Source organism: Streptomyces sp. NPDC058579 (assembly GCF_042718575.1).
GTDB lineage: Bacteria > Actinomycetota > Actinomycetes > Streptomycetales > Streptomycetaceae > Streptomyces.
Genome location: NZ_JBHXPI010000015.1, coordinates 57,672 through 115,342, shown reverse-complemented (window position 1 = coordinate 115,342; position 57,671 = coordinate 57,672). Strand labels below are relative to the sequence as shown.

Below are 57,671 nucleotides of genomic sequence, written 5' to 3'. Positions count from 1 at the left end.
AGGACCTCGCCTGCGCCCTGTGGAGCACCGGGCCCATCGCCCAGACTCTGGCGGGCCACCGGGTGCGGCAGGCCGCCATCCTGAAGCGCGACGACGGGACGGAACTCGCCGTCGTCAAGGACCCCCGCCTCGACGTGTACCACATCGGCGCCCTGCGCCCCGGCCACGTCCCGGGCCCGACGAACGCGACCGCCCCACCCGGCGTGACGGTGCCACCGACGGCCTCGACCGCCGCGCACGTCATCCGCACTGGGCTCCTTCCGGCCTACACCCGCTCGGTCCTGCAGGCGCACATCGCCGATCTGTCGGACGATCTCACCTGGGCACGTGAGACCTACGAGGCCGGCACCATCCCCGACCCCGCCCCGGCCGACCTCGTCGATGCCTACGTCCGGTTCGCAGCCTCCGCGCCGCTCGTCATCGCGGCGATCCGGAACCTGGGCGCCCTCACCGAGCACGAGGCCGACTTCCTCCACCGCGTGGAGGTCATCGTCACGGCGCCGGCCGCTGAGACCGGGCCGACGCCGGTCACGGCGCATCCCGATCCGCTCGGCTGGTGGCTCGTGGAAGGCGGCGAGGAGCTCGTCGTCCTCTCCCTGCGCACCGTCGCCAGCGTGCCGCCGCCCCTCGAACAGGGGCGCCGGACCGGGAGCCGAACGCTGGCTCTGGCACCTGCGCCTGCCCTGTCGGAGCTCACGGTGAGACGCCGGTGACGCAACCTCGCAACGACTCTGGCGAGTCCGACTCGCCCGCGGTCCCTGCGGCGTTCGACGCTCTGGCGGCCTATGCCAAACGGTTCGCCTCCATCCAGGCGCGCGGCGACGACGGGGTCGCCCGTGTCCGGGCAAGCACCGGGTGGCCCGAGTGCGTCGCCATGGAACGAGCGATCGTGGCGGAACAACACCGGGAACAGGCAATGGAGTTCGCCGCACTCCTGCCCCATACGGCCCTTCTCATCGACCGGGCCCGTACCGCCCTGGAGTTCCAGCCATCCGCCCGGCACGTAGCCGGGTGGAACCTGCTCGTGGACGACCTCGAAGCTGCCGCAGACCATGCCCGCCACCACTCCGAGCAGTCGATCGCCGACCGGTCGACCTCGCGGCAGTGCCACGTCACCTGGGCCGACCGGCCACGGTTCCTGCGCGACCTCGCCGTACAGGAGGGCCCGCCGCCTGCGGGACCTGAACTGCCCGCTGCCGAAGAGGCACGGTGGACCGCCCACGCGCACGATGTCCGCCGTCGCCACATGATGTACCTGTACGAGAGCAGATACGACGCGGCTGGTCGGCAGATCACCGTCGTCGAGGTCCCTGACCTCGACCAGCCCACCGAGGACTGCGTCCTCATCGTCGCCGGAGACGTCGACAGCGCCACGATGCGCGTCCTGGGCCGCTACGACACGCTCGACCAGGCGCAGGCCGACCTGCCTGCGGCCATTCAGCCCGGCGTGCTGCACCCGCGCGGAAGGTTCCCCCGCCGCGCGGGGAAGGTTCCGCCGTTGGCCGACCTCATCGAGCAGATCGCCGGCACCACGCAGAGCCAGGAGATCTCCGAGGTTCTCGACTACGTCGTGAGCGACGGCGCCGACGCCCGCCACCTCTCCCAGCTCTCCGACCTCCTGGCCGAATGCGCCGACTTCGCGCTCGCCACCGAGACCGTCACCGGTCGGGATCTGTCGGTGCGGTTGCGGGGGCTCATGGTCCAGACCGACGTCCTGGACCAGCAGCTCCGCCATGCGCTCATCGCCTTCCAGGACACGATCGCCGTCCTGCCGCCGCACCGCACCCCGCAGCCACGGCACCTCATACCCCCGCCCGCCGTGCGGACCACCCCGCCGCCTCCGCCTGCCCAGGCCGCCCCGCCCCGCGTCCCGCGCCGCCTCTGACTCAAGCACGAGGCCGCGGGCGAGCCTCGGCCACCTCCCGGAAAGTCTCCGCCCTCCTTGCTCTTGGCCGAACGCCCCCTCGCCTCACCGCCCGTGACCTACCGGGCCGTTCTCGGCACACGCCACGTCCTGCGCCTGCTCGCCGGCACCCTGACCGGCCGGATGCCGAGCGGCATGGTCGCCGTCTCCCTGGTCCTGTGGGTCACGGGCGGCGGAGGGTCCCTGGCGACGGCCAGCGCACTTGCCGCCATCTACGGGCTGACCGCCAGCGTCACCCAGCCGGTGAAGGGCAGGCTCATGGACCGGCATGGGCAGACCCGTGTGAGCGCGCCCGCCGCCATCGTCTCCAGCTGCAGCCTGCTCGCCCTGCCCGTCATCGGTCCAGGCGGCAGCACGTGGCTGATCGGAGCCGCGGTCGCCCTCGCCGGCCTCTCCGCCCCGCCACTGGAATCCGGTCTGAGGTCACTGTGGCCGAGCGTCGTGACCGACCTGGGGCAGCGAAAGGTCATCCAGGCCCTCGACACCGGCGCCCAGGGCTTGATGTATGTCGCCGGTCCGCTCCTGGCCACCTGGCTCGCCACCACGTTCGGAGCCGACGTCGCACTGACCGCGGCCTCCGTGCTTGTACTCGTCGGCACCGCCAGCGTCCTCACCTCCGCGCCCTCGCGCACCTGGCGCCCCTACCGAGAGGAAGCGGTCGAGTCCGCCCGGCCAGCGAATCGACACCGGCTCGTGAGCGGCGGCATGGTGCTGCTGTGCATGGGGCTCGCCGCACTCGGGGTGTCCTTGGGCGGGCTGGGAGTCTGGGCTGCGGCCATCGCCGAAACCAATCAAGCCGCCTGGCTGACCGGCGTACTGCCCGCCGCGTTCTCCACCGGATCGTTCCTCGGCGGCCTGCTCTTCGCACGCCTCGCCCGCCGCGCCGCGCCCGCCACCCAACTCAGCTGCACAGCAGCTCTGTTCACAGTCGGGTGGCTGGCGCTGCTGACCCAGCCGGGCCCTCACACGGCGATCGTCGCCGCCGCCCTACCGGGGCTCTTCCTCACCATGGTCATCACCTGCGGGTTCGAGACGATCGATGCCCTCGCCCCCGCCTCGCGGACCACGGAGGCGTACTCGTGGCTGATCCTCGCCGTCGGCACCGGCCAGGCCGCGGGCACCGTCCTCGCCGGCACCCTCGCCGACCACCTCCTCGGCCTATCCGCGCTCCCCGCCGCCGGCGCCGCCATCGCCACCACCGTCTTCGCACTCTCCCGGCCCGTGCTCGGCCCCCGCCGCCAGCCGGGCCGGCACCGCCGCACCTCCACCCCACCGCGCCACCGCCACCGCCACCGTCGATAGGACTCCCGCCTTGCCCGAATCACCATCCGAGCCGTTCATCCCGATCCGGCACAGCATTACCGGCGAGATCACCACCACCCGCTATGGCGCCGCCGCCCGGCGGATCCTGCTCCAGTCCGGCTTCGAAGAGGCGCCAGGCTGCGCCTGCCGAGCGACGGAGCCCAGTACGGAGCAGGCGCACGGGCCTGCTCGGCAGCCAGCGAACTGCTCGCCGCCGGCCATCCCCTGCACCTGTACCGAGCCCCCGGTCGGCCGGTGAGCGCCGACGTACGCCCCGGTTGGCCCGGTCGCCGATGTCGGCACAGTCCGTGATCCGCTCCGAGAGCGACCAGTCTCTCCAGCAGCGTATCGCCAACCCCGCCCGCACCCGTACCTGTTGAAGGACTCTCGTATTGACCACACCCGGAACACCTACCAGTCCAGCACGGACCAAGGGCGGCGAACTACGGGCCAAGGTGGCCCGACTGCTGGCCGACCGGCCTACGGACACTCTCACCATCGGGGACATGGCCCGGCAGCTGGGCCACTCCCACGGCGCCGTCCGCAACGCCGCCCTCACCCTGGTGCGACGCGCCGAGGCCGACCAAAGCGGCACCGGAAGCGGGCAGCCGGAGTTCCGTGCGAACGCGAAAACTGCCGCAGCCGCGCAGACCGCTGTGATCAGCCCACCGGGCACCCACTCTCCCCGTGCCCAGGCGGCCACGGCCCGCACGACCACTCCCGCGGCAGCCAAGCCCCAGCAGACCGGCCCGATCCGCCGCGCGGGGGGCCAGCTCTACCACCCCCGGGAGCTGGCCGATCTGCCCGACGTCGAGGCGTTGAATCGCCTGCGCGACGCCGACGTGCCGGTGCTGCTCTACGGCCCTCCGGGCACCGGCAAGACGAGTCTGGTCGAGGCGGCGTTCCCGGACCTGATCACCGTCGCCGGTGACGGCGACACCACGGTCGGCGACCTGATCGGCGAGTACACGCAGGCCGACGCGGGGGGCTACGTCTTCCAGTACGGTCCGTTGGTCACCGCGATGACCGAGGGCCGCGCCCTGCTGATCGACGATGCCACCCTGATCTCCCCGAAGGTCCTGGCGGCGCTGTACCCCGCGATGGACGGCCGCCGCCAGATCCAGGTCAAGGCCCACCGGGGCGAGACCATCAAGGCCGAGCCGGGCTTCTACGTGGTGGCGGGCCACAATCCCGGCGTCCACGGGGCGGTTTTGACGGAGGCGCTGTCGTCCCGGTTCAGCGTGCAGATCCAGATCGGCACGGACTATGACCTCGCCCTGGCGTTGAGGATCGATGCCCGGGTGGTCCGGGTCGCCCGACACCTCGCACGCCAGGTCGAACTCGGCGAGCTGGGCTGGGCCCCCCAGCTGCGGGAACTGCTCAGCTACCAGAAGACCGAGGCCGTCCTGGGCACGCAAGCCGCGCTCGCGAACCTGGTCGGCATCGCTCCGCTGGAGGATCGCGACGCCGTCGCCGACGCCGTCATCAAGGCGGTCGGCGTCAAGAAGATCGCGCCCCTCACCCTCGGCAAGCAGCTTCCCGCCTCGGCCGTTCGAAAGCCTCCGGGCAGCACCGTCTCCGTGCACCGGGGCCGCTCGCGATGAGCGCGCACCACCACGTCCAGTCCCCCGCCACCACCAGGGACGACGACGCCGACCTCGCGCGCTGGGACGACGACGGCGCCCCGCCCGCGCAGCCGCGTTCCTCCCCGGACGCGTGGCTGCGCGTGGGAGCCGAACTCGGCGACCGGCTGGTCGCCCTCTCCGGCCGCCAGGACCTCCTCGTCACCTGCCGCCCCGGCACGCGCAGCGGCGCACCGGCCGCGTTCTTCCCCGCGCTGGGCGAGGTCGAGTTCGACGCCGGCCTGTTCGCCCCGCTCCAGCCCCACGAGATCCATCCGCGGATCGTGGGCGACGAGGAGCGGTATCCCGCCGCCTGGGGAGTGTTCGTCCACGAGGCCGCGCACGCGGCCCACTCCGTCTGGACACCGCCTGCCGGAGCGGACCCCCGTGTCGTCGAGGCCGCGTTCCTGCTGGAGGAGAGCCGCGCCGAAGGCGCACACCTGACCAGGCGGCCCACCGACCGCACGTACCTGCGCGCCAGTGCCCGAACCCTGGTCATGCCCGACATCGCCCACCCCACCCTCCAGGGCATCGAGCACGCCGCCGGCGTGGCGGCCCTGATCCTCGGCCGCCGTGACGTCGGCATCCTGGACGCCGGCGAGACCCGGGCCGTCGCCGATCTGTGCGAAAAGGTGCTGGGCGCAGACCTGCTGGCCACCCTCACCCGCATCTGGACCGCAGCCCACCAGTGCGCCGACCACGACGCCACGACCATGCTCGGGCACGCCCAGGAGTGGTGTGACGCTCTGGACGTCGCGGCTCCCGCCCTGCCCGCGCCGGAGAACCTCCGCGATCTGCTGTCCGGCGCCGTGGGGGTCGTCATGGACAGCACGGCAGCCACCGACGCCGCCGACCTTGCGGAACAGGCAGCAGCGAACAACGCCATGGCCGCCCAGTCCGAGGCGCAGGCCCAGGACCGCGCCCAGCGGGCCGGCCAGCGACGCCAAGCCGCCGCCACCGCCAAGTCGGTCTTCAACGCCCGCGGCACCGTCAGCCCCGACGGCACACCGGCGCCCCGCAGCAGCCCGGTCACCGGCACCCGCAGGCCCACCGCCGACGAGCAGAGTGCCGCCGCGCGCCTGAGCCGTGCCCTGCGTGCAGCCGCCTACCGCGAGCGGACCGAGGAGCGGACCACCAGCCCCACCCCGCCCGGTCGCCTCAACATGCGCGCGGCCCTCGCCCGTGACGCTCAGCGCGCGGCCGGGTCGGTCCCCACCGCGGAGCCGTTCACCCACACCCGCCGCCGGAATAGCCCCACCCCACCGCTGCGCGTGGGTATCGCCGTCGACGTCTCCGGCTCCATGCGGGCCGCCTGCGCGCCCGTCGCGTCCGCCGCCTGGATCGTGGCACGCGCAGCAGCCCTGACCGACCCCGACTCCCTCACCGCCACCATCGCCTACGACAGGCATCTGACCGCACTGACCCGACCCACCCACCGGGCACCGGAGCGCGTGACGACGTTCGATGCCAACGGCGGCGCCCACAACCTCGGCGACGCCATCGACGCACTCGACCACGGCCTCGCACTCAGCCTCCCCGGCGCCGGCCGCCTACTCGTGATCGTCACCGACGCCCGGTACCGCAGCGACGAAACCGCTCAAGCCGTCACCCGCGTCAAGCAACTCACGACCGCCGGCTGCGCCGTACTCCAGCTCACCCTCACCGCGAATTCCCACCACCTGCCGGGGACCACCCTGCTGCACCTGCCCCGGCCCTCCAGCGCTCCCGCCGCCATCGCCACGGCGGCCACCGACGCCATCCGCAGGACACGCTGAGACGACGCAGAAGGCAGAAGCGTCCCCGAGACCTCCGCCACGCGCCCCGGACCACCCCCGTCCGTCGCCCGAATCGTGCATCTGATGCACGACCCTCCGCAACGACGTACCTCCCCAACCGCCAACGAAAGGCAGTCGACTTGAAGCCCCAGACCAGCAGCCCGACCTCGAACGTAACGTCCAGCAACCGGAATTCCCCTGGGGTCAAGACCGTCTGGCCCGTGATCCACAGCTGTGGACACGAGGTAGCCCACAACCTCTCCGACCGGGCGGCCGACCGCCGGGCAGGGTTCGCCCGCTGGCTCGCCGGCCGCGAGTGCACTGTTAACTGCACCATTCCCATCTCGTTGGTCCCGACGTAAAGGTCGCGAACGAGGAGCAAGTGATGGATCTGCGAGTCGAGTTGATTGAGGGCCGACGTGCCCTCCCCCGCCTCGGGCAAGTCGTGGAGGTCAACCGGGCACATCCGCCGTACGCAGTGCTTGATGCGGCGGGGGCGGAGGTCGAGTCGATCAGCGCCTTCCTGAGGGACCTGGCTCTTGGAGATTGCAGCCCGCTGACCTGCCGTAGCTACGGCTTCGGAATGCTGCGGTGGTTCCGCCTGCTGTGGCTGCTGGGCACCGAGTGGGAGCGGGCTACGGAGGCCGAGGTCGCGGTGCTCACAGGGTGGTTGCGCTCGGCTGCCAACCCGCAGCGTCAGCGGCACCGGGCCGACAAGCCGGTCGCCGGTACGGTCAATGTCCGCACGGGCAAGGCGTCTCTCGGCGCTGGGTACGCCCCGCGGACCATCAACCATGCTCTGACGGTGATCAGTGGGTTCTACGAGTTCCATGCTCATCAGGGCCGAGGGCCGGTCGTCAATCCGGTGCCGCACTCGGTTCAGCGGCGCCGTGCGTTGGGGCATCGCAGTCCGTTGGAGCCTACGCCGGTGGTGGGCCGGGCGCGGCTGCGCCAGCGGGTGCCCGACCGGCCTCCGCGGTCGATCCCCGACCGGCTGTGGGACGAACTGTTCGCGGCGATGAACTGCGACCGGGACCGCGCGCTTCTGGAGATCTTCGTCTCCAGCGGTGCGCGCGCCGAGGAACTCCTCGGCGTCACCGTTGCCGAGGTCGACTGGTCCGGCCAGCGGATCTACGTGACCAGCAAAGGCAGCCGGTCCAGGGAGGCCGTTCCGGTTTCCCCGCAGGGCCTGTTCCGTCTGGCCCTCTACCTCGACAGCGCCGGCACACCCGCCGAGGGCGAACCGGTCTGGCGGGCCCGCCGGGGCCGTGATCGCCCACTGACCTACTGGGCCATGCGCCGGGTCATGCAGCGGGCGAACGATCTGCTGGGCACGAACTGGTCGCTGCACGACCTGCGGCACACCGCTGCGTACCGCATGGCCAACGGTGCAAAGCTCACCCTCCCGGAAGTTCAGACGATCATGCGGCATGCCAACATCCAGACCACGGGCCGCTATCTGGCCGTCCGCATCGAGGAGCTCTTCGACCGACTCACCGAGCATTACTCCACCCCGCGACCGGCCACGCGCTACCCCGCGGGCTACGCCGCTGAGGACATCGAGGCGGTGTTCGGTGGCTGACCTCCCCCGCCCCACCACCGGGGTCAGCCGCCGCCACAGCCACACCGGCGACAAGCCCGACTCCACCAGCTCCTTTTCCTCCGGTCTCATCGCCGCGGGACCAGGCTTGGCAACCGTCTTGCCGCGGCCTCGGGGGGATCTGTCCGCCGCCACGCCCCACCTCATCGGCCTGCTCGCGCACGACGCCTTGCCGTACGCGGCCGCGGCAACCGCCGCCGCGCACCGAGCCTCCACCCGGCAGGTCCTGTCCTACCTGAGCGGGTTCGAGGGCAGCACGTGGCAACAGCGCTGGGACGCCAGTCCTCTGGGACGCGGCGAAATCAGTGTCGGCGATCTGGGCACCAACGGGTCCGGACGGAACAACGGCGTCGGCGTCAGGGCTCTGCTCTGCCTCCGCGTCGTCCAGCCGAAGCTGCTGGTGCTGACGAAGCACAACTTCAGCGGATTCGCCGACCAGTTCATCGCCGTGCAGAACGATCCCATGCTGGAAAGGTACGCTGAGCAGGTCGCCCTCCATGACTTCTCCTGGCCCCACAAACGCCGAGCGCTCTTCGACGTGTGCTGCCTGCTCGCGGTCCAGGGCATCGGCTTCGCCGACCTCACCCCGGCGGCCTTGCTCCACCACGCTCACGAGTCACGAGGGGCGAAAGCCGTCCTGCGCCCCGGCAAGAAGGACGCCAATACCTATGCCGGGCATGCCGCCTGGAATGTCCTGCACTCGATGGGCCACTTCCCCGCCAGCACCCCCGCCACGATGCGTCAGGCTCTGCACCGCGGTCAACTCACGCTCGAAGAACTCGTCGACCGTCACACCATCCGCAACCAGAGCGTCCGTCGACTCCTGCTCGACTACTTCCACCGCCGCAGGTCCGACACCGACTACGCCTCCCTGGTGAACCTCGTCCGCGCCGTCGCCCACTACTACTGGGTGCGCATCGAGCAAGCAGACCTGAACATTCCGGCCGACCTCTACAGCACCTGGCGCCGGCAGATCAGCGTCCGCCACGACGGCAAACCCAGAGCCGGCGTCGACAGCATCGTCATCGCGGTCCGCAGCTTCTACTACGACCTGCACACCTGGGCGGCCGACGAACCCGAACGATGGGGTCCCTGGGTCGCCTCATGCCCCGTCCCGCCCGGAGAACTGCGCGGGCTGGCCAAGCGGCGCCGCCGGATCAACGAGCGGTCCGCCGACCGAACCCGTCAGCGACAGCCCCTCCTGCCCCTGCTCGTCCGGCACGTCGAAGAACGCTACAACCACACCCGCACTCTCCTGGAACAGGCGTCGGCAGCAGCAGCTGACACGACCTTCACCCACGACGGCCGCACCTACCGCCGCGTCCAGACACCGGAGGACCTCACCCTCATCCGCGGCGGTCGCCGCGCTCCCGTCCGCGTCCGGGACGACAGCGGGCGGCTGGTCCAGATCGAAACGGAGGAGGAGACCGCATTCTGGGACTGGGCCGCGGTCGAGACCCTCCACCACTCAGGCGTGCGCATCGAGGAGTTGTGCGAGGTCAGCCACCTCAGCGTCCGCCATTACCAGCGCAGCAACGGCGAGATGGTCGCCCTCTTGGTCATCAGCCCGTCCAAGACCGACCGCGAGCGCGTCATCCCGATGTCCGCCGAGCTATTCCACGTGATCGCGTCCATCATCCGCCGGCACACCCGCGACGGCAGCCCGGTCCCGGTCCTGCGGCGCTTCGACCCGCACGACAAGATCTGGAGCCCGCCCATGCCATTCCTGTTCCAACGCAAGATCGGCTCCACACGCAGCGTGATCAGCCCATTCACCGTTCTGCACATGCTCGCGCGGTGCTGCAAGAACCTCGCTGAACGCCATCCCACCTTCCGCTCGGTCAAGTTCACCCCGCACGACTTCCGCCGCATCTTCGCCACCGAGCTCGTCAACAGCGGACTGCCCATCCATATCGGCGATCTCAACATCCAGACCACCCGCGGCTACGTCGCCGTTTTCGACGAGGACATCGTCCGCCACTACATCGTCCATCTCAACGAACGCCGTCGGCTCCGCCCTGATCATGAGTACCGTGACGTCACCACCGAGGAGTGGACCGAGTTCGAGGAGCACTTCGACAAGCGCAAGGTCGAACTCGGTTCCTGCGGACGCCCCTACGGCACCCCCTGCCAGCACGAACACGCCTGCATCCGATGTCCGATGCTCCAGGTCAACCCGAAGATGATCAGCCGGCTGGACGACCTCGAAGCCGACCTCATCGCCCGAAGATCCCGCGCCCAGGCCGAAGGCTGGGCCGGAGAGGTCGAAGGGATCGATCTCACCCTCCAGCTCCTCCGCGCCAAGCGCGAAGACACCCAGCGCATCGCACACCGCCCGCCCATCGAGCTGGGTTTCCCCGAGCCCTACAGGCAACAGCGGCTGCGGTGAACCCCGACTGCGGTCACGTGACCGCGCGGGCATTCCCATGGGGTGACGGCTCTGTACACGAGAACGGGCTCTGGTCCAACTTCTGCGGTGGTCTCCGATCGCTCGGCGGATCGGTGGTGGACGATCCGCATCCGACTGCCGATGATCTACCACGCGTGCCGGCCGTCGTGGCGCCTCGGGGGGCCGCGTTGACACCGGCGTGCTGGGTGGTCGGGGCTGCCTCCGGCCCAGGTACCGGAGACAGCGCGGCGTGCATAGCGTGGGGTACCGGGTGTGGGTCAGCTGACGTCGAGGGCGTTCAGGACCGCGCTGGTGACGTGGCTGGCAGCGTTGCGGTGGCCCGCGGCGTTGGGGTGGACGAAGGCGGGCTCCTGGTCGCCGGTGAAGATCCCCTCCACCCACTTGCCAGCGTCGCAGACACTGTGGTTCGCGGAGGAGTCGTAGAGGTTGACGAAGCTGGTGGCATCGTGCGAACCGGCAGACTTCTCGATGGCCTGGTTGAGGGGTTCCAGGACGTCAGTGCGCAGCCACGCCAGGTCTCCGGGCGTGATCGAGCCGAACTGCTGCCTGTTGTTGTAGGTGCACTTGGAGGTGTCCTTGGGCATGACCGTGGGGTAGCCGACGGCCAGGATCTTGGCCTTCGGGCCACGTGCGTGGATCACCGCGAGCATCTCGTCGTAGTCGCTGCTCACCTTGGCCAGGCGCGCGGGAATGCCGGCGGCCAGGTCGTCCTTGCAGGGGGTGCCCTTCCCTTCGCTGCCCGCCCCGAGTTCCAGGCACTTCCGGAGGATGTCGGCGAACCCGAGGGTGTTGCCGCCCACGCCGACGGTGACCACGTTGGTGCTGGCGCGGACCAACTGGGACTGCGGCGGCACCGCCGGGAAGGGGTAGTCCGGGTCCTCGGAGAACGGTGGCAGGTGACGCCCGATCGGCTCCTGGGCGCGGAAGGTGACGTCCTCGATCGTGGCGGCACCGCAACTGACGTTGGTCAGGTCGATGAGCCCGCCGAGGTCGCGGTCCATGACCTGCGGGTATGACTGGTCGGTGCGATCACAGCCGTCACGAGGAACCTCGAAGACGTTGCCGGCGGCCGGGATGACACCGGCGGTGTAGGAGTCGCCGAGCGCGACCCACTCGTACGACGCCGCCGCAGCCGGGGACGCCCCTGCGATCTGGCTGGGAACGATGGCGGTCGAGGCGAGAGCGGCGGCGGAGCCCAGCAGAGTCAGGCGCTTACGGAGCTGCGTCACGAGTCCTCCAAAATCGGAAACAGAGATCACTTGCCGTAGCTTCGCATCACAGAAAGTGACCATCCGTCTCGACACGCCCTCTCGGTGAGCCAACGATCATCAGTCTCGAAACCACTCGGGTGAGCACTGCCGCTGAAAGCTGAGGAGCTGTCGGGACCCAGGCTCCGCCCTCAACTTCCATGACGGCCCGTCGCTCAACGGATCGGCGCTCAACGGTGGCCCAGCACGTTGGGATCCGGGTACACGCCGCAGGCGAGCGTGCGCGGCGTCGCTTCACAGAAGTCGAGCCCGAGCCCATCCGAGTGAAGTGCAGAGAAGCACCGACTGCTGGAAGGCCGCCCGCGACGCCGACACCGTCGCGAAGGACCAGTGGCTCGCCGCCCGCCGCGCGGAGGAACAGGCCGCGGCCGTCGAGTGGGCCGAGCGGTTCGACATGCCCCCGCTGGAGGGGTCCGAGCGGGCCCTGGCCTGGGGCGAGCGCTCCCGGTTCCAGATCGTCACCGCCGCATACGCGGCCCTGGTCAGCGAAGGCACCTGGGACGAGGCGAACTGGGCCGTCCTGGAGGACAAGATCCGTACGATCAGCCGCGCCGGGTGGTGGATCGACCAGCGCGACACCGACGGCACCGACCTCCCCGAGCTGCTCGACGCCGCCACGAGCGCCGACATCGGCACCGAGAACCCGCACCGCTGACCGCCTGCGCACCGACGCGAAATCGCACATATATAGCGCACGTTCGCCGGTTAGCCTAACCGGCCGATTTCCAGACCATGGAGTCCTGCCCCCAACGCCACCTGCGGCTTTCTGCGGAAGGACCCACCGTGCCCGAACCCACCCGCCCCGTGTTCGCCCCCGTCGACACGATCACCTCCGACCGCGACATCACCCACGCCCACTTCGCCCCCGGCGACCAGATCGTGGTGATCAAGGGCGTAGCCGACGGCGAACTGTGGGGCGAGTCGATGACCGTCGTTGCGCCCTCCTGGCACACCCCGACCGACGAGGACGGATGGCGGGTACGCAACCCGCTCGGCGGCTCGCAGTCGTTCATCACCGCCCACCCCCGTTACCTCGTCCACCTCTCCAAGCGGTGCCCCGACTGCCTGATCTACCTGCGCGCCCTGGAGGACTTCCTCCTCCCGAAGGTCGTCGGAACGCAGGAGGTTGACCTCGGCTGGTACCGGGTGACCGACCTCGGCCAGCTCGTCCACACCACGGACGGGAAGGCGGCCGGACGGTGATCATCCGCGTCCACCAGCGGCGTGGCGACGTCGGACCTCTGCTGGCCGACGACGTCTTCGACACCCCGCTCTCTTACGAGGAGAAGCTCCCCGCGGACACGGTGGTGGCCTACTGGCCGGGGCTGGACGCGTACACGGCCGTCGGAGAACCGGGGTCGTGGACGGTGCTGGACTGGGCGGAACACATCAACGATCCGCTGTTCGAGTATCCCTTCGCGGTGAGCCCCGGCCAGGACCGGCGCTCGGTCTTCCACCTGGACGTCCGCCTCACGCCCGAAGACCGGTCACTGACCGGGCAGGAGTGGTCCGAGGTCGCTCACCGCCTCGCCCGCGCGGCCGACATCGAGATCCCCGGCGACGACCAGGGCTACCGATGGGTCGCCTTCCAGGCCCGTCCACACCACCTCAGCCTGATCGCCAGCCTGATCCGGCTCGACGGCACCTGGCAGCGCCAGCCCCCTGCCCTTCCCCTCCACCTGGCCGCCGAGGCCCGCCGCCTGGAGAGCGACCTCGGCCTGCTCACCCCCGGCGCGCTCACCACCACCGACCGCATCGCTCCCCTGGCGGAGGTGACCGCCCCGCTCGCCAACGCACGCCGCGTCGTCGAGCTGCACGCCCAGCTCCTCGCCGGGCACCCACAGGCCCCCCTCCGCGAGGCGGGTCACCGCCTGGAGTGGCTCGCCCGCCGCCTGTTCGACCTCCAGCAGGACCTCACCACCACTGCCGCGGAACTCCGTCGGCCGCCGGCACCCCCGCGCGCCACGGCACCGAGCCTCCCAACCGCGCTCCCGGCGGCACGAAAGGGAACACGGCTCCCTATGTAAGGAGACTCCTGCTTGGCGCTCAGCGACCGCCACATCGAACTGCGCCGCGATCCGGACTCCGGCGAAGTCCTCGCCCACGGAGGCGACCCGGAAGCCCACAGCGTCCTCCAGCGCACCGGCTTCGTCCACGTCCTCCGCCGACACGAGCAGTACCACCGCCCCACACCGGCCTCGACCAGGCCGCCGAGGAAGCCCTCGCCACCGCCGCGGTGTCCGCGCTCCGCTCGGTCGGCTACTGGGTCGCCTGCGACGACACCTTCGACACCGACCAACGCACCTCCCACTATCTGCCCCTCGGGGCGCAGGTCGCCACCCTCGCCGACCAGCTGCGGCGGCCCTCCACCACCCAGGACGCAGCAGCCGTCCTGACCGAGCTGACCGCCTCCCACGACGGCGTCCTCGCCGGCCTCGCCCAAGTCATGGACTCCGTCGATGAGTTCCTGGAAACCCTCGACCAGGACTTCGACCGGCACGTCGCCGCCACCGTGCGCGGCCTGAGCGGACACCACCTCGCGGTCATCGCCGCCCAGCTCCACCAGCTGCGCAACGAACTCACCGACCGGCACGAGGACCACCCCGCACGCCGCCCCTGCCCCGGCGAAGTCGCGGACCACGAACGCGAAGCGTCCGTCCACTGCCCCTGCCCCGTCCCCGCACTGCCGCCCCGGCCGGCCGGCCCGCCACCGGCCCGGCGCCGTTGACCCACGCACCAAGGACTGCCTTGCACGACACCGATCCCAGCGACCTCGAATCCTTCGCCACCATCCTCGCCGGCGAACTGCCCGGCCGGTGGACCAGCCAGTACCACCCCGACCACGGCGGTACCGACTACGACCACCTCACCACCGCCGTGTGGGACATGGACCAGACAGCCCACGCCATCGCCTCCCACTCCGCGACCCACTGCGCGGTCCTCACCCGCACCGACGACAACACCCGCCTGCTCGTCATCGACCACCTCGGCCAGGCCGACGGCTTCCTCGTCGCCGCCCTGTCCCCCGCCGACCTCCCCGACGCCGCGTACGCGGGAGTCCGCGAGCCCGACGGTCTCGCCGTCCCCGCCGACCCGTTCCACGCCGCCGAGGCCACCACCCTGCACCTGCTCCCCCGCTACGCGGACGCCCTGGCACACGCCCGCCGCAATGCCGCCGCGCTCGATGCCCCGCTTCCCGAGCAGGTCGACCTCACCTGGGCCGCCGACGCCCTGACCACCCCGGTCCCCGACTCCGTGGCGCTGGCCCGGCTCCTGACCGAACACGGCTTCGTCCACGACTCCCGTCAGGATCTGCTCGTGCTGCCCGGCGATGACACCGCCCTCCAGGCGCGGTACGTCCGGGCTGTGGGGGCCCTGCTCGCCGAGCTCGGTGTCGGCGTCGGGATGCGGCACCCCGCACCGTCGGCACCCGCCACGACCCGGCCGCTGCCCGCCCGGCCGACGACCTCCGCCGCGCGCAGCCGATGAGCTCCGCCGCCGACCCCATGGAGCACGTCTTGAACCTCGCGGACGCCAACAACACGGACGTGGAGATCTACCGCAAGGCCGACCACCCCGATCGCCTCCACATCGTCACCAGGACAGGCGCCCCCGAGGAACTCCTCGCCCGGCTCGATGCGTCCGGTCTGGAGCGTCGGCAAGAGGTGACCGCCGGGCCCGTCTACACCTGGCACGAGACCCCCGACGGCCTGGATCAGAAGGCCCAGCGGCAGCTCGCCACGCGAGCGATCCTCCCTCTCATGATCGCCGGGTTCAACGTCAACATCGACCCCGACGAACTCGACGTCACCGCATGGGCCCAGAGCATGCTCGCCCACCGCGCCTCGCAGAAGCCGAACGCGGATCCCTCCCAGCCTCCGCCGCCCCCGGCCACCGGCCCGCATGGCCCCCGGCGCTGACCACGCCCCGGCTCGCACCGACCCTCCGCCCTCTGGAGCCACGCCCTGAACCAACAGCCCGCCCCCCGTACCTACGGCGCCTACCAGGCCCGCAGCATCGCCACCCGGCTCGCCCACCTCAACGAGTACCTGACCCGGCCGGGCACGCCACCGGACGCCGTCGCCGTCCTGGCCGACGTCTTCGACCCCGAGCACGGTGCACTGGCTGCGTTCACCACTCTGGCCGCGACCGCCAGCCGCTTCGCCCAACAGCAGGCCACGCAGGGACTACTGCCGCCGGAGGTGTGGCTCGCCCTGGGGCGCGCCGCCAACGAGCTCAACGACATCGGCCTCGACCTCGACGAGCACCTCGACACCCTGGCCGCCGCCCGCACCCCCTCCACCACGCCCGTCAAGCCGCCCGTGCCGGTTCCCCTCGTCGTACGGAGGCACCGGTGAGCCCTCGACAGCACCCCAACTGGGGGGCCGGTGACCAGGCCGAGCAGCACTACCTCGTCGAGCCCCGGCATCTGGCCGGCGGCGGCGACATCCGGCACGTGACCGAGTTCCTGCGCGCCTCCGGCTGGACGGACCGCTCCGTCACCGGCGGGCCGCTCGTATTCGACCGCGCCGACCACCTGGTGCGCGTCGTCTACGACCCCATCGAACACCCCGACGGACACCCTGGCGGCTGGCACATCCAGGGCCAGGCCACCGCGACCGAGGCCGCCTGGCAGGTCACCTTCACCCGGCAGACGCCGGTGGAGATCGTCGCCGGGTTCACCGACGCCCTGACCCGAGACCGTTCGGCCCACGCCCCCAACCCGTGGTCGCCGCTCCAGCAGCAGCAGTGGGAGACCGAGCGCGACCAGCACTTCACCGCCATCAGCCCCGACCGCAACGCCTGGCTGCAGTTCCACCAGAACGAGCCAGGTCAGGCGCACTGGTGGGCCGGCGCCCGCACCGAGCACGGCCGGACCTGGGACGCGGTCTTCTCCTCCACAACCCCGATGCACCTGATCGAGAACTTCTCCGCCGCGCTCGCCGACCCTCAACCGGCCATGCGGCCCCGCGGACACGTCCCGCCTTCGAAGTGGATCCAGGTCACCTCCGTATCCGTACGGCCCTCGGAGCTCAGCGCCTGGCAGCAGGCCCGGATCACCGCCGCCCGCGCCACCACCTGGGGGCGTAACTCCTGGGCCGCCGCCCGCGCCCGCACCCGTAAGCCCGCTCCCGCCCGCCCGTACGCAGCGAGCGGCGGAGCCCGTACCCGATGAATGCCACCTGAAGGAGCAGCTCCTCCGTGATCGACTCGCGTCAGCTGGATGCCTTCAACGACGACTGCCTGGGCAAGCTCGGCTCGCCGGTCTCACCCCGCCACCTGGCCGGCCCCGGCGATCCCCGGCACATCACCCACGCTCTGTACGCCGCCGGTTGGACCGTGCACTCCGATCCCCTGCACCCGGTCATCCGAATGAAGAGCCCCGACCGTGAGCACGAGCTCGTCTTCAAGCCATCCCCTCACCACTTCCACGGCTGGTGGAAGGTCCACAGCACGCTCGGAGACAATTGGTACGCCTCGTTCAGCGGGGACGTCCCCGTGGAGATCATCGCCGGACTCACCGACGCTCTCGTGCGCCCCACGCCAGACAGCGCCTCCGATGACCTGGCCGGCATCCTCGCCGAGCAGGGCTGGAAGCACACAGCCGACGGCGATGGCGGGCACAAGGTCGTCTCCCCGGACCGCACCACCGTGGCCGAGCGGCGCGTCTCGCCCTCCATGGGCCTGTGCGGCTGGGAGGTCGAGGCCGCCCGGAACTGGGGGCCCTACGGCCCCGAGGGCTTCCTGTGGCGAGTGGCCCTGGACTCGCGCGCCCCTGGCCACGTGCTGAACGCCATGGCCACCGCGCTCTGCGACCCGGCTCCCGTGCTGCGTCCCCGCTTCGAGATCGATGAAGGCCCCCACCTTCACGTAGGCCGGGAAGTCGGGATCGGCACCCGCATCGTCACCGCACACCGCAATCGCCTCACCGAAGCCCGCCGGCACAGGCCCGCGCCCCCACGATCACCACCCCTACGGGCCCCGTTTCCGCACGCCGCCGCTGACCCGCAGCTGGCCTCCCTGCCCCCACCCGCACCGAAGGATCCGCCCTGAGCACGCCCTCCGACTCCCACCCCCTCCTGCTCGCACAGCTGAAGACCTTTCTGGCGGAGAGCGAGACCATCCTCGCCGCCTGGGACACCTACTCCGACGAGCACTCTGACGCGGAAGGACGTCCGATCGACGAAGTCGCCTACGGCTGGCGCATGGTCCAGCGTGACTCCGAGACCTGGCGAGCGTTCCTGTCCGTCCGGCCCGGCGCCCGCCAGCTCCTCGCCACGGCCTCCGTCCAGTTGCAGCACCTCCCCGCGGGCGACATCTCGCCTCAATGGGCGTACCAGCTGCGCGAGCTGAACCGGGCCCTCGACCGGCTGGACGAACTGCGCCGCGAGCACGCCGAGGTCCGCGAAGCCCAACGCTTCGCACCCGTCCCGCCGGAGAAGTTCGTCGACTCCATCGCCGAGCGCAACGAGGAGGCATGGGGCTACCTCGACACGTGGGCCACCGCCGGCCACACCCTCCTCGACATCCACGCTGCCGCGCACAAGGCGCCCGCCCGTTGGATACCGGTCCCGGCTCCAGCTCCGGCGCCCGCCCGACCGGCGGGGAGGCGCTGATGAAGACCCCGAAGGTCGCGCAGGCTCTCGTCTCCCCTCGCTACCTCGCCGGCCCAGGCGACCCGGCGTGGGTGACGGCCGCTCTGCACGCTGGCGCCGGATGGAGCCACGGGCAGGACCCGCTCATGCCCCGGGTCATCCTGACCAGTCCGGACCAGAAGTCCATGCTCCGCCTGGAGCCCGCCCTCAACGAGCCGTGGTGGCACCTCTCCCACCGTGACGGCCGCACCGGTGCGCAGTGGCAGGCGTCGTTCGACGGGGCCACGCCGGTCGAGCTGATCGCCGCGGTCACCGATGCGTTCAGCCACCCCGACTACAACGCCGCAGCGATGGCCGAGCCGTACAGGGTGCTCACGCGGGCTGGATGGGACGTCGCCTCCAACAGCGACTTCCGCTCCCCGGACAGCCGTGTTCGGGGGGAGCGCCACAACTACTCCGGCAGCACCGACTGGCGCATCACGGCCAACCTCTACACGGACGACCCCGTGTGGAAGGCCAGGTTCTCCGGCGCCACACCCCGGGTGCTCGTGGCCGCCTTCCTCGCGGCTCTCGCCGACCCCGAGCCGGTGCGCCGTTCCTCCGAACAGACCCAGGGCCTCTCCCTCCACCGGGTCGCCCTGCAGTGGCAGGAACAGCCGGCGGAGAGCGTGGCCCGGGAGCTGCCGGAGCGGATCGAGCAACTCGCCGCCCGCCGCGCGAGCCCGCCTCCGCCCGCGCCACCGACGCCCCCATCGCCGCGCCGCCGCACCCGCTGACGCTCCCCGCCCGCACCGTCCAAGGACCCTCCGCTTGAGATCCGCCCCCTCCTCCAGCTCCGACGGCTACGACATAGCCCTGAAGGTGCTCCTCGCCGCCCTCGCCGTCGGCCTTCCCGCCGCCTCCATCGCCTGGCTGAGCAGCAACATCGCCGCCTGGGCGGCAGGAACCGGCCCTTGGGTGCCCTACCGCCCGGGAGACGCCCTCCTTCGCCCCGAACAGCTCTGGCCAGCAGCCGGAGAAACGTCCCTGCTCCTGACCACCCGCGTCATCCCCGTCCTGCTGACCTTGCTCCTCGCCGTCACAGCCGGCCTCCTGTGGATGCGGTACAAGAACCGGTCCGGCGGCGGCAGGAAGAAGACCGTCGCCGGGATGGCGACGGCCCGCGACATCCAGCCCCTGCTCGCCAAGGCCGTCGAGGCCAAGACCCGCTCCCTGCGCCCGAGCCTGAAACACGCCAAGCACATCGCCCCCCGCGACGCCGGCATCCTGGTCGGCAACCTCGCCGGGACCCGCCACGAGGTCCGCATGGGCTTCGAGGATGTGGCCGTCGCGATCATGGCCCCGCGCTCCGGCAAGACCACCAGCCTCGCCATCCCGTCAATCCTGGCCGCCCCTGGGCCCGTCCTGCTCACATCCAACAAGGCGGCCGGCGACGCCTATACGGCGTGCTTCGACGCCCGCTGCCAGGTCGGACGGGTGTGGTCGATGGACCCTCAGCAGATCGCCCACGCCGAGCGGACGATGTGGTGGAACCCGCTCGCCGACGCCAAGACGCTCGACGGCGCGGGACGGCTCGCCGGGCACTTCCTCGCCGCGAGCGTCGACGCGAGTCAGCAGGGCGACTTCTGGTCGAAGGCTGGATCCAACATCCTGGCGCAGCTCTTCCTGGCTGCCGCCCTGGACGAGCGGCCGATCACGGACGTGATGGGATGGCTCGCCTTCCCGGCGGACCGAACCCCGCTGGACATCCTGCGAGACCACAAGTTCACCGCGGTCGCTTCCCAGCTGAAGGGGACCGTGGAAGGCCCGCCGGAAACCCGTGACGGGATCTACGAGACCGCGAGGCAGTACGCCTCCGCCCTGCTCAACCAGGACATCGCGGCCTGGGTCACCCCACAGAGCAGCGTCGACGAGTTCCGCCCCGCCGACTTCGTCACCTCCACCGACTCCCTGTTCCTGCTGTCGAAGGACGGCGGAGGCGGCGCGAGCGCGCTGATCGCGGCGTGCGCGGACTCGGTGATGCGGGCCGCGACCGCCCAGGCCGAGCGCGCCGGCGGGCGACTGGACCCGCCGATGCTCGCGATCCTCGACGAGGCCGCAAATGTGTGCAAGATCGCCGACCTCCCGGACCTGTACTCGCACCTCGGGTCCCGCGGGATCATCCCGATCACCATCCTGCAGTCCTACCGCCAGGGCCAGAAGGTGTGGGGCGACGCGGGCATGGACGCCATGTGGAGCGCGGCCACCGTGAAGATCATCGGGTCCGGCATCGATGATCCGGACTTCGCCGACAAGCTGAGCCGGATGGTCGGCGACCACAACGTCGAGACCACCTCCACCTCGACCTCCGAGTCCGGGAAGTCCACCTCGGTGTCGATGCGGCAGGAGCGGATCCTGCCCGCCGACGCGATCCGCGCACTCCCCAAGGGCTCTGCCCTGTGCCTGGCCACCGGCATGAGGGTCGCAATGCTGGCCCTCCGCCCCTGGTACGCCGAGCCCGGCTCCGACGAACTCGCAGCCGCCTCCGCCCGCGCATCGAAGGCCATCACCGCCCGCGCCGTCGCCAAACAGCAGCCGGCCCAGAGCGACTTCGACCAGGCCGCGTAAGGAACTCCCCTCCCCCTTTGACGGGCCCAGCCCTATCCGCACACCCCCGCTTCGTGGAGACCAGTGAAGATCATCGACCTTGCCGAACAGACCCGGATCCTGGGGCTTCTGCCGGGCGAGCTGGGCGAACTGCGCGCCGAGATCGACGGCGTCCGGGCCGGCGAGATCGCCCGGCCCGTACGGGAGATCGCCCCCATCGCCGTACGCACCCACCACCTGGCGATCCGGTGCCTGCAGCAGCTCGACGCCCTTTCGACCAGCCAGTACGCCGTCATGAAGAACGGGCACGAGAACCTCGCCTCCATGTCGGAGGCAGCCCTGCGGATCTCCGTCGCCGCCTCCCTGTGCACGTACGGCATCACCGGCCGCACCGACGCCCTCCTCTATGAGGACGGCGACCGGACGGCGGACACCAGCCGCAGCTACCTCTCCGAGGCGACGGGAGATCTCGATCGCGCCGCCGGCACCTACCGGGGGCTCGCCCAGAACCTCTCCCGGCGTCTGGCCTCCGCCGCCGCCCGTGCCGAGGACCAGCTCCTGATCGACCGAGCCGCCGCCGAGCGCAGGGTGACGGCCGTGAAGATCCCGACCGCATCCGAACCCCCCGTGCTCCGGGACCGGGGTCGCTGACCCCCTCCGCCCCCTCGGACCGGGCCTTGCCCTCGGTCTCACCCACCGAACCCAGGACACCGATTGGACTCTCCCCATACCTCGGTCCCAAGCCCCGACGACCTCGACTCCCTCACCCGACACCTCCTCTTCACCATGGGCCAGATGAAAGAACACACATGATCGATTCCTCCTCCGGCGAAGCGCCCGGTCCCGTCGCCCAGTCGACGCCCGCGGGCCGGTCCTCGGACCGGCGCACGGCCTGGCCGAAGGACCGGCGCCGGGACCGCTACATGTGGGAACTGTCCCGCGGACAGATCTCCGCGTTCGGTGAGTCCAAGCCACTGGCGTCCTGGGCCGAGGATCCCCGCTGCGTGGTCAACCGCGAAGCCCTGCGGACCCGGCTCGCTCTGGGATGGCTGCCCGAAGACGCCATCACCCGGCAGCGCCACGACAAGCCGGTCCTGGAACACACCTACCAGGGGCGGACTTTGACCCTGCGTGGCTGGGCGGACCAGTCCGGGATCAAGTACCACACGCTCTACAACCGGATCACGAAGTTCGGGATGACCTTCGAAGAAGCTCTGCTCAAGGGAGCCGACGGCCCGGACTTCACCATGCGCATCACGGCCTTCGGCGAGACCAAGCCACTCTGCCACTGGGGGGTCGACCCGCGCGCCAACTGCGCCACCACCACCAACCGGCGGCGCCTCACTCAGGGTTGGGATCCCGAACAGGCCATCGCCGAGGAGCCACAGAACCGCTCGACCCTGGGCTCCGGCACTCCCCACAGGGCCTACGGCCTCAGCATGGGGCTGGAGGACTGGGCCCGGCACACCCAGATCCCCGCCGGCACCCTGCGCAACGCCATGACCCAGCACGACCAACCTCTGGAATCCGCCCTCCACGCCCTCGGCTGGAGCCCGCACGCCGAGCCCTACGCGGTGCACGACCTGATCAGCATCACCGCCGACCAGCTCCGCCCGGGCGACCGAGTACTCGGCGTCACAGCCGACGACTCCCCCGTGCCCGTTCTTACGGTACGAAGGGCCCCCGCCCCCGAGGACCCGCAGTCGGCCATCCCGTCCCCGCCGCCTGCAGCTCAGGCCCTCTCACGCCCGGCACGCCCCTCCATCGCCCCAGCCCTCCGCCGCTGACCCGGGCGGCCCGACGACCGGAGCCGGCCCCGATAGTCCGATGCGGAAGTTCCGGCCGCCCCCTCACCACGCCCCAGCGACTCCGCCCCCGCCGTACGCCGCCAAGGTGACCACACAAGGAGATCTTCCTGTCCAGCAACACCCGCGCACTCGCCCTCTACGACATGGCCGGCCAGGTCGAGCGCCTCCGGTTCCAGCTGCGGACCCTGCCTCCCCCACCCGCGATCCCGGCCGTGAACAGCGTCTCCGCACGCGTCGACGATCTGGCCAGAATCACCACCGCCGTGAGCGCCCAGATCAACGACTGCTTGTCCAACCTCATGTCCGGAGACTCGACGAAGGCTGCACTCCAGGCGTACAGCAGCGCCCTCGCCCCGCTGGGCGAGGCGCTGACAGAGCTCGGCCGCATGCACACGGAGATCTCGCAATACCACTTCACCACCCACCCCGCGCGACGTGACAGCCCGTTGGACCTGGAGCTTCCTCGCCAGCAGGTCAACGAGGTGGTCTCCGGCTGCTGGGAGGCAGCTGACGAGATCCTCGAAGTAGCGGCCATCGAACTACGGGACCCTGCGTCCAAGTTGATGCCCACTCCTTCACGCCGCCGGCCCGATGCTCCCGGTCGTGCGCTCTCCACCACCAGCTCCGGCCTGGCCTCGATTCCACCCGGGCCTCCCGCCGCCACACCTCGCGTAGCGAAGGGCCGCTGAAGCGTCCGCACTCCCCCCTGAACAGGACCGTTCTGAACGGAGGTTCTCTCACGTTTTCCGACACCCCGACCGCGCACGACGTCGCCCGTGCGCTCGCCGACCAGATCCGCCCCGGCGCCGCGCCCCGTGACGTGACCGTGAGCTTCGGCGTCCGTCGGCAGGCAGCGGCCGACTACAACTACCGCTCCCGCGGCGGTCCGGTCACAGGCTTCGCCCAGGTCATCCACGCCGCGCTCTTCGGACTGCCCGCAGAGGACGATCCCCTGCCGACCGCCCTGGACGAACTCCTCCAGGCCACTCACACCGCGACAGCACGCGACCAGAAGGTCGCCATTCTGCGGCAGGTCGCCGAGCAGATGCGCAACGCCGCGGAGATCATCCAGCGTTACCAGTACCGGGCCCAGTGGGACCAGCTCCCCGACAACGCCGCCGACCACCTCCGCGAGGCCCTCGACCAGGCCCAGTTCATCGCCACGACTCTCGACCGCGTCGCGCCGGCCTTCGAAGCCGAGCCTGCGGGAACCCCGCCCCCTAGCTGGACCGCCGCCGACTCCGAAGCCCGGGGCCGGACGGAGCCGATCAGCCTCACCAGCAGCCGCTCCGGGCCCGGCGCCACCCCGCTGCCGATGCCTCCCCTCGGCGGTGGGAACGGACGGCAGCGATGACGACCGCACACGCAGCGGATCGAGAGTGGGTGGCGGACGATCCTCCTGCCTCCGTTCTCACCCCCGCCAGTCAGACCACGCGGTTTCGGGACCACCTCGCTGCCCTGCAGTTCGGTGAGCCCAGTGCCCCGGCCAGGGCCCTGGATCTTGCCGAGCGCGCCGCCGCCCTCCGCCAGGCCGCGGAACCATCCGGTCCCTGGAGTCTCGAGGCTGGGTCCTGCGCGAAGCGCGCCACCCCGTACCCGGTTCTCGGTCGGTCCGCCTCCACCTGACCGACTCCGGATGCTTCGCCCTTGCATCGCGCCTCGGCCGGGCCCCTGCCGACACGCGTCCTCGCGCCACGGCTGTCCAGCCCGCTCGGGCACCCAATCGCTGACTGCCGAGAACCCCTCCGGCGCCCGGTTGCGCCTCCTCGCCTCCCTGGCTCCTCACCCCGCACCGCCCTCCGCGCTCGCCAGTCCTTACGCGGCGCCCCTCCTCCACCCCGCACAAGGAATTTCCATTTCTCGCTCGCTCTCCCCCGCCCCCCAGTTCCGCGCCCTGTCCCTCGGTGCCGGAATTCAGTCCAGTACGCTCCTCGCGCTCTCCGCGGAAGGGATCCTCCCCAAGGTCGACTACGCGATATTTGCCGACACCGGCTGGGAACCCGAATCCGTCTACCGCCACCTCGACCGCCTCGAAGAAGAGATAGCAACCCCTGCCGGGATACCGATCCTCCGCGTCTCCTCGGGCAATATCCGCGAGGACGCCCTCAACCCCGATCACCGCTTCGCTTCGATGCCGCTCTACATCCTGAACAGGGACGGCCGACCTGGGATGACCAGGCGCCAGTGCACCGGTGAATACAAGGTCAAGCCAATCAAGAAGACGATCCGGAAGCTCCTCGGATACCCGTACCCGACCCGCGTACCGAAGGGGGTGTTCGTCGAGCAGTGGATCGGCATATCCACCGACGAATTCCACCGCGCCAAGGACGCCGACGTCCAGTACATGCGGAACCTGCACCCGCTGATCGAGATGGACTGGTCCCGCTCGGACTGCGTCCGCTACCTTACCTCCCTCGGCCTCGCCGATACCCCGAAGTCCAGCTGCCTCGGGTGCCCATTCCACGGCAATGCCCAGTGGCGGCACATACGCGACACCTCCCCTACCGAATGGGAAGACGTCGTGGAATTCGACGCCGCCATCCGCAAGGGCAACGCGCGGGCCAACGCCACCGGGAACAAACTGCTCGGCGAAGCCTTCCTCCACCGCTCGCGCGTCCCCCTCGACCAGGCCCCGATCGACCATGTCACCGCCGCGGAGCGTGCGGCGCTGGGCGAGGACGCGGCCTCCGCGCTGGAGGACGGGGTCGTCAACGGCTGTTCACCTTGGTCGTGCCGCAGCGAAGCCGACGCGGTCCAGGACGACTTCGGGCTGACGGCGTGATCACGGGCCGGGATCTCGTGATCGACCTGTTCGCCGGCCCAGGCGGTTGGAGCGTCCCCCTACAGCGCTTCGGGATCCGGGACGTCGGCCTGGAGTGGGACGAGTGGGCGTGCAAGACGAGGGCCGCCGCCGGCCTGCTCACCATCCGCACGGACGTCGCGATGTATCCGGCCGGGATCTTCGCCGGGCGCACGCGCGGCTTCATCGCCTCCCCGCCGTGCCAGGCGTGGAGCATGGCGGGGAAGCGTCTGGGGCTGGTTGACCAGCCGCTCGTGCACCAGGCAGTGGCCGATCTCGCCGCCGGCCGCGACACCCGCGAGAAGCTCCTCGGCGCCTGCCGGGATGAGCGGTCCCTCCTGGCGGCAGAGCCGATGCGCTATCTGCGTGCTCTCGCATCGGTGGGCGAGCCGGACTGGGTGGCGATGGAGGAGGTCCCCGATGTCCTCCCCCTGTGGAAGCAGTACGCCGCGATCCTGCGGTCCTGGGGCTTCTCCGCCTGGACCGGAATCCTCAACTCGGCCGACTACGGGGTTCCGCAGACGCGCAAGCGGGCGATTCTCCTCGCCTCGCGCGTCCGAACTGCCGAACCCCCGCCGCCGACGCACGCCCGCTTCGCCGAGCCGGAGACCCTCTTCGGGCCCAGTCGCGAACGGTGGGTGTCCATGGCCGAGGCACTCGGATGGGGCGCCACCGACCGCCCCGTACCGACCGTCTGTGCCGGTGGTGGACCCGGAGGTGGCCCCGAGCCCTTCCCGTCCGGCGCCCGCAAGACGCTGACCGACGCGCGCGACCGCGGGACTTGGGCTGAGCCCCCGAGGCCCGCGGACGTCGTCCTCAAGCCCCAGACCCGCGGCGCGGGTTGGACGGCCAGGCACGGAACTCGCGGCGACAGCCCGGCCTCCGGCCAGGCCCCGACGTGCACCAGCAAGGCAACCCACTGGACCTGGGCCCTGCGCAGCAACAACCAGTCCAACGCGACCGTCCGTCCGGTGTCGGAGCCCGCGGGCACGCTGTTTTTCGGGCACCGGGCCAACGAATGCACCTGGGTCGCCCACCCGGACCACGTCAAGGCCCAGGAGACGCCGGCGCCGATCCGGATCACCGCCGCCGAGGCCGGCACCCTGCAGACCTTCCCCGCCGATTACCCCTGGCAGGGAACCAAGGGTGCGCGGTTCTCGCAGATCGGCAATGCCGTCCCGCCCCGGCTCGCCGCACATCTCCTCGCCCCGCACCTCGACCGCACGCTCACCGCCGACGACTTCACCCTGGCCGCCTGATGCACCCCACCCCCGCCACCGATGCCGAGGATCTGTACGAGCCGACCGAGCGCCCGCCACTCCATTACGCCGAGCAGGCGCTCCTTGGTGCTGTCCTCCTCCAGCCGGCGCTCCTTCCGGCCGTGGAGGACATCTGTCCCTCGTCCTTCGACAGCCCCGTCCACGCCGCCGTCTTCGCCGCGATGCAGGAGGTCTCCGCGCCGGAGGTGATGGCCACCAGCGCCGGGCTCAACTGGCTGACCGCGGTCCTGGCCAAGGCCCGGCCGCAGGCGCCGGGCCTGACCCCCTCCTACATGCACACCCTCATCTCCGCCTGCCCCCAGCCCCAGCACGTGGCCGCGTACGCCGTCGTCATCCGCGCCGAGCACGCCCGGCGCACCATCTGTCTCCACGCCGAGCAACTCGCTCAGGCCGCCACGGACATCACCGTGCCGGACCGGCCGCGACACACTCTCACCGCCGCCGACACCCTCGCCACTCACCTCGATCACCTTGCCGAACGGTTCCCCTCCCACGCCCGCCCTCTCCCCCGCACCCCTCTCCCCCGCACCCCTCTACCGCCGGCCCCTCGGCCGGCCGAGCGCGACGAAGATCGGGAGGCCGAGCAGTGGCTGCTCGCCTGCGCCGTGTCCCGGCCGGAACAGGTTCAAGGGATGCGCTGGCTGACCGCTGACGACTTCCTCGACCCTGTCCACGCCGGCCTGTGGCAGGCCGTGACCGCGCTGACCCACCGCGGAGATCCCGTGGACCCGGTCACGATGCTGTGGGAGGCCCAGCAGCGCGGCCTCCTGGCCACCGGCATCGCCCCGGACGACGTGATCGCCCTGCTGTCGGAGCCCGTCGGCTCCGCGGACTACTGGGGCGAGCGACTGCTCGAACGGAACCTGCTCACCCGAGCCCTCCTCGCGGCCCGGCAGATCACCGCCTACACCGCGGACCCGGCCAACACCGTGCACCAACTCGTCACCGGCAGCCGCCGCGCGCTCGCCGACCTGCACAACGTCCGCAGCCGTTGGCAGACCGCCACCCGTCCCCTCCCGGCTTCCCCCTCATCCGCTGAATCCACCACCAGCCCACGAGCCGGCCCGCGCAGTCCCCTCACCACCCAGCGCGCTCCCGTCCCCACCCCGGCCCGGCAGCCCACCGCCGGCCGAGTCCCGTAGCCGAAGGACCTCGATGCCCCACGCCCCTGCCAACGCCCACATCCGCTTCACCCTGCACCCCGACCATCATCCCGGCGTCATCGCCACCACAAGCGGACCGACAGCCGACGCCGCACGCTCCCACCTCCACGACCTCGGCTGGCGCAGCACCAGCCCCACCACCATGGTTCTCGCCCGCATCGACCGCGACGAGCCCCACTACGCCGGCATCGCGGCCCAACAGCTCCAGCGATACGGCTTCACCGTCGACATCGCACCCGGCCTCCAGGACGAGATCGACACCGAGTGGGAATGGGGCAACTACCACTTCCCCTGGTGCACAACGGAACAAGTCCGCGAAGTGAGCGCTGAAGCCCAGCGCATCCACGACGACATCGCCGAAGGTCGCCTCGTCGTCCACCTGCACGCCGACGACGGACAGAACACCGTCGCCGTCGGCAGCTACACCACCGGGGTCGTGCGCCACGTCCACCTCCACGGCGAGAACCATGTCCGGCAGGTCACCTCCACGTTCGAGAGCGAGACGGAGGCGATCGCCGAGTTCCACCGGCTGTACTCCGTCGCCGTCCGCCCCGGCCCCGCCCCACTGACCGGCCTCGAACGCACCGTCCGCCAAGTCCTCACAGGAGAAACGCTGGCCGCTCCCCAAGAAGTCGTGATTCCCACAACCGAGCCACCGGCCGCCGGCCCCGGCGAGCACGAATCCTTCCTCCAGGCTTTGTTCGAAGACGCCCCGCAGTGGGAGAAGTACCGGCCATTCGACGAGACAACGATCGCTGTCCACGAATCCCTGGCATTCCGGGCCGAGTTCGACCATGAGGCCCGTCATCGAGCCGACGTCGCCTGGACGATCGCGGAGTACGACGGCCCGGTCGGCGAACGTCTATGGCACGCCACGATCACCGCCGGCACCCCCGTCGGGCTGATCGCGACGATCCTGCAGCACCTCGATTCGCCGCCGGTCTGGTTCGGCGAAGGCCCCCACGAGATCCTGCGTGCCGCCGGATGGCACCTCGCGAGCCACCCCGCCCACACCAGCTGGACGGCAATCGGCCGCTCGATCGCCTTCGACCACACCCCGCACTCCACGACCAACCGCTGGATCCTCCACGGCGGCGACAGCATCGACCACGCGACCTGGACGATCCGGTTCTCCACCGGCGTCTCTGAACACCTCCTGGCCGAACTGACCTCAACGGCCACCGAACTCGCCCCTGCCCCCACGTCGAACCCGGCGCCGGCCCCGATCATGGCAACCGCACCCCGGCTCCCGCCCACTCTCGCCCAGCCTCGCGTACATCGCCGCTGACAGCGGGCTGGCGCCCGCGTCTCGGGATTGGCTGCCCTGGTTTCTGGAACAGGCACGCTGAGGAGACCCATGCAGGAGGTCTGCATCCCGGCTCCCACTTCCCTCCATCGAGTAACCGCATCAGGCGTCACCACCCGTACGAGGGACAGGGTGGCGGGCCGGACCGGAACTCGGTCACGATGCCTGGATGCAGGATGACGAACCACTGGAAGAGTGGGCGCGCCGACGGGCCGAGCGCAGGGCAGCCTCGATGGGCAAGCAACGCGCGGTGTCACTCGGCAACGGCCCTCACCGCGGGGCCCACGTCGACCCAAGCGCGCCGAGAGCCATCGAAGAGTGGACGGGCACGGAGTGGCAGGTGGTCGGCGTCGTCGAGAACCTGGCCGCTGCCCAGTCGCTTCTGTATCCGCCTCCGCCCGAGCAGGCGAAGCCTGAAGAGTGGGACCGGCCAGCGATGGGCAAAGGCCGGGGTCGACACCGAAAGCCGACCTCGGCGGAGGAGCGGGACCATTAGACAGGCCAGCGCCTGGCGGCGGGAATGTGCGCGCACCAGCATCACTTCGCGAAGAGCGCTGCGGGAGCAGGTGGTCGAGCGCCTAGCGTGTGCGGCATGAAGATGCTGATCATCGGTGGCAGCGGATTCTTAGGAACAGAACTGCTGCGCCAAGCACAGGGGCGGGGGTGGAAGGCAGATGCCTCGTATCATTCCCGCCCCGGCGTTACTCAGGCAGGCGCCTGGCACCAGCTCGACGTCCGAAGTCGCGCGCAGGTGGAGGCCCTCCTGACTACGGTGGCGCCTCGCGTGGTGATCAACGTGACGAGTGGCGGTGCGGACTGGGCAGTCACCGCGGACGGCTCCGTGCACGTCGCCATGGCTACCGCGAAGCTCGGAATCCGCCTGGTGCACGTCTCCTCCGACGCGGTCTTCTCCGGTATCGGCAGAGCTCGGTACGACGAGACCTGTACCCCCGACCCGATCACCCCGTACGGGGCCGCGAAGGCCGCCGGCGAGACTGCCGTACGGCTTCTGTGCCCGGACGCAGCTGTCGTCCGCACCTCTCTGATCGTCGGCGACGGAGATTCTGAACATGAACGGGTGGTGCACGAGCTAGCCGCCAACGAGCGGGAGGGTGCTCTGTTCACGGATGACGTCCGCTGCCCCGTCCATGTCGCCGATCTCGCGTCCGGCCTGTGGAAGCTCGCGGCCTCGGATCAGGTCGGCGTCTTCCACCTCGCCGGCGCCGACGCCCTCAGCCGCTACTCGCTGGGCGTGCTCATCGCCCGCCGGGACGGCATCTCGCCCTCTCTGCTGCCCGCAGGCCGTCGCGCGGACACTCGGCTGCCGGGTGCGCTGGACGTGCGCCTCGACAGCCACGCCACACAAGACCGACTGGGCATCAGGCTCCGCGGCGCCCGGGAATTCCTCGGCGAGAGGTGACAACAGTGGCCCGCCCAGCAGGTGCAAGCGATCCTACTGGTCACGCTGCTGCGTGGTGGCATGGTCCGCGCGCGGCGAAAGATACCCCGGATTCCCCGGTTAGCCTAACCGGGGAATCCGGGGATGATGGTTTTTCCACCGCCACTTCCTGCCCGACCGTCGAAAGGCTGCCTCACGAAGAAGAACCGACTCGAGCCTCGCAGCTCTAAGACCGTTGCGCATTCACATGGCTGTTCACGCTCCCGCGTAACTGGCCCGGAACAGGTCCAGGGCACGCTCCAGGTCTCGCTCGGTCCGCAGTCGTACCTCAAGGTCGCCTGTTCCGTGGTGACCCAAGCCCCGCACGCTCCTGACGAAATCAGGGACGAGGTCAACCTCGGCGGGGTCGAGCGAGAGGTACACGTGGACCTTGGTTCGCTGCGGCGGGCAGATGCTCGCGAAATTCTGCAGCCGCCGATAGGCGCTGTAGTGCTTGCGCTGCACCTTGGTGATGCCGTCGCCGAGGCCGAGGAGGACATCGTCCGCCGCTGCCGCCAGCTCGGCGATCTGCTCGCACCACACCCCCACCGGCTCGGTGCGCCGCTTCCGCCTGCCATGCGTCGGCCGCCCGGTGGCAGCGGCCAGAGCCTCAAGGCCGATGAGGCCGGTGCCAAAGAAGCGGTAGCGAACCAGGTCGATGCTGCGCCAGTGCTCACGTACGGCATGGAGGTCGTAGCGGGTGTAGTCGCCGGCCACGCAGATCAACCGGGGCTCGCTCCAGAGCACCCGGGCCGCGGCGTCCGACCCGAGCCTGTCGCGGACCAGCTGCTCAAACTCGCTGCGGTGGTCCACGAGCCAGCTCAGATAGAAAAGCCCCTGGTTGATCACGCCCGGATCCGTTCCGCGCTTGTATTCGACCACAACGGGAGCCCCGTTCACGTCGAGCCCAAGCGAGTCGATGCGGCCGGCATGGACCGGTCCCGTGCCGTACTCGGATGCCAGGAACCGTACCCCCAACAGCGCCCCCATGTTCGCCTCGACAAGGCGCTGCACGTCCGCTTCGGCCTCAGCAAGCCGTGGTGCGAGCTCACGCACGTCCCCGTGCGCCGTCTTGAACAACCGCAGCTCCGACACCTCCCCTCTCCGTGGATGGCCCCAACGCACAGCACCGCAGGCATATTTCCCCACGAGGAAGTAACTACAGAGCGTGGCGGGTCGCCGTTGACCGTGGACGCAGCAAGAGACGAAGCGCAACGGGTAGCCGCACAGCAGAAAGCCGCCCTTCCAACCGGTATGACATCCGGGCTGGAAGGGCGGCTTTCTGCTGATGACGGCACGTCAGAAAACGAGCCGCGCGTGCGTCAGACGTGCGTCAGATATGCGTCAAGATATCGCCCGCAACGCACGTAGCGCCCATAATGCACACTCGACAAACCCGCAGGTCAGCACCCCTTATCGGCAGGCTCAACGATCGCGACGCACTCCACGTGGCGGGGTGCGAGGTTCACTGTCCCCCGTATGACTACTCACACGGTTGGAGGCAAATCCTGTTCTGCCCAGATGGTCTTTCCTGTGGCGGAAGGGCGTGTTCCCCAACGGCGAGCTATCTGCGCGATAATGAAGAGGCCCCGCCCGCCCTCGTCGGTCGTTCTGGCGTGACGCAGGTGCGGGGCCGAGCTACTCTCGTCGGAGACTTCACAGATGAGGAGGAGGGAGCGGACGAGTCGAAGCCGTATGGTCCCGGCGCCGTACCGGATGGCGTTGGTGACCATCTCACTGACGATGAGTTCCGTCGTCATCTGCAGATCGTCCAGGTCCCAGGCATCCAGCTTGTCGTTTACCAGGGTACGGGCCTGGGAGACGACGGCGGGGTCCCTCTTGAGTTCCCACTCCGCTGTCTGGTCGGCATCCAACGCTCGCGTTCGTGCCATGAGAAGGACCACGTCGTCACTGGGCGGAACCGCGGGAAGGCCGTTGATTACTCTGTCGCAGATATCTTCGAGGAGCCGGCCAGCAGCGGTGAGTTGTCGGACAAACCGATCGAGTCCCGGCTGCGATTCCCAAGTGTATGCATGCAGCAGTCCATCGGTGTACAGGACAACAAGCGTATCGTCCGGCAACTCCAACACCGTGCTCTCGAAAGGCAGCCCTCCAACTCCGAGGGCCGGGCCGGTCGGCAGTTCGGGCACAACGACCGTGTTCCCTGGGCAGATGAGTACGGGCGGCGGGTGGCCTGCGGTGGCCATGGTGCACTGCCGGCTGACCGGGTCGTAGATCAAGCACAGGCATGTGGCACCGAGACTTTCCGTCTCGGGCGGGGTGCGGTCGGCCAACCGCAGCACGAGATCGTCAAGTCGGGCGAGGATCTCGTCGGGAGGCAGATCCATCGCGGCGAGGGTGTGCACGGCGGAGCGCAGTCGTCCCATGGTCGCCGCTGCCTGGATCCCGTGCCCGGATACGTCGCCAACGACCAACGCAGTGCGGGAGCCGGACAAAGGAATCACATCGAACCAGTCACCGCCGACGCCGACCTGAGCATGGGCCGGCAGGTAGCGGCAAGCGATCTCCAGCGTCGTTTCCCCCGCGAGGTCGTGCGGCAGAAGGCTGTGCTGAAGAGCTACCGCCGCGGAGTGCTCACGGGTGTACCGCCGCGCGTTCTCCAGGCAGAGCGCGGCGCGCGCCGCAATTTCCTCCGCCACGAAGAGGTCGTCGTTGTCGAAGGGGCTTTCCAGGTTGTGGCGTACGAAGACGGCCACGCCCAGCATCATTTCGGTGACGCGCAGTGGCACTACCATCGCCGAGCCCGGACGGTTCGATCCGGTGCCGGAACCAGTGTTCCCGACCGGTAGCATAATGAGAGCGAGTTCGGACTCGGAAGCGAGGACGGGACGGCCGGTGGCCTGGATTCCCACTACCGAGCTCGGTGCCTTGTACGTGACCGGTTCGCCCATGGATGGCATCACACGCCAGCAGGTGGGTTCGGAGCACAATTGACCTGCTCGCATCAGAACGACATCCTCGCCGGTTGTTTCTCTGACCGGGTCTTGGCCTGTAACAACCCAGTCCCACAGATCGACCGTGCAGCAGTCAGCCGCACCCGGCACCACCAGGTCACAGACCTCCTGAGCGGTGCGCAAAGGATCCAGGCTGCGCCCCAGTCGGCTTCCTGCCTCGTTGAGCAGCATCAACCGTGTTCTCGCTCGCCAGTGGTCGGTGACGTCCAGTGTCATGAAGCCCAAGCCAGTGCTGCCGGTCACCGCATCCTCGAGACGGAAGGCAGACATGGCGAAAGCCCGGTCGTGGAACGGATCCGCCTTCACGCGCCCGTGGTAGATGTGGTTGATTACAGGTTTTCCTGTTTTGAGCGCTCGCTGGAGATAGGCGTGTGCCTCTGGGAGGATCAGCCCTGGTTGGAGTTCGCCCCAGCGACGCCCAATAGCCTGCTCCCTGGTGACTCCCCCGCCACGCTCCAACGCTCCGTTTACCCACACGTAGCGAAGATCATTGTCCAGCACGGCTATGGCGACCGGTGACTGTACGAGGAAGTCCTCGTACAGTGAGGACAGCATGCCTGGTCGAGACCAGGGCCAGGCCAGGGTAGCCGTGACGAGCCAGTACATCTGCTCGGTAGGGAGCGCCAGCCGGGAAATGCCGGTTGCGACCCGGACCTCGTGCCCGTCGCGGTGCCGCAGTGGCAACACGCCACGCCACGATACCGTTCCTGTCCGCTCAGTCACTGCCGACAGCGCTTCTGGCGTCAGCGCCGAGGCTGCGAGCAGATTGTCCGCACGCCGTCCCATAGCCGTGCGCTCTGTATGGCCGAGTACTTGCTGCGCCCCCGCGCTCCAGCCCGCAACGACTCCCTGGGCGTCCAACAGGATGACCGCCACATCGAGAAGCCCTGCCGACGCCGCCGCCGCATGACTGGTTCCTCTGCCGGAGGTCGTCATGCTGGATCCTCCGCTGCGTTCAAGGAGCCTCTTCAGCCTGGACCGCCTGTAACTCGGCGAACCCCCCTTTGACCTGTACGTCTACAGTTGGCGTCACCCGATAGGTGGCCAACTGAAAAAGCTCAAGGATTGCACAGCTGATAAGAATCAGTATGGTCCAAGGTTCACGGCTCCGCATGCGCAGTCGTGACCGGCAACACCTCCAGTACTCCTGCAGGAACTCACCGCCGCCTGCCCTGAAATGACCGAACCCGCAAGGCTTGTCCCGAGGTTTTACCGAGCTGCTCTCTCGCCGTCGGCAACGACACCAGGCTCACAGAGTGGATCACAGCCGTCCAGCGCCTCCGGCCATCCCCACCTGCACGCCTTCGTCAGCGGTCCTTAAACTCGACCGCGCTGCCGTCGGCACCGGCGTCACCCTGCCCCACCGTGCTCAGCTCGACGTCGAGTAACGCGGGGCCTTGGAGGATTTCGGGATGCCACGAGTGCGACAATCTGGTCGTGTCTGAGGAGCTGTCGCGCTGGTATCGGGGCCGCCTGGTCGTGGGGCCGTTCAGGCCGTTCGAGGTCGGTGAGCTTGAACGTCTCTACGGGAGATCGACCTGCCGCTGCCGTCCTCCTACTGCTTGTTCCTGGAGGCAGCGGGCGGGGCGAGCCTCACGTACTCAATCCGATTGTCGGCTTGTGACCCGGAGCCGTTCCAGAGTTTCGACGACCTCTACCAGCTTGGCCGTGACGGAGACGGCGAATACGGCTGGGGCACCCTGCCGGGCGCGTATCGCCGCAGCCGTGATGGATGGCTCCACCCTGTTCCTGGACCTGAACCTGGCCACCCAAGGCCAGCTCCATTCCTTCGTGCATGGCATCTCTCACCCTGACTTCGCGGAGGACACCTGGGCCGATGTCGTCGACAGTAACTCCACTGCCCCTTGGCGGCGGACCCCCGAGGAATGGCTGGACAAGGAACTGCCGGGTTGGCGTGCTGAGCCGTGGACAGTGGCCCGAGGTCCTGGGCTGGGTGATTGATCAAGCCACGTTGGTGTCGCGTTCGATGGCGGCGAGCCAGTTCTTCAGCCGGTAGCTCGGACCGTTGATGGAGACGACGTCGCAGTGGTGCAGGAGCCGGTCGAGGATGGCCGTGGCGAGGACTTCGTCGCCGAACACCTGTCCCCATTCGCTGAAGGTCTTGTTCGTCAGGATGATCGAGCCCTTTTCGTAGCGCTTGGAGATCACCTGGAACACCAAGTTCGCCTCAGCGCGCTCGAGGGGCTGGTAGCCCACTTCATCGACGACTAAGAAATCCGACAGGCTCATCGCCCGGACTCGAACAGCCCGCGGAAGCGTCGAAGCTCCATCCATCGTTGCGAGTCCAAGACCACGGTCAGCCGCCCCCCGCCACCCTTCACAGGCCAGCAGCAGGCTGCCCACGATCAATCCTTGGTTTGTCAGGAAGTGGGCACGTTCATCCGTACGTGACTGGGCACGTTCACGGCCCTGGCAACATTTCCGTGAAGAGGGAGTGTGCGACAGTGCGCCGATGACGCTCCGTCACGCCTTCCGGCATTGTCAGCGAGTAAGACGGCCTCGTACGGTTCGTGTCTCCGCACCTCGATGCGGTGTGGGTGGAGGTCGGCGTGGTTCGCATCTCGGCCCGCACCCGCGAGTTGATGGTCGCCTGTGCGGATTGCGGCCGGAGTTCAGCGCGGGTGCACAGCCGCTATACCCGCACGCTGGCTGATCGCGCTGTCGGTAGCCGGCCGCTACTGATCGGCCTGTCGGTGCGGCAGCTGTTCTGCGACGGCCCGCGCTGCGATCGCCGGACGTTCGCCGAGCAGGTTGACGGACTGACGGTGTGCTACCAGCCCCGCACTCCCTTGCTGCAGCACTTGGTGGAGATGGCCTGGATACTGCTCGCCGGCCGGGGCGGTGCCCGACTATTGCAGATCGTGAACGTGACGCTGTCGCCTACGAGTGTGCTGTTCCACCTGATGCGCATGCCGCTGCCGTCGGCAGCAACTCCACGGGTGCTGGGCGTGGACGACTTCGCGCTGTACGCGGACGTCTACGGCACGCTGCTGGTGGATGCTGACACCCGACTGCCGATCGCGCTGCGGGCGGGACGGGATGCCGAGCAACTCTGCCTGGCTGCGCGTGCATCCCGGGGTTGAGGTTGTTTGCCGGAACGGATCGCTGGTCTACCGGCAGGGCATATCGGACGGTGCCCCGGACACCTTGCAGGTCAGCGACCGGCTCCATCTCTGGCAGGGGCTGCCGAAACGGGTGGTGGAAGTCGCCGCCGCCCACCGCGGCTGCCTGCCGAAGGCACGGCCCGATCCCGAACCGGCACCGCAGCACCCATCCGCTGACACGCTGTCCGACCGGGCGGATACACCCGCCCGTCGCCACGCCCAGCGACGGTTTGAGGCTGTGCACCCTGACCGACACCGGCCGCTCGATCAACGCGGCAGCTCGCGAGCTGGGCCTGGACTGGCGCGCAGTGCGCAAGTACGCCCAGGCCGCCACCTGGGACGGGTGCGTACGGCGGACCCGCCCACACCGCCGACGAGCCTCGATCCGTACCTGGAGTACCTGCGTCTGCGCCGGGAGGAGGGCAAGCACAGCGCGAAGGTGCTGCACCAGGAGCTTGTCACCAAGGGCTACTGCGGCCACTACCAGCGGGTCAAGATGGCCGTCGCGGCCTGCCGATCGACACCCCGCGCGAGCGTCCGCCCTCGCCCCGGGAAGCCGCCCGCTGTGGACGCTGGAAGGCCCACCGCCTGAGGTACTTGCCCACCCCGGGCTCGGTCAGCCGCACCCGGTACAGCTTCGCGATCAGCTCACCCACCAGCCACGGCGTCCACAACTGCCCGCTCAAGCCCACATCGCAGGGCCGGTGGTCGAGGACCGCCTGCCGCACGGCGGCCTGGGCTCCGCCTCCCCGAGTACTCGGTGCACCCCGACCGACTTGCCGCGCGGCCGCATGACCAGCTGCCTCCCGGCCGCCGGCCTGCCACTTCGCCCACCCCCGTGTCGACCGCCTTCAGCGACACCCCGAAGACTGTCGCCACGTCCTCACGGTCCCGCCCCGCCACCAATGCGGCCACCGCCCGCAGCCGCAGTCCCCCACCAGATCGCTCACATCCCACCAACGACCCAAAACCCGAACCGTTTCGCATCAATAGGGCTGAGACAATTGGCCGTAAGTTGATTCTTCGTAGGCTTTGTTGGATCGACATGAAGCTTCCTATTGCCGGTGGTTGTGTGCACGGAATCCAAAGTCCCAGAAAATTCGACAGCCGGTTGCGCGACTGGTTTGATCATGACCGTCCGCGGCCTTCCGGTCCGGGAAAATGTCGAGCGGGGTGCGTTCCGTACGGCCCCGCAAGGAGGTTCCATGTCCATTAACCGAGTCGGAGCCGGTCGATTCATATCGTTCGTCTCGATGGCTGTTGCCGCCCTCGTGGTGCTCGCGGCCACGCCAGCTCAGGCCGCGACGGCCCAGGCCCCGTCGGCCGAGCTGGGCATCCTGGTGTTCCACGGGGACGGCATCCGCCAGTACTCCTTGGACTGCGGCCCCGACGGTGGTTCGCATCCGGATCCGCGTACGGCATGTGGTCAGTTGCGGAAGGTCGACGGCAACCTGACCACGCTCCGCCCCGGGGCCGACCCGTCCTGCAAGGCGCCCGAGACCGACCCGGTGGACGCCGAGATCATGGGCACGTGGAACGGCATGATCACGGTGCTCAACGTGCGTTACCCCAACCCCACTTGCGCACAGGCCTCCGCGGGTACGGTCGTCCCGATTAAGTAACACTGAGCCATTTCCGACCTGCCTGCTCTGGCGGGCCGTTGGGCTTGAGGGTGGGGTCGGGACGTAGAGAAGCTCCTGGTAGATGAGTGGGTGTCGAATCCAAGCCGTCCTGCCAGGAGCTTCCGCGTGCTTGTCTACCCATCCGGTGTCGATCTGTCCACCTCGGCCCTGCGTTTCCTCGCCCGTGAGCTGGCCTCACGCTGCCGCGTAAGGTGCACCGAAGTTTCCGGACAGGGACCCAATAGGGTTGCCCTGAACAGGAAACGAGGAATCAACAGTGAGCCTTTCCATCTTCATTCTGAGCTGGCCGGATGCAGGGTGAGGACAGCCTGGACGAGGCTCGTGATACGGGTGGTCGAGCAGCGGAGCTTGCGGAGGAGTCGCCAGGCCTTGAGGGTGGCGACGGCCTGCTCGACGAGGGCCCGGATCTTTGCGTGAGCCCGGTTGACGGCCTGCTGGCCGGTGGAAAGAGTCTGCCACCGGCCGCGGTAGGGAACACGGACCGTTCCTCCGGCGCCCTGGTATCCCTTGTCGGCCCAGCAGGCGACGCCGGGTTCGGCGAGGACGTTGATGATGTTGTGTTCGCGGGCCGCACGGACGTCGTGGACGGCCCCTGGCAGGGCCGGGGTGCCCACAGTAGCCGCCCTGATGGATCGGCGATGACCTGCACATTCATCCCGTGTTTCTTGTCCTTGCCCGAGTAGAAGGGCCGGTCGGCTGCGACCCGGTCGATCTGCAGCAGCGTCCCGTCCAGCAGGACGAATTCCTTCATCGACGCTGCCCGGTCCGCATCGGCGAGGGTCGGGGCGAGGGAGGCCAGGATGTCGACGGCCTCGGCGATGTAGCGGTGGGCGGTGGTGGTGCTGATGCCGAACCCGGCCGCGAGTTGGGCGTAAGGGTGGCCGTTGCGGAGGTGGGCGAGGGCGAGCAGGGCCTGCCGGCCCGCGCTCAGGCGCCGCCATCGGGTACCGAGAGCCCGGCGGTGTTCGCGCAGACGAGACGCCAGGAAGCGGAGGGCAGAGCCGGAGCGAACGGCCGCATGCGGGGCGACGGTCGGCCGTCCAGGCCGGTACTCGCACGGAGCGGAAGCGCTCCGCACTCAGTCCCCCGCTGACGCTGTACGCCGCGCGGAAGGCACACCCCTGCCTTCTCTGCCGGACGGCCTGCGATCGGCGAAGTCGGAGGCGAGGCAGTGCCGATTGTTACCCAACCATCAAGTAATGCGCATACAGGGATAATGCTGGCCTGAGAATGTCTCCGGCATGCGAAGCGTATTCAGAGCAACTGCCGTACTCGTGGCCACATGCGTGTTCGGCGCACCGTCGGTCACTGCAAGCGCCGATGAGTCCAATCCTGTCGTGGACATGCTGGTCCTCTACTCGCCCCAGGCCGCACAGGACGCCGGGGGGCCCGACGCGGTGCGCGAAATCGCCGACGCGGCTGTGGAGTTCACCAACCTAGCTCTCGTCCAGAGCCAGGCGAAAGTGCGCACACGCATCGTCGCGGTCGCTCCGGCACCCGACTACAACCCCACCGGCGCGGATGAGAGGGACGCAGCCTACGACTATGTGATTGATCCCCCTGCATCCGCTGTCCAGTTGAGGGATGCGCACCGGGCTGACGTGACCGCTGTCATCGCCAGTGATGTCGGCGGGTTCGCGATGGCGCCGTCATCGCGCCCGCTCCCGGTCGAAAGCCCCGGGGCAGGCCCCCGAATGCTGCTCGGCCAGGACCTGACTCGCCGTGAACCAGACGTCCTTGCACATGAGTTCGGGCACCTGCTGGGTCTGGAACATGACGGCTACGCCGACGGTGACCACGACCCGGGTGACGGATATCTGCATGCGCGAGGCTATGTAGCGCCCAGCCTGAAGTGGCGCGACATCATGGCCTACGAGAACAAGTGCACAGACGCGGGAGCAGAATGCCCTGTCATACCCTACTTTTCCAACCCGCGACTGACCTACCAAGGTGAGCCACTCGGGGTCCCGATCGGCCAGCCCGGCCAGGCCGATGCCGTCAGCATGCTCGACGAGTCAGCCCCCGTCGTCGCCAACTACCGATAGTCCTTCAACCACGGACGCTGAACGAGTCTCGAACGCGGGCTGTCCCGGCCATGAACCGCGGCCAGCGCACTTCATGCGCGGTAGGCCCCATGTGCCCGGGTCGCCTTGCCACGACGCTGAGGCGAGACGTCACCCGCGCATCGATCACGGGGCACGGCCTGGCCGCACAGGGTTCCCGATCGGGTGATCGCGCAAGGGTCGGCACATGGCAGCAGGGCCTCCTGGCCACTCGGGGGTGCGAACCAAACCACGCACCCGGAGGCCCTGTTGCCGCGTCCCCCTGCCCCACCACCGCGCCAGAGACCACCTCCGCGACTACCGAAGTGGCTCGGCCAGTACCTCGGCCACCGTTGCACAGCCATCCACCAGCCACTGAAGCACGCGTTCCGCAGCGCCGAGCACGGCCTGCACCTGCGCGGCCTCCTTCCGTAACCGCGCGATCTCCTCCCGGGCTCTCTTCTCCCCGGCCTCCAGCAGACCGAGCGTCGACAGCACCAGCCACCTCCACGAGCGAAACGAGCGGACCAATCACGCCCATCTCTCCCACCACGACCGGGGTTCATGCCCACCCACCCCGACCCGAAATGAACGATCGCATCCGGAAAGGGGATGACGTTTAACCCCAGGCCGGCTACCCCATGACCCCGCCGAAGGACGCCACAACCGGTTCCCACCCGACCTGCAGCACCCCAGCACACAGCACCCCCATAACCTCAACTTCCCCAACAGCGTCATCACGGGAGGGGATCAGGCTCGGCCGCGAGGACCGCATGGGCCAGGGCCACCAGGTCGGGCAGAGAGGGGTGATGGTCCAATGCCCGCCAAACCAGGTGAACCGGGACCGGGGGCGCGTCGGTGAGGGGGCGGTGGACGAGGGAGGGATGCAGGTAGCTCGCGGGCGTTGCCCTGGTAGATACGCCCACGGCCCGACCGGCCGCGACCACCGTCAGCCACTCGTCGTGGTTGGACACTTCGACGGCGGTAGCGGGGCGTGTGTCCTCCGGCCATAGACCGAGTGTGGTGGTGCCGGCGGTCGGGTTGAGGGCGATGGGCCGCTCCGCAAGCGCGGCCAGGGTCAGGGTGTCGCGAGCTGCCAGAGGACTGCCGATGGGCAGTACAGCCACCCGCTCCTCCCACCGGAGCAGTTCAGAGATCAGCCCGGGGGCTTCGAATGGACCACGCAGCAGCGCCGCATCGACCTTGCCCGACAGGAGGCCTGCCGTACGGTCGTCGAAACGGCGCAGCTCCAGTGGGGTGCCCGGTTGCTCTTCGTCCCAGCGGCGCAGCAACGGGACGGTGTGGCCGCCCAGGGCGGCCCAGGAGTATCCGAGCCGCAGGGGCCAGGGTCGCAGGCCCCGGACATCCAGAGCAGCGTCCACCGCGGCGATCGCAGCAACCGCCCTGTCGCGGAAGGCATGTCCTTCGGTGGTGAGCTCCAGATGGCGAGTGGAGCGGTCGACCAAACGGACGCCGAGATGATGCTCCAGGGCGGCCAGGGTGCGGGAGAGCGCTGGCTGGCCGGTACGCAGGCGGGCAGCGGCTCGAGTGATGTTGCCCTCGTCGGCGATGACGATGAAGGCGCGCAGATGACGCAAATCCGCAGGCATGACAGAAAGCATAGATGAGTCATGCTTCATCGGCATAACTCAATGGAAATTAGCATTTCCCCGAGAAGTACCTGCTCCCTAGCGTGGATGTCATGACGACCTCACCGCCCGCTGGAGTCCCTACCGCCATGCCGCCCATCACCAACGGCCTTCCCGCCGGTCCGCGTGGTGGTGGCCGCCTGGCAGGCGTGAGCCTGGTGGTCGCTGCCGCCCTCTCGATGAACTTCGGGTCCGCCGTCGCGACCTTGCTGTTTCCGCGGGCGGGGGCCCTGGGGGTGGTCACGCTCCGGCTCGTGCTCTCTGCCCTGCTGCTGATCGCCATCTGCCGTCCCCGCTTGCGTGGCCATGACCGTTCCGACTGGGCAGTGGTATGCGGTTTCGGTCTCGCGCTGGGGGCGATGAACCTGCTGTTCTACCAAGCGATCGACCGGATCGCGCTGGGCCCCGCCGTCACGCTTGAGGTGCTGGGGCCCCTCGCACTGTCGGTGGTCTCTGCCCGCCGGCCGGCCAGCTACCTGTGGGCCGGTCTAGCGCTCGTCGGCGTATTCCTGCTCGGCGGGGGCGGATTCGGCGCGCTCGACCCGGCCGGGGCAGCCTTTGCCCTGGGAGCCGGAGCCATGTGGGCGGCGTATATCCTGATGAGCTCCCGGGTCGGAGCCAGCTTCCCGAATGCAGACGGGCTGGCTCTGGCGATGGGCGTGGCCGCGCTGATCACCCTGCCGCTGGGTATCGCCAGCGCGGGCGGGAACCTCGTCGACCCCATGACACTGGGGCTGGGGCTGGCAGTTGCCGTACTCGCCTCTGGACTGCCGTACACACTGGAACTCCTGGCGTTGCGCCGGTTGCCCGCCGGGACCTTCGCGGTGTTGATGAGCCTGGCGCCCGCCATCGCGGGACTGGCCGGCTTGCTGGTGCTCGGGCAGACGCTGACAGCAATGCAGTGCGTGGCCATCTCGATGGTCGTTACTGCCAGCCTTGGCGCGGTGCTCAGCACACCCCAACGGGGAATGTGACGCCCCATGGCGCGGCGGGCGGGCCACCTAGCGTGCGTGGCAGCGACACGGCCCTCGCGTGTCTCGGTGGACCACGCCGTGGTGGTGCTCGGCGGGCCCAGGCGCCGAATTCTCCAGCGGTGTCCGCGAAGTGGTGTAGGAATCTGGACCACCCTGCTCCGGTCGCCAACTGCCCGGAAAGTGCCGCTCGGCGCCCCCTGGACGGTGCCCACGCTGTTCGTAGCGATGTGGAAAATTCTTTGCCGAGGCGACAACCTCATCGGATTGAGGACCTGCGGAGTCATGCCTCCGCATCACTACGCTTCGCGGAGCACGACCCAGTTTGGCTCCTGGGAGCTGTTCGCCGAGGATCGAGGCCCGGGAGCTGCGGGTTGTCCAGAGGACTGTGGTCCGGCTCGCTCGAATTGTCAGCAACTTGACGTGGTCTGCGACCTCTTGGGTGTGTCAAGGTGCGGGTCGTCTTTCCGTCCATATCTGCGCCCGGAGGCGGTCCGATCAACTTTGGTTGTGGATTAGAGCCGTTTGGTCGCAGGATCGCCCCTGGGTGGGCTCCTAGCGTGGCGCATATTCTCGATCTTGGCCGGGTGAAGGATTCCCGGTCGCGCATACAGCGGATCGCGGATTACGGAGAGGAGCATGACGATGCCGAAAATCTTCGACTCAAATCACCAGGCCTCGCGTCGAACAGTCCTTACAGGAGCCTTGGTTGTGGTGGGGGCGACAGTAGCCCCTGCGGCGGCCGCAGCACTCGGTGACGCCCCTCAGGGCACGGTCGATGGCACCGCCAAAGCCAGCGTGCGCCACCTCGAACTGGCGGGCACCGGGAAGCACCGGGCCATACAGGCGTCCAGCGTTCCGAGTTTCAGCGTGGTGGGCATCTCCTGGCAGAACCCGGATATTCGTCTCGACGCCAAGGCCGAGGTGCGTTCACACAGCAGTGCGACGGGTACGTGGAGTGCCTGGCTGCCCCTGTCACAGGGCCACGCCAGGGACAGCCGAGCCGCCCGGGGCGGTACCGAACCGCTGTGGACCGGGCCATCGGACGGTATTGAGGTGCGGGTGAAGGCCGGTGACAAGGATCTACCGAAGGGGCTCCGGGTCGCGATGGTCACCCCGGGCAGCGGCGGCACTACGCGGAGCGGCCCGGCGGGCACGCACCGGGCTGTCGGCATCTGGCAGCCTCCCGTCATCACCAACCGTGAAGGTTGGGGCGCAGACGAAAGCCTGGTGCTCGATCCGCCTCAGTACATGAATGACACCAAGGCCGTCTTTGTCCATCACACTGCGGGCATCAACGACTACACGAGTGAGCAGTCCCCTGGGATCGTACGGGGCATCTTCCTGTACCACGTTGAGGAACTCGGATGGAACGACCTGGGCTACAACTTCCTGGTCGACAAGTACGGCACTGTGTTCGAGGGTCGTGCCGGTGGGATCGACAGGTCCGTGCGCGCGGCCCACACCTTCGGCTTCAACACCGACACCAGCAGCATCGCGCTGCTCGGCAACACCGAGGACGCTGCGGTCACGGCTGAGACCAAGCGGGCCATCGCCTCTGTGGCCAGCTGGAAGCTGCGCCTGCACGGCTATGCCCCGGACGAAATGATTCGCCTCCCTGCCGGTGCCAATGGAGGAAACTTCTACGGTGAGACGTGGAAGCTCGGAGACCTGATCGACTTCCACCGGATCCCCGGACACCGCAACGGGTTCAACACGCTTTGCCCCGGCGAAGACCTCTACAACGCACTCCCGGAGATCCGGGACCTGGCCGCCAACAAGTAGTCGGTCAACCTTGGCAGGAATCCGTTGAGTCGTCCTGGATCTTGAGGTTCTGTGGTGGTGTCGGGTTGCTGCGAGGAGCGGTCGCAGATGGCTTATAGACCAGGCCAAACTGTCACAGATACATCGGCGCCGCACTCTGCCACGGCTTGCACCGGGCTTGTACCGGCATTCGTGGTCTTGATCCTGCGGCTTCACCGACACGTTGCGGGTCAGCAACCGGTGCACGGCCAGCCGGGACGGCATCGGCCCGGCTCTGCATTTCATACGCATCAGGCGAACTCGCCACCTGGGATGCTGCTGGCGCAACTGGCAGACAACAGCTGCGACTTCAGGGATCGAGCACAAATTCCCATCATTGAGCGGGCAGCTAGTACTGCAACGGTCTTTGCCGTGACGGTTGCAGTACTAGTCGGCGACGCCCCGGGGTCTTCAGAACCTCGGCCATGGCGTACTGCCGCAGGCATCCGCATACGCCGCGGCCACGCGGTGTGGCGGCGTTCACCGGCGGATCTCTGTTGATCGGCACGGTGGGCCGCCTCGATCCCGTCGAGCCGCGACTGACCGAGCAGCTGGCCCGGGGCCCAGCACGCCTCAGCCCAACGCCTGGTGGCCGAGCTGGACGACGAGGTGCAGATGCTGCCCACGCACGGGTTCGGCAGCTTCTGCTCCTCCTCCCAGACCGAGGGCGACAGCGACCACGATCGGCCAGGAACGCGCTTCCAGTGACGCGCTCACCCTGGACGTGGACACCTTCGTCGCGCAGATGTTGGCCGGCCTGGAAGATGTGCCCGCCTGCTACGCCCACTTGGGCCCGGCCAACGCTGCCGCCTGGGCCGCCCAGGGCCACCCCGTCGACCACAACGAAACCGCCCAGGCCGCCTGGCCCATGGAACGCCAGGTCCGCCTCGCCGCCGGGTCCCTCGTCGTGGCCGGCCTCGTACTCGGCGCCCGCTACCGGCCCGCCCGCTGGCTGTCCGCCGCCGTCGGAAGCGGCCTGGTCTTCTCCGCCGCCACCAGCACCTGCGGCATGGCCGCCATACTGGCCAAACTCCCCTGCAACCAACCTCGCACCACCGACCTCGACGCCACCCTGCAAGCCCTCGGACGGTAGCGAGCTGCCGGGGCGAAGTCTTGTGGCGCCATGATCGACATGATTGGAGAGGTTCTGTGGCTGGTGGCACGTCCTTGAAGCGTCTGCTGGAGGGCCCGGAGATCGTTCTGGCGCCGGGAGCGCCTGACTCGATCAGTGCGCGTCTTGTTCAGGCGGCTGGCTTTCCCGCCGTGTATATGACGGGTTTCGGCGCGACGGCCAGCCGGCTGGGCATGCCGGACATCGGTCTGCTCAGCCAGACGGAGATGACCGAGCACGCACGCAACATGACGCGCGCGGTATCGATCCCGGTGATCGCAGACGCCGACACCGGGTACGGCGGGCCGAGCAACATCGACCGCACCGTGCACGAATACCTCCAAGCCGGGGCGGCGGCGATCCATCTCGAAGACCAGGCCATGCCGAAGCGGTGCGGACAGCTGAGCGGCGTGCGGCTGCTCGACGTGGACAGCAGCGTCAAGCGCCTGCGGTGCGCCCTGCGAGCGCGCGGGTCTGCGGACATGCTGATCATCGGCCGCACGGATGCCCTCCCTGCGGAGGGTATCGAAGAAGCCGTCAGGAGGGCCCGTCTCTACCGGGACGCGGGGGCGGACCTCGTCTTCGTCGACGGCGTCAAGAAGATCCACGAACTGGAGGCGGTGGCCGCCGCGGTCGAAGGACCCAAGGTGGTGTCCATCGTCGACGGCAACGAGACAGCCAGACTGACCGCCGTCGGCCTCCAGGAACTCGGATTCTCCCTCGCCTTCTACGCCGTGACAGCCCTGTTCACCGCTACCCGGGCCACCGCCGACGCCCTGGCGCACCTGCGGGCTGCAGGCACCCCGGCCTGCGGTCCCCCACAGCACACCTACGAGGAGTTCTCCCGAATCGTCGGAGCCGACTTCCACAAAGAGCTCGATGACCGGTTCGGGGGCTGAGGCCGCGATCGTCGGGGCCCTGGCGCCATGGGACCGCTCTGCGCACTCCTCCTCGCCCCTCTGTGAGCGCCTGCTCAGCGGGAGTGACGGCCCCGGTTGCAGACGGGTGGCGGGGTATGCGGAGCCGGTCAGTGGCACAGCCACTGAAGCGGAGTACGTTCTCGCGCCTGCAGGGGCCGAGCGCGGCCAGCTCGCTCGCATACAGGGTCCAACCCTCACGGAACATCCGGCGCAGGTGCGGGTCACGTCGATGGTGGTGGAGCCACGTTTGAGGCGAGGAGGTCGAGGAAATTCGACCGCTCTGTCCTGCAGTTCCGGCGGGCCGTTCCCCGTCGTCGGGGTCACCTCTTCGGTGGCGTGGCGGGCTTGACCTGCGAGGAACCCGATGATGATCCGGGTCTGTTACACATCGATGATATTGCCATGTGACCTTCATGATCTGTGCTGGTCAGGCTGCAGCCATGAAGACTCTCTCGCATTCCAGGTCGTTCCGCCTCGGCGCTTTGGCTGTGCTCCCGGTGCTCTTGGGCGTCGCTGCCTGCGGCGATGACACCTCCTCCGATGATGGCGTGGCCACAGCACAAACCGCACCGGCCGGGGGCGTCGGCAAGGACGATTCCGACGCCGCGGGTTCTCCTGACACGCTCAAGGAGCTGCAGGACGCGTATGTGGCCTGCATGCGCAAGAACGGCATCAAATTCCCCGACGCCAAGCCGGGCGAGGGGCTCCCTCAGGCAGGTGCTGATTCGGGGTACTACGACTCCAGCAGTCAGGACGGCCGCTCCGAACTCGGCCGCAGGGCCGAGAAGGCGTGCAAGCCGCAGGCCGCCAAGGCGGGCGAGGCGTTGGACAAGGCGGCCAAGGACCCGAAGGCGCAAGCGGAGAGCGAGAAGAAGTTCCGGGAGTACGCCAACTGTCTGCGAGGAAAGGGGGTCGAGGTCAACGACCCCAAGGATGGCGGCTCGCTCTTCGATGACCCGGCCAAGGCGTTGGAGGACCCCAAGTTCAAGGCCGCCGACCCGGTCTGCCGCCAGAAGGCCTACGGCACTGGGGCGCAGGGGTGAGCGCGCCCACTCGCAGCGCTGCGCGCAAGCTGGTGTGGGGTACCGCGTCCGTGGCGCTGACGCTGGCCGTCGGGGGCGGCGCCTACGCCGCGTTCGGTACCGGCGGCCGCGCGAAGCCCGCCCCCAGCAGTACCCCGGCGGTCACCGCGAGAGTGACCAAGACCGATCTTGTCACCACCACGTCGTTCTCCGGCATTCTCACCTACGGCTCGCAGCGCGACCTCAAGGCTGGTGGCACGGGCACCATCACCGCGCATCCGCCGCAGGCTGGTGACACGGTCCGCCGTAATCAGTCCCTGTACGAGGTGGATCGGGTACCGGTAGTCCTCTTCTACGGCAAGGTGCCGATGTACCGGGAGCTGAAGAAGGGCGTGGACGGCATCGACGTCGTCCAGCTCACCGAAAACCTACGGGCGCTGGGCTACGACGGCGTCTCCCGGGCGGGGAAGTTCGATGCGGGGACGGAGGCCGCCGTCAAGCGCTGGCAGAAGCGTCTGGGCGTTGCCCAGAGCGGAGTGGTCAAGCCGGAGCAGTTGGTGTTCCGGCCCGGATCGGTGCACGTGACGGCCGCCAAGGTCCAGTCCGGTGACAAGATCGAGGCCAACGCCCCTGTACTCACCCTGGGTTCGGACAGGCGCATCGTCACCGCGCAGGTCAAGGACGATATGCGTGCCAAGCTGAAGCAGGGCTCCGCGGTGAAGGTGTCCGTCCCCGGCATCGGGGAGAAGCCAGGCAAGGTCACTAAGATCACGCTGGCCGCTGCCGCAGGTGACGACGAGGTTCCGTCCGGCGCGACGCCCCCGGAAGATTCCAAGGCCACTGTTGAGATCGACCTGGACGGCACGGTCGGGACATCGACGCAGGACCAGCTGCCGGTGACGGTGACGTTCGCCGATCAGGTGACCAGGGACGCACTCACCGTGCCGGTCGAGGCATTGGTCGCGCTGCGCGAGGGCGGCTACGGGGTCCAGGTCGTCACCGGCTCGGGGAAGAAGACGGTGCAGGTCACACCAGGGACGTATGCGGACGGCAGGGTCGCGCTCACAGGCTCCACCCTGACCGAGGGCACCGTGGTGGAGGTGCCCGCGAATGACCAGTGAGCCCGTCATCAGCCTGTCCGGCGTGGTGAAGTCCTACGGCGATCTCACCGTCCTGCATGGTGTGGACCTCCAGGTGCAGCGCCGTGAGCTGGCGGCCATCGTCGGTCCCTCGGGGTCGGGCAAGTCCACTCTGCTCAACCTGATCGGGACCCTGGACCGCGCCAGCCGCGGCGCGATCCGGGTGGCCGGACAGGACGTGGGAGCGCTCAACGACCAGCAGCTGTCCGCTCTGCGCGCGCGACACCTGGGCTTCGTCTTCCAGCACTACCACCTCGCGCCGGGGCACAGCGCCCTCGACAACGTCGCCGACGGCATGCTCTACGCCGGGCTGCCGCTGCGTGAGCGCCGAAAGCGGGCCGCGACCGCGCTGGATCGTGTCGGGCTCGGTCATCGTGCCGGCCACCGGCCGTATGAACTGTCCGGTGGCGAGAAGCAGCGGGTGGCAGTGGCGAGGGCGGTGGTGGGCGAGCCCGACTTGATCCTGGCCGACGAACCCACCGGCGCGCTGGACACCAAGTCCGGAGAGGCCGTGATGGGCATCCTGCGGGATCTGAATGCCGACGGAGCCACCATCGTAATCATTACGCACGATCAGGAGATCGCAGCCTCGCTCCCCCGCCAGGTACGGCTCCGCGACGGTGAAGTCATCGACGACCAGGGGGCGGTGATCACGCGGTGAGCGGTGTTTCGCTGCGTCCCGCCCGGCTCAGCCCTCGCGATGTCCTGCGGGTCGGAGCGGTCGGACTGCGCACCCGTCCGATGCGCGTCTTCCTGTCCGCGCTGGGTATCGCGCTGGGCATCGCCACCATGGTCGCCGTGGTGGGTATATCCACCTCCAGCAAGGCCGACCTGATGGCCAAACTCGACCACCTCGGTACCGACATGCTCACCATTGAAGCGGGCGCGGCTCTGAACGGCGAGGGCGGGACGCCCAAGCTGCCGAAGGAAGCGGTCGCGATGGTGTCCCGAATCGGCCCGGTCCATCAGGTCAGCGCGCTCGCGCTGCTCAAGGACACCACGGTCCGCCGCAGCCCACTCGTCCCGGCCGAGCGCAACGGCGGGATCAATGTGATGGCGGCGGACACGGCGCTCCTGAGCGCGGTCAGTGGCAGCATGGCACACGGCCGCTGGTTCACCTCCGCCACCGCCGCCTACCCCACCGTCGTCCTGGGTGGCGTGGCCGCGGCGCGGCTGGGCGCGCAGCCGGGAGAGCTGGTCTGGATCGGTGAGGACCGCTTCACGGTCATCGGGGTGATGGAGCCCGTCGCGCTCGCCGTGGATCTTGACACGGCGGCCCTCGTGGGTTGGCAGGCAGCGGAGAGGCGCCTTGAATTCGACGGGCACCCGACGAGGCTCTATGAACGCTCCAGTGACCAAGCGGTCGCCTCGGTCCGTGCCGTCCTCACCCGCACGGTCAATCCACAGGCCCCGGAGACTGTCCAGGTCAGCCGCCCCTCCGACGCCCTCACCGCGAAGGCGGCCGCGTCCGGTTCCCTGACCAGTCTCATGCTGGGCCTGGGCGCGGTGGCGCTGCTCGTCGGCGGGGTCGGGGTCGCCAACACCATGGTCATCTCAGTGCTGGAACGCCGCCAGGAAATCGGCCTGCGCCGCTCCATCGGTGCGACCCGGGGCCAGATCTGCATCCAGTTCCTGACCGAGGCGCTCCTGCTCTCCGGCCTGGGCGGTGTAGTGGGCGGTCTGCTCGGCGTCCTTGGCACCTTCGGCTTCGCGACCGCCCAGGGCTGGCAGGTGGTTGTGCCGCCCTGGGCACTGGGGGGCGGGCTTGGTTCGACCGTTGTCATCGGTATGGCCGCGGGCCTCTACCCGGCGGTCCGCGCCTCACAGCTGTCTCCCACCGAGGCGCTCGGCTCAGGCTGACGGGCCCGCCACTGCGGGGAAGTCGGCGCAGCGATACGGCCCGCTGCGCCGACTGCTGCCGGTGAGGATGACCTCGACCTGGTCAAGGCGGCCACGGCGGGCGGCCTCCGCGCTCCATACGGTGCACACGATCTGGCCGACCGCCGTCCTGCCCAGCCGCGAGACGTCGTGGGGCAGTGCGACGGTGACGGTGCCTGGAGCCGGCGTTGTCACCGTCACGGCGAAGTCCTTGTCCTCCGGTATCGCTGGCAGCTTGCTTGCGAGGTTCTCCAGGGTGAGTACCTCGCTGGGGCCGCGCAGCAGCTGCTTGACGAGGCTTTCGGTGATCAGGGGCGTCGCTGGCTGCTTTCCCTGCGGCGCGACCCCGCGCAGCTTCCCGTCGGGGGTGACCCAGTACACGCTCGGTGCCACGGTGACGGCCGGCGCCGTGCCTTCAATGCGGTCAGGTCCGGCTGGGCCGATGCCGCATCCGGCCAGCAGACCCGTCGCCGGCAGCAGAAGCAGAGCGCGAAGACTCCTCATGTCAACTCCCCTTGCCCGTCCGGCAAGATGACGGTGAACACCGCGCCGCCCTGCGGCTGGTTGGCGGCGGTCAGTGTGCCGCCGTGCAGCTGGGCGTTCTCTCTGGCGATGGCCAGGCCCAGGCCGCTGCCTTCCGACCGGGCACGGGAGGCATCAGCCTTGTAGAAGCGGTCGAAGAGCAGGGGCAGCGCGTCCTTGGGGATCCCCGGCCCGCTGTCGGAGACCTTTACGATGATCTGTCCGTCCACGTCGGCCAAGGTCACGTGCACCGGTTCGCCGCCATGCCGCAGGGCATTGCCGACGAGGTTGGCCACGATCACGTCGAAGCGGCGCGCGTCGAGCCGGGCCCGTATGTCCTCCTCTGGGAGCACAGCCCGCACCCGGTCCTGCCAGCCCCGTGCGCGCAGGGTGGCCTGGAGCTGGCGGGAGACGGCCAGCTCCTGCCGTAGGAGCACGGCGGCCCCGGCGTCGAACCGGGAGATTTCCAGGAGGTCCTCAACCAGGCGTACCAGCCGCCGTGTCTCGGACCCCACCAGGGCGGCCGCCGTCGCCGCATCCCCCCGCATGGATCGGGCTTCCTCGTCCAAGACATCGGTGACCGCCGTCATCACAGCCAGCGGTGTGCGCAGCTCGTGCGAGACGTCGGCGGCGAAGCGCCGGGCCCTGGCCTCCATGGTGCGCAACTCCTCGACAGTGGACTCCAGGGCCCGCGCTGACCGGTTGAACCTGGTGGCCAGGTCGGCGAGTTCGTCCCTGCCGACGACGTTCACCCTGGTGTCGAGCCGGCCGTCGGCGAGCTCACCGGCGGCCCGCCCCAGCTCCTGTACCGGTCGCAGGACCCGGCGTGCGGACAGCAGCGCGAGCAGCGTCGCGACCAGCGCCGCCGGTAGCGCCCCGTTGCGGGCCGCGTCCAGAACGGCCGCGGTGTCCGCCTGTTCGGCCTCAAGCGAGGCTGTCATATAGACCTCCACCGGCACCGAGTCCTGCCCCGGGCTCGCCTGTCCTACGGTGAGCGGGGCGCCCACCACCAGCCACGGAACACCGTCCCTGACCACGCGCTGTGAGGCGTGGTCCCGCTCGTCCCGGACCCGCTGCCGCAGCCCGTCGGGGATGGGCACCACGGATCCGCTGATGGTGCTGGACGCTGACACGGCGCCCTGAAGGAGTTGTACGTGCGCCCTCCGGGTGTGCGGCGTGAGCCGGTCGAGGAAGCGGGTCAGCACGGCCCGGTCGGCGGGCCAAGCCAGGGCGGGGGCGAGGGTAGCCAGCTGCTCGCGGAAATCGGTGATGAGGGCGGTCTGTGACCGGTCCAGGATCGAATCGCGCGCCTCCCGGTAGGTGAGGCCTGCGGTGGCGGCGGTGCTGAAGGCAGCCAGTAGCACGAAGGCCGTCAACAGTCGGCCCCGCAGCCCCCTCACAACGGCCCGAAGCAGTAGCCGAATCCGCGCACGGTTCGCACGTAGCGCGGGTCACCCGGCACGTCCTCGACTTTCAGCCGGAGCCGCTGCACGGCGGCGTCGACCAGCCGGGGCTCGGCTACCCGTTCGTACCCCCAGACCGCCTCAAGCAGCTGTTCCCGGCTCCAGACCCGACCCGGTTCCGTGCTGAGCGTCAAGAGCAGACGTAGTTCGGTCGGCGGCAGGGCGATCACCTCGTCGGACTTGGTGACGGTCAGCGATGTACGGTCGATGACCATGGCACCGTGCTGCTCGCGCTGCTGACCTGGGAACGAGTCGCTGCGGCGCAGGACTGCACTGATGCGTGCTTCCAGTACGCGCGGCTGCACTGGCTTGACGACATAGTCGTCCGCTCCCGTCTCCAGCCCGGCCACCATGTCGATGTCGTCACCACGTGCGGTGAGCATGAGCAGCGGGATGGGGCCGGCGGCACGGAGACGGCGGCACACCTCAAAGCCGTCCATCCCGGGCAGCATGAGATCAAGCACCACCACCTCGATGCCCCCGGCGCGGACACGCCGCAGCCCCTCTTCGCCGGTTCCGCAACTGGTCACCTCGTGGCCCCTCCGGCGCAGGGCCATCTCCAGGCCAGAGCGGAGTGCCGGATCGTCTTCTATCAGAAGTATGTGGGGCATAGCAATATTATGTACCGAATAGGCAGATAGTTGAACAGGTGCTTCAGGCGCTGGCCCTTGTCCAAGCGCGGCGGCAGGGCGTCCGGGCGGGACATCAGCAAGCGGGAGACCTCCTGCCTGTCGGCCTGTGAGGCTGAGCGCGCGTGCGGGGTGTCGTGTCGGTGTCGAGCTATGCCTCGACGCAGCCGGGAGCGAGTGAACCGTGGGCTGTGGTGCCGAAGTTGGCTGTGACAGTGAGCGTCCCGTCGCCGAAGGTGGTGCGCCGGACTGTCTTGTCGTCCGTCAGCCAAGTGAGTGAGGTCATGGGTTTCATGCCCGGCTGCCTGGTGGCAAGGGAGCGAAATATTTGTGCGGTTGGGCTAGTTCGTGTCATTGGGTGCTGATGGTCTTGCCGTCCAGAACGTAGTTGAGCGGGGTGTTGTAGAGCATCACCGGCGGCGCGGTCCCGCTTCTGGTCGGGAAGTTTGCTGTGGGGAGTTCCCAACAGTCGGCGTTGATGAGTCCCTCGTGCAAGGCCGTCTCATACAGCGGTTCGCGATACCCCGGGTCGCACATCGACTTCGCCACCCGCCCCACAGAGCCCTGTCGTTCTCCAGTTTCCAGGGTTGGTCGTTGACGGGATTGGCAGCGCCGTGGTTCTAACTGAAGACGCTGTCTCAGCCACGTGCTCACGCCCGCGGGTGGAAGCCACCGGACACGCTACTCATGGATCAGTCGGCAGAATTCCTCCACAAGTTGTTTCAATAATCCAAAGGTTGATACCGGTCGGCAGGGGTTTCCCGCCTAGGACCGACTGGGTTCCCATGACGCGCGCCCTTGGCATGCGGGGCTGCACCGGCATACGCATCGTCGGCCGCACCAGCTGCGAATTCGGTCAACTTTTGCTCACTGGCCCCGAGATACACCCGAAGGCTACGGTGAAAGATCTTCCTCGCCAGTGCAGCGGGGAATTCACGCAAGGAGGGAAGTCTCTACCATGGCCACTGTTCGTGTTGCCCGTATCACCAGGGATGGCAATTTGCAGGATGGGTACGGCTCCGTAGCCTTGACGCTTTCTGCCCTTGGCAGCTTTCGTGTGCGCTGGCCCACCCGCGCCAACGACCTTGACGGAGTGGGCGAGACAAGCCCTGAGGAGTCATTTGCCGCAGCTCATTCCTCTCACGGTGATGGGTGCGGTGCCGGGACCGGGAGGGGAAGAGCTCGCGAGAGCCGCGGAGGACGCCAAGGCCAACTACCCCGTCAGTCAGGCCCTTAGACGTCATCTCATTTGGTTGACTCGGTAGTCTGTCGGCCATGGTGGGCATCGTTGAGCGGTTGGTGCCGGACGAGTTGTGGGAGTTGTTCCAGCGCGTGGCGCCAGAGGCGCCGTCGAGGCCACAAGGAGGCGGACGGCGTCGGCACGGTGACCGGGAAGTGCTGGCCGCGATCGTGTTCGTGGCCACGTCAGGCTGCACGTGGCAGCAGTTGCCGACAGCTTCGTTCGGCCCCTCGGGGGCGACAGCGCACCGACGCTTCTCCGAGTGGTCAAAGGCTCGGGTGTGGGCGAAACTCCACCGTGTCGTCCTCGACGAGCTCGGCTCACGCGGCGATCTGGACTGGACCCGCTGCGCGATCGACTCGGTGAACATGAGGGCCCTGAAAAGGGGGATCTGACCGGTCCAAATCCTGTCGACCGGTTGCAAGTACGGCTCGAAAATCCACTTGGTCACAGAGCGGACCGGCCTACCCATCTCCATCGGCATCTCGGGCGCAAACCTGCACGACAGCCAGGCCCTGATCCCTCTGGTCAAGGGCATACCGCCGATCCGCTCCCGTCGCGGACGCAGGCGGCGCAAGCCGGCCAAGCTCCACGCCGACAAGGGATACGACTATCCCCACCTGCGGCGTTGGTTACGCGGACGTGGCATCACCCACCGCATCGCCCGCACAGGAGTCGAGGCCTCACAACGACTGGGCCGCCATCGGTGGACCATCGAACGCACCATGTCCTGGCTCGCCGGCTGCCGCCGACTCCACCGACGCTACGAGCGCAAAGCAGAGCACTTCCTCGCCTACACCGCCATCGCCTGCACCCTCATCTGCTACCGCAGACTCACCAAATGAGATGACGTCTTAGCCGGCGGTACGGGCAGCCCGGCTCGCACCTACGGCGGCGCTCGCCGCGACCTGAGCCGGATACCGGGGCAGCCTGGACAGCGGACAAGACGACGGAGGAACATCTGATGCGCGTTCTCGTGGCCGAGGACGATCCGATGATGGCCGAAATGATCACAAGGTGGCTGGCCCGGCACGGCTTCGTGGTGGACACCGTCCATGACGGGGACGCGGCGCTGTTCAGCATGGAGGTGGTCGACTACAACGTCCTGCTGCTCGACCGGGACCTGCCCGGCACCCACGGTGACGAGGTCGTGGCCCGAGTGGTCGCAGCCCGCACGCGCACCCGCATCCTGATGCTCACCGCGGCCTCCGCCATGGAGGACCTGGTGGAAGGGCTCAACCTCGGCGCGGACGACTACCTCACCAAGCCGTTCGAGTATCCCGAGCTGATCGCCCGCGTGAAGGCGCTCAGCCGCCGCAGCACCGTGATGACCGCGCCTGTCCTGCACCGCAGCGGAATCACACTGGACACGGTCCGCCACACGGCGACCCGTGACGGACAGCCGCTGCGGCTGACACCGAAGGAGTTCGCGGTGCTGCGGGTGCTGCTCGCCGCGGACGGCGCCCCCGTCAGCACCGAGGAGTTGCTGCAGCGGGTGTGGGACGAGCACGCCGACCCGTTCACCACCGCTGTCCAGGTGACCATGAGCATGCTGCGGGCCAAGCTCGGCGATCCCCCGCTGATCACCACGGTCCGTGGGATCGGGTATCGCCTGTGACCCAGGTGCCACGGGCCCCGCGGCCGAGCCGCCGAACCCTGCGCAGCCGTATCGCCCTGGTGTACGGCGCGCTGTTCGTGGCGCTCGGGGCCCTGACGCTGGGTTTCGTGTACGTCCTGTCACGCGCTGGCACCGAGGCCTCGGCCCGCCACCTGGTGGACGGCGCGCAGGCTACCCCCTCTGTCGCGGCACCCTCATCCTCCCCGCCCCATCCCCCTCCCCCGGGACAGCCAGCGTGGAGGTCATGGGGGGCGACGGCTCGAACCGCGTCAACCTGGCGCCCCAGGACTTCAGCGAGGCTGCCTCCCAGCAGGTACTGATCTGGTCGGCGGTCGCCCTGCTGCTCACGGCGGTGCTCGCAGTGACGGTCGGCTGGTGGACAACCGGCAAGCTACTGAGCCCCGTGCACGCCATGACGGCGAAGGCCCGCCGCATCTCACAGCAGAACCTGCACGAGCGGATCGCACTGGCGGGCCCCGAAGCGAACTCAAGGAACTCGCCGACACCTTCGACGAGTTGCCCGCGCGTCTCGACGCGGCCTTCGACAGCCAGCGTCGCTTCACCGCCAACGCCTCACACGAGCTGCGCACTCCGCTGGCCGGTCAGCGCGCGGCCCTGCAGATCGGTCTGGAGAACCCCACGCCCCGAGGAGCTCGCGGATGTACGGGACCAGTTGCTCAACGCGAACCGGCGCAGCGAGCGGCTCCTGGACGGACTACGGATGCTCGCCCACGGCGAGCGGGGCATCGAGCGCCATGAGGACTTCGACCTGCGTCAGGTCGTCGAGGAGGAGCTCAGTGCGATCCAGCCCACCGCGCAGAGATACGGTGTCCACGCGATGATCGCGGGCGGTCCCTCCCCGGTGCGCGGCGACCGGGTGCTGATCGGCCGGCTCGTCGCCAATCTGCTGCGCAACGACGTCCTGTACAACCACCGTGGCGGTACCGTCCGCGTGCACACCGCCTCCGCCGGGCTCAGCGTCTCCAACACCGGCCCTGTGCTCGAACAGGCCGATGTGGAGGCGTTGTTCGAACCCTTCCGCC

Annotated in this window: 56 protein-coding genes and 5 pseudogenes (2 of these 61 cut by a window edge); 49 read left to right on the top strand and 12 right to left on the bottom strand. The window is 69.0% G+C overall.

What is annotated here, in order from left to right:
* From ACFWRO_RS19400 to ACFWRO_RS19365, 8 genes are all read left to right on the top strand, one after another.
* Nucleotides 1-713: the 3' portion of a hypothetical protein gene (locus ACFWRO_RS19400; RefSeq protein WP_384511738.1), read on the top strand. It extends 238 nt beyond the left edge of the window; only the last 713 of its 951 coding nucleotides appear in the window; its start codon lies off the left edge, out of view; the stop codon is at nucleotides 711-713.
* Nucleotides 710-1,885 (top strand): hypothetical protein, encoded by a 1,176-nt coding sequence (locus ACFWRO_RS19395; RefSeq protein WP_384511736.1) that lies wholly within the window; start codon nucleotides 710-712, stop codon nucleotides 1,883-1,885. Before ACFWRO_RS19400 ends, ACFWRO_RS19395 begins: the two co-directional genes overlap by 4 nt.
* 93 nt (nucleotides 1,886-1,978) lie before the next feature.
* Complete coding sequence (locus ACFWRO_RS19390) at nucleotides 1,979-3,226, top strand: MFS transporter (RefSeq protein WP_384511734.1); 1,248 nt, start codon at nucleotides 1,979-1,981, stop codon at nucleotides 3,224-3,226.
* Between the two features lie 37 nt (nucleotides 3,227-3,263).
* Complete coding sequence (locus tag ACFWRO_RS19385) at nucleotides 3,264-3,485, top strand: hypothetical protein (protein WP_384511835.1); 222 nt, start codon at nucleotides 3,264-3,266, stop codon at nucleotides 3,483-3,485.
* Between the two features lie 196 nt (nucleotides 3,486-3,681).
* On the top strand, nucleotides 3,682-4,830 hold the full coding sequence (locus ACFWRO_RS19380; protein ID WP_384511833.1) for an AAA family ATPase: 1,149 nt from the start codon (nucleotides 3,682-3,684) through the stop codon (nucleotides 4,828-4,830).
* Nucleotides 4,827-6,623, top strand: coding sequence for a hypothetical protein (locus ACFWRO_RS19375; RefSeq protein WP_384511732.1), 1,797 nt, complete (start codon nucleotides 4,827-4,829; stop codon nucleotides 6,621-6,623). The genes ACFWRO_RS19380 and ACFWRO_RS19375 overlap by 4 nt, the downstream gene beginning before the upstream one ends.
* A gap of 385 nt (nucleotides 6,624-7,008) precedes the next feature.
* Nucleotides 7,009-8,205: a tyrosine-type recombinase/integrase gene (locus tag ACFWRO_RS19370; protein ID WP_384511730.1), complete on the top strand. Its 1,197-nt coding sequence runs from the start codon at nucleotides 7,009-7,011 to the stop codon at nucleotides 8,203-8,205.
* A complete protein-coding gene (locus ACFWRO_RS19365; protein ID WP_384511728.1) occupies nucleotides 8,198-10,612 on the top strand; it encodes a tyrosine-type recombinase/integrase in 2,415 nt (804 codons plus the stop codon). Before ACFWRO_RS19370 ends, ACFWRO_RS19365 begins: the two co-directional genes overlap by 8 nt.
* Nucleotides 10,613-10,890: 278 nt before the next feature.
* On the opposite strand, the gene ACFWRO_RS19360 is transcribed toward ACFWRO_RS19365, so the two are convergent.
* Nucleotides 10,891-11,862: an SGNH/GDSL hydrolase family protein gene (locus tag ACFWRO_RS19360; RefSeq protein WP_384511726.1), complete on the bottom strand. Its 972-nt coding sequence runs from the start codon at nucleotides 11,860-11,862 to the stop codon at nucleotides 10,891-10,893.
* A 307-nt stretch (nucleotides 11,863-12,169) separates the two neighbouring features.
* On the opposite strand from ACFWRO_RS19360, the gene ACFWRO_RS19355 reads away from it, so the two are divergent.
* From ACFWRO_RS19355 to ACFWRO_RS19250, 22 genes are all read left to right on the top strand, one after another.
* On the top strand, nucleotides 12,170-12,556 hold the full coding sequence (locus ACFWRO_RS19355; protein WP_384511724.1) for a hypothetical protein: 387 nt from the start codon (nucleotides 12,170-12,172) through the stop codon (nucleotides 12,554-12,556).
* A 128-nt stretch (nucleotides 12,557-12,684) separates the two neighbouring features.
* The gene (locus ACFWRO_RS19350; RefSeq protein ID WP_384511722.1) at nucleotides 12,685-13,104 is read left to right on the top strand and encodes a hypothetical protein; all 420 of its coding nucleotides are present in this window, start codon (nucleotides 12,685-12,687) and stop codon (nucleotides 13,102-13,104) included.
* On the top strand, nucleotides 13,101-13,928 hold the full coding sequence (locus ACFWRO_RS19345; protein ID WP_384511720.1) for a relaxase/mobilization nuclease: 828 nt from the start codon (nucleotides 13,101-13,103) through the stop codon (nucleotides 13,926-13,928). The genes ACFWRO_RS19350 and ACFWRO_RS19345 overlap by 4 nt, the downstream gene beginning before the upstream one ends.
* Nucleotides 13,929-14,137: 209 nt before the next feature.
* The gene (locus ACFWRO_RS19340; protein WP_384511718.1) at nucleotides 14,138-14,629 is read left to right on the top strand and encodes a hypothetical protein; all 492 of its coding nucleotides are present in this window, start codon (nucleotides 14,138-14,140) and stop codon (nucleotides 14,627-14,629) included.
* 20 nt (nucleotides 14,630-14,649) lie between these two features.
* Nucleotides 14,650-15,390, top strand: coding sequence for a hypothetical protein (locus tag ACFWRO_RS19335; protein WP_384511716.1), 741 nt, complete (start codon nucleotides 14,650-14,652; stop codon nucleotides 15,388-15,390).
* 29 nt (nucleotides 15,391-15,419) lie between these two features.
* Nucleotides 15,420-15,821 (top strand): hypothetical protein, encoded by a 402-nt coding sequence (locus tag ACFWRO_RS19330; RefSeq protein WP_384511714.1) that lies wholly within the window; start codon nucleotides 15,420-15,422, stop codon nucleotides 15,819-15,821.
* Between the two features lie 282 nt (nucleotides 15,822-16,103).
* Complete coding sequence (locus tag ACFWRO_RS19325; protein WP_306768195.1) at nucleotides 16,104-16,259, top strand: hypothetical protein; 156 nt, start codon at nucleotides 16,104-16,106, stop codon at nucleotides 16,257-16,259.
* Nucleotides 16,256-17,077, top strand: a complete 822-nt coding sequence (locus ACFWRO_RS19320; RefSeq protein WP_384511712.1) for a DUF317 domain-containing protein — start codon at nucleotides 16,256-16,258, stop codon at nucleotides 17,075-17,077. The genes ACFWRO_RS19325 and ACFWRO_RS19320 overlap by 4 nt, the downstream gene beginning before the upstream one ends.
* A gap of 26 nt (nucleotides 17,078-17,103) precedes the next feature.
* On the top strand, nucleotides 17,104-17,955 hold the full coding sequence (locus ACFWRO_RS19315) for a DUF317 domain-containing protein (RefSeq protein WP_384511710.1): 852 nt from the start codon (nucleotides 17,104-17,106) through the stop codon (nucleotides 17,953-17,955).
* A 152-nt stretch (nucleotides 17,956-18,107) separates the two neighbouring features.
* Entirely contained in the window at nucleotides 18,108-18,518 is a 411-nt protein-coding gene (locus tag ACFWRO_RS19310; RefSeq protein WP_384511708.1) for a hypothetical protein, read from the top strand.
* Nucleotides 18,518-19,273, top strand: coding sequence for a DUF317 domain-containing protein (locus tag ACFWRO_RS19305; RefSeq protein WP_384511706.1), 756 nt, complete (start codon nucleotides 18,518-18,520; stop codon nucleotides 19,271-19,273). Before ACFWRO_RS19310 ends, ACFWRO_RS19305 begins: the two co-directional genes overlap by 1 nt.
* Before the next feature lie 34 nt (nucleotides 19,274-19,307).
* Nucleotides 19,308-21,104: a type IV secretory system conjugative DNA transfer family protein gene (locus ACFWRO_RS19300; protein ID WP_384511704.1), complete on the top strand. Its 1,797-nt coding sequence runs from the start codon at nucleotides 19,308-19,310 to the stop codon at nucleotides 21,102-21,104.
* A gap of 63 nt (nucleotides 21,105-21,167) precedes the next feature.
* Nucleotides 21,168-21,734, top strand: coding sequence for a hypothetical protein (locus ACFWRO_RS19295; RefSeq protein WP_384511702.1), 567 nt, complete (start codon nucleotides 21,168-21,170; stop codon nucleotides 21,732-21,734).
* Between the two features lie 158 nt (nucleotides 21,735-21,892).
* Nucleotides 21,893-22,870, top strand: a complete 978-nt coding sequence (locus tag ACFWRO_RS19290; protein ID WP_384511700.1) for a hypothetical protein — start codon at nucleotides 21,893-21,895, stop codon at nucleotides 22,868-22,870.
* 164 nt (nucleotides 22,871-23,034) lie between these two features.
* Entirely contained in the window at nucleotides 23,035-23,580 is a 546-nt protein-coding gene (locus ACFWRO_RS19285) for a hypothetical protein (protein WP_384511698.1), read from the top strand.
* A 131-nt stretch (nucleotides 23,581-23,711) separates the two neighbouring features.
* Nucleotides 23,712-24,245 carry a hypothetical protein gene (locus ACFWRO_RS19280; protein WP_384511696.1) on the top strand — a complete coding sequence of 178 codons (534 nt, stop codon included), beginning with the start codon at nucleotides 23,712-23,714 and terminating at the stop codon, nucleotides 24,243-24,245.
* Nucleotides 24,246-24,803: 558 nt separating this feature from the next.
* Nucleotides 24,804-25,673, top strand: coding sequence for a hypothetical protein (locus tag ACFWRO_RS19275; protein ID WP_384511831.1), 870 nt, complete (start codon nucleotides 24,804-24,806; stop codon nucleotides 25,671-25,673).
* The gene (locus tag ACFWRO_RS19270) at nucleotides 25,670-26,950 is read left to right on the top strand and encodes a DNA cytosine methyltransferase (protein ID WP_384511694.1); all 1,281 of its coding nucleotides are present in this window, start codon (nucleotides 25,670-25,672) and stop codon (nucleotides 26,948-26,950) included. The genes ACFWRO_RS19275 and ACFWRO_RS19270 overlap by 4 nt, the downstream gene beginning before the upstream one ends.
* Nucleotides 26,950-28,113 (top strand): DnaB-like helicase N-terminal domain-containing protein, encoded by a 1,164-nt coding sequence (locus ACFWRO_RS19265; RefSeq protein ID WP_384511692.1) that lies wholly within the window; start codon nucleotides 26,950-26,952, stop codon nucleotides 28,111-28,113. The genes ACFWRO_RS19270 and ACFWRO_RS19265 overlap by 1 nt, the downstream gene beginning before the upstream one ends.
* 13 nt (nucleotides 28,114-28,126) lie before the next feature.
* A complete protein-coding gene (locus tag ACFWRO_RS19260) occupies nucleotides 28,127-29,422 on the top strand; it encodes a DUF317 domain-containing protein (RefSeq protein ID WP_384511690.1) in 1,296 nt (431 codons plus the stop codon).
* A gap of 187 nt (nucleotides 29,423-29,609) precedes the next feature.
* Nucleotides 29,610-29,936: a DUF6087 family protein gene (locus ACFWRO_RS19255; RefSeq protein WP_384511688.1), complete on the top strand. Its 327-nt coding sequence runs from the start codon at nucleotides 29,610-29,612 to the stop codon at nucleotides 29,934-29,936.
* 96 nt (nucleotides 29,937-30,032) lie between these two features.
* Nucleotides 30,033-30,860 (top strand): SDR family oxidoreductase, encoded by an 828-nt coding sequence (locus tag ACFWRO_RS19250; protein ID WP_384511686.1) that lies wholly within the window; start codon nucleotides 30,033-30,035, stop codon nucleotides 30,858-30,860.
* Between the two features lie 234 nt (nucleotides 30,861-31,094).
* Here ACFWRO_RS19250 and ACFWRO_RS19245 read toward each other — a convergent pair whose 3' ends face one another.
* Nucleotides 31,095-31,973 carry a transporter gene (locus ACFWRO_RS19245; RefSeq protein WP_384511684.1) on the bottom strand — a complete coding sequence of 293 codons (879 nt, stop codon included), beginning with the start codon at nucleotides 31,971-31,973 and terminating at the stop codon, nucleotides 31,095-31,097.
* A 392-nt stretch (nucleotides 31,974-32,365) separates the two neighbouring features.
* Nucleotides 32,366-34,789: a SpoIIE family protein phosphatase gene (locus ACFWRO_RS19240; protein ID WP_384511682.1), complete on the bottom strand. Its 2,424-nt coding sequence runs from the start codon at nucleotides 34,787-34,789 to the stop codon at nucleotides 32,366-32,368.
* 732 nt (nucleotides 34,790-35,521) lie between these two features.
* Between ACFWRO_RS19240 and ACFWRO_RS19235 the strand changes: the two genes are divergently transcribed.
* Nucleotides 35,522-35,815 (top strand): hypothetical protein, encoded by a 294-nt coding sequence (locus tag ACFWRO_RS19235; RefSeq protein WP_384511680.1) that lies wholly within the window; start codon nucleotides 35,522-35,524, stop codon nucleotides 35,813-35,815.
* Here the strand turns inward: ACFWRO_RS19235 and ACFWRO_RS19230 are convergent.
* Nucleotides 35,816-36,085: pseudogene (locus tag ACFWRO_RS19230) on the bottom strand (ATP-binding protein); the annotation flags it as partial.
* 299 nt (nucleotides 36,086-36,384) lie between these two features.
* Between ACFWRO_RS19230 and ACFWRO_RS19225 the strand changes: the two are divergent.
* The gene (locus tag ACFWRO_RS19225; protein ID WP_384511678.1) at nucleotides 36,385-36,957 is read left to right on the top strand and encodes a transposase family protein; all 573 of its coding nucleotides are present in this window, start codon (nucleotides 36,385-36,387) and stop codon (nucleotides 36,955-36,957) included.
* A gap of 364 nt (nucleotides 36,958-37,321) precedes the next feature.
* Nucleotides 37,322-37,570, top strand: a complete 249-nt coding sequence (locus tag ACFWRO_RS19220; RefSeq protein WP_384511843.1) for a hypothetical protein — start codon at nucleotides 37,322-37,324, stop codon at nucleotides 37,568-37,570.
* Here the strand turns inward: ACFWRO_RS19220 and ACFWRO_RS19215 are convergent.
* Entirely contained in the window at nucleotides 37,470-37,706 is a 237-nt protein-coding gene (locus ACFWRO_RS19215) for a winged helix-turn-helix domain-containing protein (protein ID WP_384511676.1), read from the bottom strand. The genes ACFWRO_RS19220 and ACFWRO_RS19215 overlap by 101 nt on opposite strands.
* Nucleotides 37,707-38,231: 525 nt before the next feature.
* On the opposite strand from ACFWRO_RS19215, the gene ACFWRO_RS19210 reads away from it, so the two are divergent.
* The gene (locus tag ACFWRO_RS19210) at nucleotides 38,232-38,600 is read left to right on the top strand and encodes an SSI family serine proteinase inhibitor (protein WP_384511674.1); all 369 of its coding nucleotides are present in this window, start codon (nucleotides 38,232-38,234) and stop codon (nucleotides 38,598-38,600) included.
* Nucleotides 38,601-38,893: 293 nt separating this feature from the next.
* On the opposite strand, the pseudogene ACFWRO_RS19205 reads toward ACFWRO_RS19210, so the two are convergent.
* Nucleotides 38,894-39,606, bottom strand: a pseudogene (locus ACFWRO_RS19205) (IS5 family transposase).
* Nucleotides 39,607-39,964: 358 nt separating this feature from the next.
* Here ACFWRO_RS19205 and ACFWRO_RS19200 point away from each other — a divergent pair.
* The gene (locus tag ACFWRO_RS19200) at nucleotides 39,965-40,666 is read left to right on the top strand and encodes a zinc-dependent metalloprotease family protein (RefSeq protein WP_384511829.1); all 702 of its coding nucleotides are present in this window, start codon (nucleotides 39,965-39,967) and stop codon (nucleotides 40,664-40,666) included.
* A 315-nt stretch (nucleotides 40,667-40,981) separates the two neighbouring features.
* Here ACFWRO_RS19200 and ACFWRO_RS19195 read toward each other — a convergent pair whose 3' ends face one another.
* Together ACFWRO_RS19195 and ACFWRO_RS19190 are read right to left on the bottom strand one after the other, a co-directional pair.
* A complete protein-coding gene (locus tag ACFWRO_RS19195; protein ID WP_384511672.1) occupies nucleotides 40,982-41,161 on the bottom strand; it encodes a hypothetical protein in 180 nt (59 codons plus the stop codon).
* Between the two features lie 239 nt (nucleotides 41,162-41,400).
* Nucleotides 41,401-42,273: a LysR family transcriptional regulator gene (locus ACFWRO_RS19190; protein ID WP_384511670.1), complete on the bottom strand. Its 873-nt coding sequence runs from the start codon at nucleotides 42,271-42,273 to the stop codon at nucleotides 41,401-41,403.
* 128 nt (nucleotides 42,274-42,401) lie between these two features.
* On the opposite strand from ACFWRO_RS19190, the gene ACFWRO_RS19185 reads away from it, so the two are divergent.
* The 9 genes and pseudogenes from ACFWRO_RS19185 to ACFWRO_RS19145 all read left to right on the top strand — a co-directional run bounded on the left by ACFWRO_RS19185 (nucleotide 42,402) and on the right by ACFWRO_RS19145 (nucleotide 51,138).
* A complete protein-coding gene (locus ACFWRO_RS19185) occupies nucleotides 42,402-43,286 on the top strand; it encodes a DMT family transporter (protein WP_384511668.1) in 885 nt (294 codons plus the stop codon).
* Between the two features lie 636 nt (nucleotides 43,287-43,922).
* Nucleotides 43,923-45,068 carry an N-acetylmuramoyl-L-alanine amidase gene (locus ACFWRO_RS19180; protein WP_384511667.1) on the top strand — a complete coding sequence of 382 codons (1,146 nt, stop codon included), beginning with the start codon at nucleotides 43,923-43,925 and terminating at the stop codon, nucleotides 45,066-45,068.
* Nucleotides 45,069-45,550: 482 nt separating this feature from the next.
* Nucleotides 45,551-45,996: pseudogene (locus ACFWRO_RS19175) on the top strand (MBL fold metallo-hydrolase); the annotation flags it as partial.
* On the top strand, nucleotides 45,994-46,179 hold the full coding sequence (locus ACFWRO_RS19170) for a YgaP-like transmembrane domain (protein WP_384511827.1): 186 nt from the start codon (nucleotides 45,994-45,996) through the stop codon (nucleotides 46,177-46,179). The pseudogene ACFWRO_RS19175 and the gene ACFWRO_RS19170, both read left to right, overlap by 3 nt.
* A gap of 74 nt (nucleotides 46,180-46,253) precedes the next feature.
* Nucleotides 46,254-47,096, top strand: a complete 843-nt coding sequence (locus tag ACFWRO_RS19165) for an oxaloacetate decarboxylase (protein WP_384511665.1) — start codon at nucleotides 46,254-46,256, stop codon at nucleotides 47,094-47,096.
* A 425-nt stretch (nucleotides 47,097-47,521) separates the two neighbouring features.
* Nucleotides 47,522-48,160 (top strand): hypothetical protein, encoded by a 639-nt coding sequence (locus ACFWRO_RS19160; RefSeq protein WP_384511663.1) that lies wholly within the window; start codon nucleotides 47,522-47,524, stop codon nucleotides 48,158-48,160.
* 50 nt (nucleotides 48,161-48,210) lie between these two features.
* Entirely contained in the window at nucleotides 48,211-49,260 is a 1,050-nt protein-coding gene (locus tag ACFWRO_RS19155) for a peptidoglycan-binding protein (RefSeq protein WP_384511661.1), read from the top strand.
* Nucleotides 49,250-49,939, top strand: coding sequence for an ABC transporter ATP-binding protein (locus tag ACFWRO_RS19150; RefSeq protein WP_384511659.1), 690 nt, complete (start codon nucleotides 49,250-49,252; stop codon nucleotides 49,937-49,939). Before ACFWRO_RS19155 ends, ACFWRO_RS19150 begins: the two co-directional genes overlap by 11 nt.
* The gene (locus tag ACFWRO_RS19145; RefSeq protein ID WP_384511657.1) at nucleotides 49,936-51,138 is read left to right on the top strand and encodes an ABC transporter permease; all 1,203 of its coding nucleotides are present in this window, start codon (nucleotides 49,936-49,938) and stop codon (nucleotides 51,136-51,138) included. Before ACFWRO_RS19150 ends, ACFWRO_RS19145 begins: the two co-directional genes overlap by 4 nt.
* Here ACFWRO_RS19145 and ACFWRO_RS19140 read toward each other — a convergent pair.
* The 4 genes from ACFWRO_RS19140 to ACFWRO_RS19125 all read right to left on the bottom strand — a co-directional run bounded on the left by ACFWRO_RS19140 (nucleotide 51,130) and on the right by ACFWRO_RS19125 (nucleotide 54,319).
* Entirely contained in the window at nucleotides 51,130-51,660 is a 531-nt protein-coding gene (locus tag ACFWRO_RS19140) for a hypothetical protein (RefSeq protein WP_384511655.1), read from the bottom strand. The two genes, ACFWRO_RS19145 and ACFWRO_RS19140, sit on opposite strands and share 9 nt — an antisense overlap.
* A complete protein-coding gene (locus ACFWRO_RS19135; protein ID WP_384511653.1) occupies nucleotides 51,657-53,054 on the bottom strand; it encodes an ATP-binding protein in 1,398 nt (465 codons plus the stop codon). The genes ACFWRO_RS19140 and ACFWRO_RS19135 overlap by 4 nt, the downstream gene beginning before the upstream one ends.
* A gap of 20 nt (nucleotides 53,055-53,074) precedes the next feature.
* Nucleotides 53,075-53,752 carry a response regulator gene (locus ACFWRO_RS19130; RefSeq protein WP_384511651.1) on the bottom strand — a complete coding sequence of 226 codons (678 nt, stop codon included), beginning with the start codon at nucleotides 53,750-53,752 and terminating at the stop codon, nucleotides 53,075-53,077.
* A 369-nt stretch (nucleotides 53,753-54,121) separates the two neighbouring features.
* Entirely contained in the window at nucleotides 54,122-54,319 is a 198-nt protein-coding gene (locus ACFWRO_RS19125) for a glycoside hydrolase (protein WP_384511649.1), read from the bottom strand.
* A 409-nt stretch (nucleotides 54,320-54,728) separates the two neighbouring features.
* Between ACFWRO_RS19125 and ACFWRO_RS19120 the strand changes: the two are divergent.
* The 5 genes and pseudogenes from ACFWRO_RS19120 to ACFWRO_RS19100 all read left to right on the top strand — a co-directional run.
* Nucleotides 54,729-55,035: pseudogene (locus ACFWRO_RS19120) on the top strand (peroxiredoxin).
* A 10-nt stretch (nucleotides 55,036-55,045) separates the two neighbouring features.
* A pseudogene (locus tag ACFWRO_RS19115) lies at nucleotides 55,046-55,855 on the top strand (IS5 family transposase).
* A 119-nt stretch (nucleotides 55,856-55,974) separates the two neighbouring features.
* Nucleotides 55,975-56,628: a response regulator transcription factor gene (locus tag ACFWRO_RS19110; RefSeq protein ID WP_384511647.1), complete on the top strand. Its 654-nt coding sequence runs from the start codon at nucleotides 55,975-55,977 to the stop codon at nucleotides 56,626-56,628.
* A 375-nt stretch (nucleotides 56,629-57,003) separates the two neighbouring features.
* Nucleotides 57,004-57,387, top strand: coding sequence for a histidine kinase dimerization/phospho-acceptor domain-containing protein (locus ACFWRO_RS19105; RefSeq protein WP_384511645.1), 384 nt, complete (start codon nucleotides 57,004-57,006; stop codon nucleotides 57,385-57,387).
* Nucleotides 57,350-57,671, top strand: the 5' portion of a protein-coding gene (locus tag ACFWRO_RS19100) for a sensor histidine kinase (protein ID WP_384511643.1). The gene runs 161 nt beyond the window's last position; only the first 322 of its 483 coding nucleotides appear in the window; its start codon is at nucleotides 57,350-57,352; its stop codon lies beyond the right edge, outside the window. The genes ACFWRO_RS19105 and ACFWRO_RS19100 overlap by 38 nt, the downstream gene beginning before the upstream one ends.

Coding starts and splice junctions, on each gene's coding strand:
- ACFWRO_RS19285 (WP_384511698.1), top strand. CDS start 23,035: ATGGCCGGCCAGGTCGAGCGCCTCCGGTTCCAGCTGCGGACCCTGCCT.
- ACFWRO_RS19250 (WP_384511686.1), top strand. CDS start 30,033: ATGAAGATGCTGATCATCGGTGGCAGCGGATTCTTAGGAACAGAACTG.
- ACFWRO_RS19240 (WP_384511682.1), bottom strand. CDS start 34,789: ATGACGACCTCCGGCAGAGGAACCAGTCATGCGGCGGCGGCGTCGGCA.
- ACFWRO_RS19185 (WP_384511668.1), top strand. CDS start 42,402: ATGCCGCCCATCACCAACGGCCTTCCCGCCGGTCCGCGTGGTGGTGGC.
- ACFWRO_RS19265 (WP_384511692.1), top strand. CDS start 26,950: ATGCACCCCACCCCCGCCACCGATGCCGAGGATCTGTACGAGCCGACC.
- ACFWRO_RS19150 (WP_384511659.1), top strand. CDS start 49,250: ATGACCAGTGAGCCCGTCATCAGCCTGTCCGGCGTGGTGAAGTCCTAC.
- ACFWRO_RS19260 (WP_384511690.1), top strand. CDS start 28,127: ATGCCCCACGCCCCTGCCAACGCCCACATCCGCTTCACCCTGCACCCC.
- ACFWRO_RS19375 (WP_384511732.1), top strand. CDS start 4,827: ATGAGCGCGCACCACCACGTCCAGTCCCCCGCCACCACCAGGGACGAC.
- ACFWRO_RS19255 (WP_384511688.1), top strand. CDS start 29,610: ATGCAGGATGACGAACCACTGGAAGAGTGGGCGCGCCGACGGGCCGAG.
- ACFWRO_RS19310 (WP_384511708.1), top strand. CDS start 18,108: ATGGTCCAGCGTGACTCCGAGACCTGGCGAGCGTTCCTGTCCGTCCGG.
- ACFWRO_RS19210 (WP_384511674.1), top strand. CDS start 38,232: ATGGCTGTTGCCGCCCTCGTGGTGCTCGCGGCCACGCCAGCTCAGGCC.
- ACFWRO_RS19370 (WP_384511730.1), top strand. CDS start 7,009: ATGGATCTGCGAGTCGAGTTGATTGAGGGCCGACGTGCCCTCCCCCGC.
- ACFWRO_RS19290 (WP_384511700.1), top strand. CDS start 21,893: ATGATCGATTCCTCCTCCGGCGAAGCGCCCGGTCCCGTCGCCCAGTCG.
- ACFWRO_RS19200 (WP_384511829.1), top strand. CDS start 39,965: ATGCTGGTCCTCTACTCGCCCCAGGCCGCACAGGACGCCGGGGGGCCC.
- ACFWRO_RS19140 (WP_384511655.1), bottom strand. CDS start 51,660: ATGAGGAGTCTTCGCGCTCTGCTTCTGCTGCCGGCGACGGGTCTGCTG.
- ACFWRO_RS19180 (WP_384511667.1), top strand. CDS start 43,923: ATGACGATGCCGAAAATCTTCGACTCAAATCACCAGGCCTCGCGTCGA.
- ACFWRO_RS19130 (WP_384511651.1), bottom strand. CDS start 53,752: ATGCCCCACATACTTCTGATAGAAGACGATCCGGCACTCCGCTCTGGC.
- ACFWRO_RS19110 (WP_384511647.1), top strand. CDS start 55,975: ATGCGCGTTCTCGTGGCCGAGGACGATCCGATGATGGCCGAAATGATC.
- ACFWRO_RS19305 (WP_384511706.1), top strand. CDS start 18,518: ATGAAGACCCCGAAGGTCGCGCAGGCTCTCGTCTCCCCTCGCTACCTC.
- ACFWRO_RS19190 (WP_384511670.1), bottom strand. CDS start 42,273: ATGCCTGCGGATTTGCGTCATCTGCGCGCCTTCATCGTCATCGCCGAC.